This is a genomic window from Luteimonas changyuni (assembly GCF_039548395.1).
Lineage (GTDB): Bacteria > Pseudomonadota > Gammaproteobacteria > Xanthomonadales > Xanthomonadaceae > Luteimonas.
Genome location: NZ_JBCLUZ010000034.1, coordinates 1 through 41,953 on the forward strand (window position 1 = coordinate 1; position 41,953 = coordinate 41,953).

Genomic DNA, 41,953 nt, shown 5'->3' on the forward strand with positions numbered 1-41,953 from the left:
GGAGGCAGGGGGGATGCCCAGAGCCGGCCATGGATGGCCGGCGGCAGGAACTGGGAGCAGGATGCGGATATTCCGGCTGGGCATCCCCCCTGCCTCCACGGCGGGCAGCGCACACCCTCCCGGAGCAATCACCCGCAAGCCGCAAACTCCACGCAGTCGGGAAAAGAGCCCTTTACTTCCAGCCTAGGCGGCCAGCAGGCCGTCCCGCCGGCTGGGCCAGGTCCTGATCCATGCGGCCACCTCGGACGCTGGCATGGGCTCGCCGAACAGCGCGCCCTGGCCCAGGTGGCAGCCCAGCGTGCGCAGGCAGTCGAGGTCGTCCCTGGCGTCCAGGCCCTCGGCGACGGCCTGCACGTCGAGCTCGCGGGCCAGTGCCAGCGCGGCCTGCACGATGGCCCGGCGCGGCGCGTCCCCGGCGGCACCGCGCACGAAGCCGCGGTCGATCTTGAGCTCCGAGAACGGTATGCCGCCCAGCTGGGCGAGGTTGGAGAACCCGGTGCCGAACTCGTCGATCGCCAGGCGCACGCCCTTCAGCCGCAGGCGGGTCATGATGTCGAGCTGGGCGCGCGGCTCCATCGGCAGGCGGCCCTCCGAGAACTCGAGCACCAGGCGCTCCAGCGGGAAGCCGGCGGCATCCGCCAGCCGCGCCACGCGGTCGGGAAATTCCAGGCTCGCCAGGGCCGCCATCGATACGTTCACCGACACGTCCAGGGCGCGGCCGGAGCCGCTCCAGCAGCGCGCATCGTGCAGCGCGTTCGCCAGCACCACCCGCGTCAGCGGACCCACGAAGCCCCCGTCCTCGGCCAGCGGCACCAGCTCCAAGGGCATGAGGATGCCGCGCGTGCGGTGCTGCCACCGCACCAGCGCTTCAAGGCCGACGATCTCGCCCGTGTGCAGGTCCAGCTTGGGCTGGTAGAGGTTGAACAGTTCGCCGGCAGTGATCGCCGCCTCCAGCGCAGCGGTGTCGGCGGCGCTTGCCGGGGCCACGGCCGGCGATGGGGCATCGGCCCCGGCCGCTGGCCCGACGATGGCTCCGCCCGCCTTGAGCAGCCGGCGCAGCTCGACCGGCGTGACCGGCTTGGCCAGGCGCCCCAGCACGTCGAGCCCCTGGTCGCGAGCCAGCTGCTCGACCGCCTGCAGCACGCGCGCTTCGGCGCCACTGATCAGCACCAGCGCCCCCTTGTAGTCCATCGCCGCCAGGTGGCGGACGAACTCGACGCCATCCATGCCCGGCATGCGCAGGTCGCAGAACACCAGTCCGAAGCCCGCCGGGTCGGCCGACAGCAGCGCCAGCGCGTCCTCCCCGCGCGAACTGAGTTCGATGCCGGAATACCCGCTGTCGCGCAGGCCCATCGCCCGCAGCTGGATCTGCAGCAGGCGGGTGGTGAAGTCGTCGTCGTCGACTACCAGGATTTTCAAAGCCAGTTCCTCGTGATCTGCCATTCGCCGGCGGCGGGCTGCGCGCCGCGCCAGACGCGCATCGCGGCAAGCGCCGCGTCCAGTGCTCCAACCACCTCCGACACCATCGCTGCCAGCGCCTCGCTGCTGCCCGCCGCGCCGCCCTGCTCCTCCAGCATCGCGCACAGCCTGCCAAGCGGCAGTGCGCCGACCGAGCGCGAAGAGGACTTGAGCCGATGGGCGAGCATCACCGCCTCGCCGGCGTCGCCATTGGCGGCTGCGTGCAGCAGCTCGGCGCGGATGCCCGTGGCGACGGTGTCGAAATAGGCGACGATCTCCACCATCACCAAGGGCTCGTCGCCCACGATCTCGCGCAGCGCGTGCACATCGAAAGCCGCCGCCGGTCCCGGCGCCGCGCCGGCCGGCGGCACGCCGCGCGTCCCCCGGGGCGGCGCGTGGGCCATCCAGCGGCCCAGCACCGCGCGCAGCCCTTCCAGCTGCAGCGGCTTGGCCAGGAACGCATCGAATCCGGCTTCGCGCGCACGCTCGGCCTGCCCCAGGCGTGCGTCGGCGCTGAAGGCGAGCACCGGCGTGCGTGGGCCTCCACCTTCCTCGGCGCGGATCTCGCGCACCATGGCGAAGCCGTCCTTGATCGGCATGTGCAGGTCGCTGAGCACCAGCGCGAAGTCCCCTTCGCGCCAGCGCAGCAGGCCCTCGTCGCCGTTGACCGCCATCTCGGCGGCCACGCCGACCATGGCCAGCTGCCGCGACAGCACGCTGCGGTTCATGGCCTCGTCTTCAACCACCAGAATGTGCCGGCCAGTGCCCGGGTCGTTCCTCATGCCCCCTCCGTGGACGCAGCGGAATGCCCGTTGCTGCCCTGCAGCATGCTACCGGCGCGGCGCGAAGGGGCCCGTGCCCCATGTCACAGACCGGACAGAGGCCTGGGGCAAGCGGCGACGGAGTCCCACCGGATCAGGGGCAGTCGCCGATGCGCTCGAAGGCGAGATCCTCATAGTCGTAGCTGAAGTCCGCGTCCGGATCGACCTTGGCCATGGCTAGACGCGGCGGTCCACCGCCCTCGCCCGCCCGGAATTCCAGCCAGGCGTCGGCATCGGGGCCGAGCGTGTCGAAGTCGACCAGCAGGCGCTTGCCCGCCTGCAGCACCGGGCCCGCCAGCCGCGGCGACTTCAGCGACTCGAAGCGCACGCCCTCGCCTGCTCCGCACACCGTCGCCTCGCCGAACCACGGGTCGCGGTAACGACCCCGCCAGTGGGCGGCTTCGCCCGCCGGAACCGGCTGGCGGACGGGAGGAAGCGGCGGCGCACCGTCCGCGGGAACAGGCGCCGCCGCGGTGCGGTCAGCGGCAAGCAGTTCCGCGTAGTGATCCACCAGGCCCGCACCGGAGGCCGTGGGAAGCCCCGGCCCGCAGGCTGGCGCCGCGCAGGTGACGAGCTTCGACAGCGCCTGCTCGAGCACCGTCCGCGCCTCGCCGGCGTCGCTGTTGATCAGGATCACGAAGCCGACGCCGAGCTCCGGCAGCAGGGTGACCGCGGAGTACATCCCCGACAGCGTGCCGGTATGCGCGACCTTCTGCGTGCCGTCCACATCGCTCAGGCGCCAGCCGTGGCCGTAGGCCGAATAGTGGCTGCGGTTCCAGTCGCGCATCCGCTGCGCCAGCGGCATGGGCATGTGCGCCGTCCAGGCGGCCGCGCGCTGCTCGGCCGAGAGCCACCGGCCTTGCCCTTGCCCGCTGCGACTACCGGCGCCGCCGCCTGCTCCGTCGGGCGTGTCGGGGTCCAGCCAGGCGCGCGTCCAGCGCAGCATGTCGTCCAGCCCGCAGCGCACGCCGCCGGCGGCCGCCATCGGCATGTCTGCCACCACCTCGCCATCGGGCCGCGCCACCCACGCGCCATCGCGCCACGCGTGCGGGGCGGCGACACTGCCGGCCTCGTCCACGCGCCATTCGCCGATCCTGCAGCCGTCCATGCCCAGCGGCCCGAACACCTCGCGCCGCATCAGCACTTCGTAGGGCGCGCCGCCGGCCGCCGCGGCCACTTCCCCGGCCACGATGTACAGCGTGTTGTCGTAGGCGTAGCGCGAGCGGAAGCTCCAGCGCGGCTTGAGGTGCGCCAGCCCGGCGATGACCTCGTCGCGGGTAAAGGAATTGGGTTCGGGCCAGAGCATCAGGTCGCCTGCACCGGGCCCTAGGCCGCTGTTGTGGACCAGCAGGTCACGCACCTGGATCTCGCGCGTGACCCAGTCCTCGTGCATGCGGAAGCCGGGCAGGTGCTTCACCACCGGATCGTCCCAGGCCAGCTTGCCGGCATCGACCAGGCGCGCGAGCAGGGCCGCGGTCATGGCCTTGGAGTTGGAGGCGACCTTGAAGATCGTGTCGCGCTCGACCGCGTCCCCGCTGCCGGCCTCGACCTCGCCGTAGCCGCGCGCGAACACCACGTCACCGCCTTTGACCACACCGACCGCGATCCCCGGCAACCGGTAGCGCTCGATGGCCGCCCGCACCGCGGCATCGACCTGATCCTGCTGCGGCGCGGCGCGCACGTCCGTGGCGTGGCCGAGGGCCGCGACCGCCAGGCAGCCCGCGACCAGCAGCGACCGGCCGGCACGCGACGCCGCGGTCGGCAAGAAACCGGCGGCCCGGTGAGGGGCCGCCGATACGGAGCAAAGCGGACTGCGTTGCATGGACTCAGTAGTTGTAGGTCACGACCAGCTGCATGTAGCGCGGCGCCTGCCAGCCGGTGGCTTCGCCGAAGTACGGCATCACGTTGCCCGGGGTGCTTTCGTAGCGGGAATGGACGTTGACCGCGGTCTGCTTGTTCAACAGGTTGTACACCGAGAAGCGCGCCTTCAGGTCGACGCCTTCAACCGGCAGCGTCCATGTCACGTTGGCGCCGATGTTGGTGACCCAGGACATGCGGCCGAACGCGCCACGCCCGGAGTAGACCAGCTCGCGGGTCTCCCAGTCGGAGCAGTTCGCCGTGCACAGCCAGCCGGAGCCACCGCCGCTGAACTCGCCGGGTCCACCCGCGCTGCGGTCGTCATTGGGCCAGCGCACGCCGAACGCGGTGATCGGTCCGCCGGAGCGTGCCGACGCCGTGGCGCCGAAGCTCCACATTTCATTCAACTTGTAGCTGCCGCGCAGCTTGATCTGGTGGCGGGAGTCGTTGAATGTCGGGCCGTAGCGCTCATTGACCGCCGGGTGGTCGTAGTACTGCACCAGGTTGGTGTCGTTGTAGCCGGTATCCGAGTTCACCGGTCCTTCCATGTTGCCGTCGGACTTGGACCAGAGGTAGCTGGCGTTGAACGCCCACTTGTCGTCCCATGCGCGATCGAGCTGGAACTCCACCGCCTTGTAGACGCGCTTGGGCTTCTTGTAGCCCATGACAGCGCCGCTGCCGAGGGCCTGGTAGCCGTCCTTTGACGAGTCGAACTCCACCCAGTCATTGGTGTCGGGGCACCACAGGGTCGTGCTTTCACCCGGATTGATGATGGGCCAGTCGCCGGAATACCAGTCGCAGCCTTCGACATGGTTGATGCGCGCGTCTTCCACCGCGCGGGTCATTTCCCGATAGGTCGCGTTGACCCCGTACGACCATTCCTGGTTGATCGCCTGCTGGAATCCCAGGATGAACTCGTCCTGGAACACCTGCTTCAGGTCGCGATCGACGGCGGTACGGACGTCATCGGGAGCGGGCACGTTGCCATCGGTATTGACCGGACCGATCTGCGTGCCGATGTTCGGCATGAGGTAGGTGCGACCGGTGACGGGATCGACGCTCTCGACCCAGCCGTCGAGCACGTAGTAGGTGTGCTCATCCGTGCTGCCGCCGCCGAAATAGTCGGTCAGCTTGTTGGTCAGCGGAGTGTAATAGCGGCCCGCGTTGCCGAAGACCTTGGTCGTGCCGTCGCCCTTCACGTCCCAGCTGAAGCCGAGGCGCGGGGCAATCATGTCGCCGAAGTCGGCCTTGGCGAAGCTCGCGCCCGAGGCGAGCTTGTTGTGGAACTTGTCGGCGCGGACGCCGATGTTCAGCAGTACGTTCGGAGTCACGCTCCAGCTGTCTTCGATGTAGATCGCCTGCGCCTCGGTCGAGACCGGCGCACCGGTGATGTAGTGGCGGGCATCGATGTAGGCGGTCACGCCGTCGGGAATCGAGGCACCGTTGGGAAGGTCGCGATCGTCCTCGTCGGCCGCGATGCCGATCGCGGTGTAGCTCACGCCGTCGCCCGGATACACCCTGGAGCTGTTGGAATCCATCACCTCCTGGTCGACGCCGAAGCGCAGCAGGTGGTCGCCAAGCGTCCATTCGAAATCGACGCGCGCCGCCTCACGCTTGTCGTACCGGCTGCTGACGCTGCTGTTGCTCGGATGGCAGCCTTCCTGCTGGGTCTTCTCGCCGAAAATCTCGGTGTAGCTCGATGAGCGGCCGACGATGCTGCAGTCGGCGTCCCACGGGCTGCCGGCGGTGGCACTGCGCTCGTTGACGCCAAACATCGCCTTGGCGGTGAAGCTGTCGCTGAAGTGGCCGGTGTAGGTGAGCGACCAGTTGTCGCCGCCGGAACCGTCATAGCTGCGGCCGGTGCTGTCGCCGCGCGTTCCGCCATCCCAATCGTAGTCGTACTTGGTGGTGTCCGACTCGGCCTTGTCGGAGAAGGCGAGCAGTTCCAGCAGGTGGTTGTCGGTGATCCGCCAGTCGAGCTTGGCACCCCAGAAATCGTTGTTGCTGTCGGTGTACCAGGCCTCGGTGGTATCGATGTCGCGCGGATTGCTGTCGCGCATTTCGTACATGGCGAAGAAGAACAGCCTGTCCTGCACGATCGCGCCGGATGCCCAGACGTTTGTCTTGTAGAACGAGCTGTCGTCACGGCTCCTGCGATCACGCTCGTCGATGGTGCCGTCGCGGTGGAACTGGTCGTCGCGCGAGGACGTCCAGGCCGACGGCTCCAGCGTGATCTCCGCACCGGCGTGGAACTCGTTGCCGCCGGAGCGCGTCACGGCATTGATGACGCCGCCGGTGCTGCGTCCGAACTCCGCGGAGTAACCACCGGTCTTGACCTGGAACTCCTCGTAAAAGCCGAACGGCACCGACGAGAAGCCCTGCCGGCGATACGGGTCGGTCACGTTCAGGCCGTTGATGTAGGCGACGTTCTCGGCCACCGACGAGCCACCGAAGCTGAGGCCGCCAAAGCTGGCACCCGACGACACCACGCCCGGGGCCAGCAGCGCGACGGAGCTCAGGCTCTGGTCCACGGGCAGCCGCGACAGTTCCTCGCGCCTGATGTTGGTTGCCGACTCGGTCGAACGGACGTCCACGCGATTCACCACGCGCGCACCGACCACGGTCACCGCCGCCAGATCGGCGATCCCGCCGGAGCTGCCCAGGTTGACCGTGGTGGTGCCCCCCAGCGACACGTTGATGGTGACCAGTTCGCCCAGCGGCTGCCCGCCCCGCGTGACCTGCACCGTGTAGTCACCGACAGGAAGCTGGCCGACGCGGTAGCTCCCGTCCCCGCTCACGGTGACCGTGCGGGTCAGCCCGGTGGACTCGCGTGTCACCACCACCTGGTCGCCGGCGGTGGCGTATCCGGCCACGGCACCGGTTGCACTCTGCGCCAGCGCCACCGGCGCCAGCGTGGTCAGGCACGCGCCCAGGGCGATGCAGAGTGCGGCTCTGCGGAATTTGGTATGGCTGCGCTTCATTGTGGTTCTCCCCGGAACAGATATTGGCTACGTATGGTTTGGCTCAGGTGTTCTCGTCCATGACCGGTGGCAGCAGCTGCCACTCGAAGTCATAACTCCATTGATCGAAGTACAGGTTCCCCCCGTCCCACTCGGCTTCCCCGCGCTGCAGGTCGACCGTTTCCGAACGTGCATGCTGCTTGGCGGGCACGAACTCGCGCGAGTAGTCGTCATTGAACGCGATGCGGTACGCGTCCAGGCCGCCAAGATAGAAGTCGGCGAGTCCGGCATCGGCGCCCGGCAGGCGGCCGAAGGTGACGTCCATCGGCACCCAGCCGTACGGGGCCAGGTACATCCAGCCCCAGTCGTGCATGTTGTTGTAGCTGTCGTCGGAGAAGATCCAGCCCGACTGCCAGCGCGCGGGAATGCCGTTCATGCGCAGCAGGGTGATCAGCAGCAGGGTCTGCTGGCCGCAGTCGGCGTGGCCCTGCTCCAGCGCGTGCTGGCCGATATTGGTGATCGTGGAATATTCGCGGGCGCCGGCCCAGGGAATCGAATCGACCGACGCGAACAGCTTCTGCGCGATGCGATAAGGATTGGTCTCGTCGCCCACCACCTGCGCGGACTTCAGCCGCATGGCGTCCGTGAAGAGCACGTGCGGCGCGCGTTCGGCGACGAAGGGCGCGAGCTCCGGCGTGATCCCGGCGGGCACCACCTTGTCCGGATCGATATCGACGTACTGGGCGTGGACGGTGAGCTCGTAGCTGACCGAGAACCCGGTCGGCTCGCCGGCCACCGCCGGCGCTTCCATGTAGACGGTGCGCTGCAGCGTCGGCTCCGGCGCAAGCCTGTGGCTGGCCGGCGTGGTCGAGACCAGCTCGATGGCCTCCTGCTGTCCCGGTATCGCACGCGGGTACGGCAGCCAGGCGCGCACGGTTTCGCCGGCGGGCACGGCATCGGGCTTGACCGTCAAGGACTGCGTGATGCGCACCCGACGCGGTGCGACCGAGCTGTGACCGCTGGCCAGTGCGGCATCGCGCACTTCGGCATGGTGCGGGTGCGCGGTTTCCAGCGGGCTGTCGTAGAACGTCAGCGGCGTGGCGCGGCGCTGGCGCGCTTCCTCGCTGAGGCGGTAGAGATTGGACGGCCCGCGGCTGAACCAGCGGCGTTCACCGTCGATCACGCGCGCCTCGACCAGGCCCGCTGCATCCCAGCGCGCGAAGTCCCCGTCGGTCATGTCGGGGATGTCGCGGCGCAGGCGCGCCTTCGCCGCGGCTTCGTCCAGGCTGAAGTCCATCAGGATGCGGCGCATGCGTTCGCGCTGGAACTCGAGCGCCGCGCGCTGCGTCCGGTCGATCGATGCATCCGCAAGCGCGGCGGCGATCGCAGCCTCCGCACCCTTGAAATCACCTGCGTCCACCAGCGCCACGATCGGCGGAGGCGCTGCGAGCAGGACCCCGAGGTCGGGCCCGGCATCAGCCAAATCCATCACCTTTGCAGGGACTGCCCTTGTAGGAGCAGCTATAGCTGCGACCCCTTCCAACGCGGGAACTTCCCCGGTCGGGACGGTTGTCGCAGCTATAGCTGCTCCTACAAAGGCCACGGCCAGCACGGCGGTGCCGCTGGCCAGAATGCTGGCCAGGGGTGCGCGTCGCGTCTCGGATTTGAACCTGCATGCCGCCTGCACTGAACGCCTCTCCTCGTCCATCGGGGTATTGCCTTGGCTGTGTAACATGGCGTTCACAGGTCGTCAATAATTTATTCTTTCCGATTGATTTCTTTGAATGATGTATTCCATGATGGATCTTCGAACCGGTACGCCGGGAAGGGGATGATCATGCGCATCACGGCTTTGTTCCTTGGCCTGCTGCTCGCCATGCCAGCCACGCTGGCCGCGCGCGAGCCGCCACAGACCACCACCACGCCCACGTCTTCGCAGCCACTCGCGGTACCCGGGCTGGCCGAAGCGCATCTGTCGCCCGGGCACTGGATCGCAGCGCTCGCGCAGCCGGACCGGGTGATCCTGACGCCGGCGCAGATCGCGGCGCAGAACGCACGCATGCAGGCCGAAGACGGGTCGATCCATGACATCGAGGCGCTGCCCGACTCGCTGGACGGCGCCCGCGTACGCGGCTGGATCGAAGACCTGTCGGTCCTCCCCGAGCGCAGGCTCTACGACGTGCACGGCCAGCCCGTCGTGTCCGGCGACCTTGAACGCATCCAGGCCAACCTGGCGCTGGACGCGGTGCCGGCCAGCCAGGCCACGCGCCACGGCATGGTGGTGCGCCGCGCCGACCTGCGCGCCTTTCCCACGCGCACGCGGGTCTTCAGCAGCGCGGACGACAGCGACATCGACCGCTTCCAGGAAAGCGCGCTGTTCCCCGGAGACCCTGTGGCGATCGTCCACCAGAGCCGCGACGGCGACTGGCTCTTCGTCGTCAGCCAGCGCTATGCGGCCTGGATCGAAAAGCAGTACGTGGCCGAAGGCGACAAGGCCGCGATCCACGCCTGGGGCAGGCGCGCGCCGTTCCTGGTGGTGACCGGCGCCACCGCGCGCACCGCGTACACGCCGGAAAACCCGGGCGTCTCCGACGTCCAGCTCGAGATGGGCGTGCGCGTGCCGGTGCTGGCCGACTGGCCCGGCTCCGACGAGGTCAACGGTCAGCTGCCGGCCGCGGCGCACGTGGTCGAACTGCCGGTGCGCGGCGAAGACGGCGCGCTGTCGTTCGAACCCGCCCTGTTGCCGCGCTCGGCCGACGTCGCCAGCGACTACCTGCCGCTGACCGAAGCCAACCTCATCCGCCAGTCCTTCAAGTTCCTCGGCGAGCGCTACGGCTGGGGGCATTCGTACAACGCCCGCGACTGCAGCGGCTTCGCGTCGGAGATCTACCGCAGCTTCGGCGTGCTGATCCCGCGCAACACCAGCGCGCAGGCGGTGAGCCCCGCGCTCAACCGCCTGCCGTTCACCGCCGAAGACAGCCACGAGGCCCGCGTCGACGCACTGCGTGACGCGCGCCCCGGTGACCTGGTCTACATCCCCGGCCACGTGATGATGGTGATCGGGCACGTCGACGGCGCGCCCTTCGTCATCCACGACACCAGCGGCATGAGCTGGCTGCCCGAGGGCGGCACCGGGCTCACCCGCCTGCATCTCAACGGCGTGGTGGTGACCCCGGTCCTGCCGATGATGTCCAACGCAACCACGCCCACGGTCGACCGCATCACCAGCATCCAGCGCATCAGGCCCTGACGGGAACCACGCACACATGAAGATCACCGACATCCGGCTCGCGATGCTGCGGGTTCCGCTCAAGACTCCGTTCAAGACCGCGCTGCGCACCGTCGACACGGTCGAAGACATCGTGGTCATGATCCACACCGACGACGGCCGCATCGGCTATGGCGAGGCCGCGCCCACCGCGGTGATCACCGGCGATACCCACGGCTCCATCATCGCGGCGATCAACATGGTCATCGGCCCGCGCCTGATCGGCCGCGACGTCGCCGACCTCAACCGCAACGTGCAGCTGGTGCAGGGCGCGATGGAGCGCAACACCAGCGCCAAGGCCGCGGTCGAAATCGCGCTGTACGACCTCTGGGCGCAGCTGTACGGCGCCCCGCTCTACCGCATGCTCGGCGGCGGCGGCGACCCGGTGGTCACCACCGACCTCACCATCAGCGTCGACTACATCGACAAGATGGTCGCCGACTCGCTGGCGGCGGTGGACCGCGGCTTCGAGTCGCTGAAGATCAAGGTCGGCAAGGACATCGGCCTGGACATCGAACGGGTCAAGGCCATCCACGCCGCGGTCGACGGCCGCGCCCTGCTGCGCCTGGACGCCAACCAGGGCTGGACGCCGAAGCAGGCCGTGTTCGCGATCCACGCGCTCGAAGACGCCGGCATCCATCTGGAGCTTCTGGAGCAGCCGGTGCCCGCGCGCGACATCGAGGGCCTGAAGTACGTCACCGAGCGCGTGCACACGCCGGTGATGGCCGACGAAAGCGTGTTCGGCCCGTCCGAGGTGATCGACCTGATCCAGCGTCGCGCGGCCGACATCATCAACATCAAGCTGATGAAGACCGGCGGCATCTCCAATGCCATCCGCATCGCCGACATCGCCGAGGGGCACGGCGTGGACTGCATGATCGGCTGCATGATCGAGTCCGCGATCAGCGTTGCCGCCGCGGTGCACCTGGCGGTGGCCAAGGCCGGCGCGATCACCAAGGTCGACCTCGACGGGCCTTCGCTGTGCACCTTCGATCCGGTCGAGGGCGGCGTCGAGTTCAACGAGTCCGAGATCGCCATCAGCGACGCGCCGGGCCTGGGCATCCGTTCGGTGCGCGGCCTCGAGCCGCTTCCGGCGGCCTGAGCGCGCCATGGCGCCACTGGCCAGGATCCGCGGCGAGCGCGATCGCATGTCCGCGATCGAACGCCGCATCGCCGACTACATGATCGACAACGCCCACCTGCTGCGCGACTACTCCTCGCAGCAGCTGGCCAACGCGCTGGGCATCAGCCAGTCCAGCGTGGTGAAGTTCAGCCAGAAGCTCGGCTTCAAGGGCTATCCCGACCTCAAGTTCTCGATCGGCGAATCACTGGCGCGGCACGGCGGGCCCAACGGCGACAACGCCATCGCCGAGGCCGACCAGCGCGACGACGAGCCCGGTGCGCTGCTGGCGGAGTCGCTGTGGCGCGCCAAGGCCGAAGCGGTCAACGTCACCCGTGCGCTCAATGCGCACACCGACGTCGCCGCCGTCGCCGAGGCCATCCGCGGCGCCGGCAAGGTCTATTCGATCGGCGTCGGAAACGACGGCCTCTACGCGCGCGCGATCGCCATCAAGCTGGCGCTGATCGGACGCACCGCCATCCACCTGTTCGATCCGGCGCTGATGGCGATGGGCACCTCGTCGGCCGCCACCGGCGATGTCCTGCTGGTGCTGTGCGAGCACGGCCAGGAAGCGGCGCTGTGCCACACCGCGCGCCTGTTCCGCCGCCGCGGCGGCAAGGTGGTCACGATCACCCGCCACACCGCCAATGCGCTGCGCGCGCATGCCGACATCGCGCTCCTGGTCAGTGCCCACGATCCCAGGCCGCAGGTGGAGCTGCTGCTGTACCAGGCCGCGCTGCAGCACCTGCTCGACCTGGTGTTCCTGCTGCTGTGCGAAGACGAGGCCCACCTGCGCATGCTGGTGGAAAACGCGGCGCCGATCGAGTGATGATGCGGGGATGAAGAACAGGGTTTCCAACGCGGCGCGCGTCCTGCTCGCCCTCGCCCTCGGCGCTGTCGTCGGCCTGTCGCTTGCATACAGCGACCCGGCCCTCGGCGCCGACGTCGCGGACCTCGTGCAGCCCATCGGCCGCCTTTGGCTCAACGCGCTGCAGATGACCGTGGTGCCGCTGGTCGCGGCGCTGGTGGTGCTGGGCGTCAACGCCGCCGCCGACGCCGCCGCCTCCGGCCGCACCGCGCGCCGGGCAATGGCCGTGTTCGCGGTGCTGCTGATCGCATCCGGCACCTATACCGCCTTCATGGCACCGGGCCTGCTGTCGCTGGTGCCGCGCGACCAGGCGCTGGTGGACGGCTTCCGCCTCGCCATCGGCGCCGACGACACCGCGATCGGCCGCGCGCCCGCCTTCGGCGAATGGATCACCACCGTGATCCCCAGCAACGCGCTGGCGGCGGCCGCGGCCAACGCCATGCTGCCGCTGGTGGTGTTCTCGCTGTTCTTCGGCTTCGCCGCCTCGCGCATCGATCCCGAGCGTCGCGCACGCCTGCTGGAACTGGTGCAGTCGATCGCCGACACCATGATCCAGGTCGTGCGCTGGGTGCTGTGGGCGGCGCCGATCGGCGTGTTCGCCCTGGTGCTGGCGGTCTGCGCGCGCGTGGGCCTGGCGGTGCTGGGCGCGCTCGGCTGGTACGTGCTGCTGCTCTGCGTGCTGTACATCAGCGTGACGGTGTTGCTCTACGGCGTCGCGCGCGTGGCCGCCAAGGAGCCCGTGCGGCGCTTCATGGTCGGCATCTTCCCGGCGCAGGTGATCGCGGGCAGCACCCAGTCGTCGCTGGCATCGCTGCCGGCGATGATCGACTGCGCACGCACGCGCCTTGGCTACCCGCTGCACGTCACCGCGCTGGTGCTGCCGATGGCGGTCTCGCTGTTCCGCATCACCAGTCCCGTGCAGTACATCGGCGTGGTCACCTTCATCGCCTGGATGTACGGCATCGAACTCGGCGGCGTGCAGGTGGTCACCGCCATCGCGCTCTCGGCACTGATCAGCATGGGCTCGGTGGGCCTGCCCGGCCAGGTCAGCTTCATGACCAACAATCTTCCGGTGACCCAGGCCATGGGGCTTCCGGTCGAGCCGCTGGGCCTGCTGCTGGCGGTGGACAACATCCCGGACATGTTCTCGACCGTCGGCAACGTCAGCGCCGATCTGACCGCCACCGCTATCGTGAACCGCATGGACGGCGGAATCCCCGACGCCTGAACCGTCCCGGCCACAGCGGTTCGCGCCACACGCAGTGATCGGGCGCCAGCCGCTTGCGGGCGCTACCCGCTTGCGCGCAATCCCCGCTTGCCTAATGCGACTTCGACGCCCGCATCTCCAACACCCGCGGCGGCGGCGCGAAGGTCTCGGCGCGCGCCATCTCCCAGAAATTCTTGAACACCGCGTGCCGCTCCGGCACGCCGGACAGCAGCTCGCCCGGCTGCAGGAAGTGATAGATGCTGGCCAGCGAGCTGACGTGCATTTCCGACACGCGGCGCACGATGTGCTCCGGACCCAGTTCGGCCGGCGATGACAGCCCCGCCGCGCACAGCAACTCGCGCAGCGCGTGCAGGGTATTGGAGTGGTAATTGGCCACGCGGTCGGCCTTGGCCTCCACGTCCAGGTGCGTCCAGCGCCGCGGGTCCTGGGTCGCGATGCCGGTCGGGCACAGGTCGTTGTGGCAGCTGCGCGCCTGGATGCAGCCCAGCGCGAACATGAAGGCACGCCCCGCATTGCAGAAGTCCGCGCCCAGCGCCAGCGTGCGCGCGATGTCGAACGCGCTGGTGATCTTGCCCGCCGCGCCCACGCGGATGCGGTCGCGCAGGTCCACGCCCACCAGCGTGTTGTGGACCAGCATCAGCGCCTCGTTCATGGGCACGCCGATGTGGTTCATGAACTCCACCGGCGACGCACCGGTCCCGCCCTCGGCGCCGTCGACCACGATGAAGTCCGGCAGGATTCCGGTTTGGCGCATGGCCTTCGCCACCCCGAACCATTCCCAGGGATGCCCGATCGCCAGCTTGAATCCCACCGGCTTGCCGCCGGCCAGCTGGCGCAGCCCGGCCACGAACTCCAGCAGCCCGATCGGCGAGCCGAACGCCGAGTGCTGCGCCGGTGAAATGCAGTCCACGCCCACCGGCACCCCGCGCGCCAGCGCGATCTCCGGCGTCACCTTCGCGCCCGGCAGCATGCCGCCGTGGCCGGGCTTCGCGCCCTGCGACAGCTTGATCTCGATCATCTTCACCTGCGGATCGGCGGCGTTGTCCGCGAAGCGCGCCGGATCAAAGCGACCCTGGTCGTCACGGCAGCCGAAGTAGCCGGAACCGATCTCCCACACCAGGTCGCCGCCATGCTCGCGGTGGTAGCTGGAGATCGAACCCTCGCCGGTGTCGTGGTGGAAGCCGCCGCGCTTCGCGCCCAGGTTGAGCGCACGGATGGCGTTGGCCGACAGCGAGCCGAAGCTCATCGCCGAAATGTTGAAGACGCTCGCCTCGTAGGGCGCACTGCTTTCCTCGCCCATGCGGATCCGGAAGTCGTGGTCGGCCAGGTGGGTCGGCACCAGCGAATGGTTGATCCACTCGTAGTCCTTCCCGTAGACATCGTGGATCGTGCCGAAGGGCACCGTGTCCTGCTCGCGCTTGGCGCGCTGGTAGACCAGCGCCCGCTGCTCGCGCGAAAACGGCACCTCTTCGGTGTCGCGCTCGATGAAGTACTGCCGGATCTCCGGCCCGACCGATTCCAGCCCGTAGCGGAAGTGCGCCAGCACCGGATACAGCTGGCGCAGCGTGCTGGTGCGCTGCATCACGTCGGCCAGGCCGAGCAGCGACAGCGCGCCGGCCACGACCGCCAGCCACCACCAGCCCGATGACCAGGTGAAGGCCAGGACGATCCCGGCAATGGCAAGGGCGATGCAGGCGAACCAGGCGGTGTAGCGGTAGGTCATTGGCAACAACGGGTGCGCGCCGGCGCGACGCGGGCCAATCATCACATAGAGCGCTGTGGGGACGTGACTTCGAAAGGTGTGCCCGGGGTGGGAATCGAACCCACATGGCCTTGCGGCCGGAAGATTTTAAGTCTCCTGCGTTTACCTGGTTTCGCCACCCGGGCAGTGGCGGCCGCAGCGATCGCGACACGCAAACCGTCAAACGCGCGAAGGCCGCGGAAGCGGCCTTCTAAGATGGTGCCCGGGGTGGGACTCGAACCCACAATGGCCGCAAGGCCCGGGGATTTTAAGTCCCCTGCGTCTACCGATTTCGCCACCCGGGCAGGTGTCGGGGCCAGTGTGGCCCCGGGGTCAGGCGGCGTCGCGTAAGCGCTTGCGCTCGCGGGTGGCTGCAAGCTCTTCGGCCGCCGACAGCGTGCCGTCTGCGCGGGCGTCGCTCGCCGGGGCAGAGCTCGAGACCGGCCGGGCCGGCACGGGGCCGAATACCGGCAGGCTGCGGAAGGCGGCGAAGAAGCGCAGGGTGCGCGCGCGGTTGCTGCTGAGCGCGTACCAGCCCAGCGTCAGGACGACAAAGCCGGCCAGGATCACGGCGTTGGGCACGTCCAGGCGCATCATCTGGCCGGCCACCAGGCCGGTGAACACACTGAACGCGGCCAGCGCCACGGCGGCCTGGGTCGGGCCGAAGCCGGCGTCCTGCATGAAATGGTGGATATGGTCGCGCCCGGCCGAGAACGGCGAACGGCCTTCGCGGCTGCGGCGCACGGTCAGCACCAGGCAGTCCATCACCGGGATCGGGATCAGCCACAGCGCCAGCACCGGGTTCACGGGATGGCCGGTGTTCTGCGTCAGGCGGAACACCACCCACGCCACCACCAACCCCAGCCAGGCGCTGCCGGCGTTGCCCATGAACGTCTTGGCACGCGGCTGCCAGGGAAATCGCATGTTGTAGACAAGGAAGGCGGACACCACGCCTGCAATCACCAGGGCGACCTGCGCCAGCGACGGGTTGCCGGCGTACATCGCCGCGGCGGCCAGCATGACCAGGCAGACGGCGACCAGTGAGCCGGCCAGCCCGTCGGCGCCGTCGACCATGTTGATGGCGTTGATGATGCCCACCGTGGCGAACACGGTGAAGGGCGCCGAGAGCCAGCCCAGCTCGCCCATGCCGAAGATCCCGCCCACGTTCTCCACGCGCACGCCGGCGCCGTAGATCATGATCAGCGCGGCCACCACCTGGGCCAGGATGCGCCAGTACCAGCGCAGGTCGAAGCGGTCGTCGTACAGCCCCACGCCCACCATCAGCACCGAGGCGGCGAAAAACGAGAGCGTGGTCGCCGGGGCGTATCCGGGCAGGAACAGCAGCATCACCACCAGGCTGCCGACCGCCATCGCCAGGCCGCCGATGATCGGCGTCGGATGCGCGTGGTCCTTGCGACCCAGGGGGAAGTCCAGCAGGTTCAGTCGCGGCGCCAGCGGGTGCAGGATCTTGAGGACACCCCAGGAGATCGCCGCGGCAAGCAGTGCATAGCCCAGTCCGATCTCCAACACCCAGTTCATCCCTGACTCCATTGATTTGATCGCCCTTGATCACTCATGCATGGCTGGACCAGATCAAGCAACAAACGGGCCAACACTGTCGGCACCTGCGGACGGGGACGACGTACGAAGCCCGGCAACCCGACCAAGCTGCCATCCCGGCGATGCACACGGCGTGAGAAAGCGCGCCAAGTGCTTCATGCTACAGCCTTGCTGCGCCGCAGCAAAGCTACCGACGCGTATGGGCACCCAGTGCCGCCAAGCGCGCCTGGCGGGTAAAAAAACGGCACCGGCCGGCGCCGCCACAGGCGCCAGCCCCCGCCTCCGGCCGCGGGCGCACGCGCTGCGTTGGCATGCTTCCTGCTGAAACCCCGTTGGGCCAAGAGGGCCCGCCGGGGATACGGCCGATGTCGAACGGAAGCGACCAAGGGCAGGACACTCCCAAGGGGAAGGCGCGCGCGCCGCGGCGGCCGCGTCGCCTGCTGAGCGGCCTGCGCCGCCGGCTGCATGCGCTTGCCCGGCGCTGCCTCCCGCGCGAGCCCGCTGCCGACGGCCTTCGCGGCGTTCCGGAGATGGTCGCCGGCTGGCTGGGGACCCTGGACGCATGGCTCCAGCGGCTGACCGCGGGTCCGCCGCCGCGCCAGGCACCACTGCCACTGCCGCCCCACGACCCGCAGCCGCCGCACGAGCGCGCGCACGCCCTCGCCGCGCTCCGCCGCAACGTCTCCATCGCGCTCGCCGCATTCCTGGTGATGTTCGTGGGCGCCGGGATCCTCAGCTGGCTGGACCCCTTCGGCCTTGAGCGCAACTCGCAGGCCTATTCCGAACGCCTGAACGCGCGCGTGGAGGCGCCGTTCTACGACTCCACCGCCCAGGGCGACATCGTCGTGGTGCTGGTCACGCGCGATACCCTGGAGCAGCGTGGCTTCGCGTGGCCGCCGCGCTACGAGTACTACGCCGAGGTCGTGAACCGCATCCTCTCGCACGCGCCGCGTGCGCTCTATGTCGACGTGCTGGCCCGCCACGAGCGCGACTACGACAACAGCCTGGACTATGCGAACAAGGAGATCTCGCGGGCCAGCGACGCGTCAGGCGTGCCGGTGATCTTCGCGACCGAAACGCCCGGAGCGCCCTCGCTGTTCTCCAACACGCGCGGCGTGAGCGTGGCACCGATGGCCTGGCAGGCCGCGGACAGCGATTACCCTCTGCGCCTGGCCCCGGGAAACGTCGTGCCCTGGGGGACCGCGCAGCCGGCCGCCGATGCCTGCGACTTCGATTCCGTCGCCCTGCGCCTGTACCGCCACGCCTGCCCGGGCCTGCTGCCGGCGGCCCGGGCCTGCCCCGGCTATGGCCCGCAGGCCGCGTTGCCGCCCCTGCCCGGCTGCAACATCGCCGCCGGTACCGCCGCGCTGCCCGAGCCCGTCCCGCACCTGGTCGTGCAGTGGGGCCTCCAGCGTCCATGGCACGACGCCGCGCCGGACGGCTGGCAGCCCGCCTGTGCCCGGGCGGAGGCCGCGCCGGGTGTGGGCTGGCGCATCGGCGCCGCGCTCAAGGCGCTGCGCCACAGCTTCTTTTCCGGCCGCGACAGCGAAGCCGAGGCCAGCACGCGCGAACGCTGCCCGTACACGCTCACCGTCACCGAGCACGAGCTCGAACACCTGCCCGCCGACGTCCTGTCCGACCGCATCGTCATCCTCGGCGTCAACCTGCCCGGGCTGGAAGACAGCGTGGCAACACCGGTCCACGGCCGCCTGCCCGGCGCGTACCTGCACGCCATGGCCCTGGACAACCTCATGCACCAGGGCGCCGGGTACCGCCACCGGGACGGCCGCACCGCCCGCTGGGTGAGCATGCTGGCCGGCTTCGCGCTGTGCCTGCTGCTGGCCATGGTGCTGCGCTCGCGCATCGGCGGCCGGCCGACGGCCCGGCGCCTGGCCCTGGCCGGTCTCGCGCTGCTGCTCGCCGTGCTGACCAGCTACCTGCTGGGCACGGTGTTCCACCTGCCGGCGCCCAACTGGCTGGCCGGCTTCGCGCTCTTCGTGCTGGCCGCGCGCAGGGTCATTAAGACGATGACCTCGCCGCCCGCGCCAGCGCCGCCCGCAGTCCCGCCCGCATCCACCACACCGCCCTGAGAGGACGCCATGGATACCAGCACTTCGATCCCTTCGCCCACCCTGCCGCTGTTGGCCATCGCGCTCGCGCTCCTGCTCGCGGCGCCCGTGCAGGTGCACGCCGCCGACCCGTCCGCTGCAGGCGACGCGGCGCTGGGCTCGCCGCCTGCCCAGCCCACCAGCGTCGTCCGCCTCCGCCGCGCCCAGGCCAACCGCTTCAACGTCGAAGAGGGCCGCTTCCGGCGTGGCGACGCGCTCGATCCCGCGCAGCTCCCGCTGCCGGCCCGCGTCGCCCTGGTGTCGCCGCGCGGCTATGTCCAGGTGGAAGGCCCCTCGGGCCCGCTGTGGCTCGACGCCATGGACGTGGTGCAGGACCCGCCGCCGGGGGTGAAGGCGCGCTGCCTGGGCTCGGTGTCGGCGCACCCCACGCGCAAGGTGGCAGGCGTCTCGGGCGCCGGCGAGGACTGCTGACATGCGCCGGCAGCGCGCGTTCGCCCTGGCCCTGGCCGCCTGCCTGCTGCTGCCGGTGGCGGCGCAGGCGCAGTGGAAGATCGGCGGCAAGACCATCACCCGCGACCAGATGGCCCAGGCCAGGGCGCTGTGGATCACCGGCAGCGAGGTCCTGAACCCGCAGGAGATCCCGGACACCTGGCAGGCCATGCGCCAGACCTACGGCGTGCTCGGCAACGAGCAGCTGGACGCGCAGCTCAACGGCGTCCTCGAGCGCCTGCAGTCGACCTGGCACGAGCCGCCGCCCCCGGCGCGCGTGTACGCCACGCCCGACCCCGCCTTCCGCGCCTTCGCCACCACCGATGGCGGCATCATCATCGCCGCCGGCATGCTCGCCAGCATGGAGTCGGAGGACGAACTCGCCGCCCTGATCGCGCACGAATACGCCCACCTGCTGCTCGGTCACAACGCGCCCAGCCTGCTCGAAACCACCGCGCTCAAGTTCGGCGGCGCCGCCGACACCTACCTGGGCATGCGCCACGGCGCGCTGCGCGGCGACCCCAGCCAGGCGCTGGTGCGCGACATGCTGGCAAGGCACCTGGTGGCCGAAGGCATGCAGACCGCGCTGGCGCCCGCACGCAGCCGCAAGGACGAGACCAGCGCCGATGCGCTGGCCGCCGACCTGCTGCTGGCCGCGGGCTACAGCCCCGTGGGCCTGGCCGACATGCTCGGCCGCATGGAGGCCTGGGAGGCGCGGCTGCAGGCAACCCGCGAGGAGCAGGAGCAGCGCCAGACCTCGCTGCAGGTGGTGCTGACCGCGCATGCCACCGACAGCCGGATGGACGGCAGCGCCAGCGGCGACCGCAACAAGCTGATCGCGGCCGGCCTGGGCGGCGCGTTCAACAAGCTCGGGGAAGGCATCAAGCGCCTGCGCCGCCAGCACGACACCGCCGACCTGCGCCTGGACAAGGTCCTGGCGCACCTGGACAAGGCCCATCCCGACCACGAACGCCCCGAACTCCGGCCCCTGCCCTGGGCAGGCAATGCCGGCATCGCCAGCCTGCTGTCAGGCGTCGACGAGGTGCACCAGCTGATGCGCCAGGTCGAGGAAGGCGACAGCGGCGCCGCCACCGCCACCGCCGCGCGCGTGCGCAGCGGCCCGGCCGCGAACACGCCCTATGCGCGTTCGGCGCTGCTGTTCCTGCCGGATAATCGCCGGCGCGACTGGGAGGCCAGCGCGGTCGCCGAGCTCACCCGGCCCGATTCGCTGTACCGGACCCATTTCATGGCCCTGGACCGCATGGCCGAATCGAGCAGCCAGCGCGCCCTGGAGGCGCTGGAGGTCAGCCGCGCCAGCCTCGGCGATACCGATGAACTGCTTCCGCACAGCGTGCGCCTGAACCGCAAGGCCGGGAAGCGCGACGCGGCCTCGGACTACGCGCTGCGCTGCCAGGCCACCGGCGACGAAGCCCTGCAGCGGGCCTGCGCCGAAAGCGCTCAGTAGTAGTCGCGGTACCAGCGCACGAAGTTGGCCACGCCCTCTTCCACGCCGACGCTGGGCCGGTAGCCCACGCCTTCCACCAGCGCCGACACGTCGGCCTCGGTGTCGGGCACGTCGCCGGCCTGCAGCGGCAGCAGCTCCATCACCGCCTTCTTGCCCAGGCAGTCTTCAAGCACTTCGATGTAGCGCAATAGCTCCACCGGCTGCTCATTGCCGATGTTGTAGATCCGGTACGGCGCCACGCCGCTGGTGCCCGGATCCGGCGCCTTGCCGTTCCATGCCGGATCGGCCGCGGCCGGGCGGTCCAGCACGCGCACCACGCCTTCAACGATGTCGTCGACATAGGTGAAGCTGCGGCGGTGGTGGCCGTGGTTGAAGACCTTGATCGGCTCGCCGGCCAGGATCGCCTTGGTGAACAGGAACAGCGCCATGTCCGGCCGACCCCAGGGCCCGTACACGGTGAAGAAGCGCAGCCCGGTGCAGGGCACGCCGTACAGGTGCGCATACGAATGCGCCATCGACTCGTTGGCCTTCTTGGTGGCCGCGTACAGCGTCAGCGGATGCTCGGTGCCCTGGTGCTCGTTGAAGGGCATGTCCAGGTTGGCGCCGTAGACCGAACTCGTGGACGCGAACACCAGGTGCTCCACCCCGTGGTGCCGGCAGCCCTCGAGGATGTGCAGGGTGCCGGTGACGTTGCTGGACACGTACACGTGCGGGTTCTCTGCCGCATAGCGCACGCCGGCCTGCGCCGCCAGGTGCACCACCCGGTCGGGCCGGTGCCTGGCGAAGGTGTCTTCCACCGCCGCGCGGTCGGCCAGGTCGGCCTGCACGTGGGTGTAGCCCGGGTGGTCCTTGAAGCGCGCCAGCCGCGCCTGCTTCAGGGTGACGTCGTAGTAGTCGTTGAGGTTGTCGAAGCCGATGACCTCGTCGCCGCGCGCCAGCAGCACCTGCGCGACATGACTGCCGATGAAGCCGGCAGTGCCGGTGACGAGAACCTTCATGCCAAATACCCGGAGACGGAAAGCCGAAATGATACCCGCGCGCACACCCGCGGACACGATACGCCCGGCCCATTGGCACTGGAACACGGCGCGCGTTCACCCCACCCTGCCCGTCCAGGCCGCACCATTCGCGGCATCACACACACGTTGGAGCAGTTACATGGCAAATGGACAGGGTTCCACCGGCAACATCATCGCGGCCATCTGCAGCCTCATCGTGCCGGGCCTGGGCCAGCTGGTGCAGGGGCGCGTGATGTCGGCCATCGTCTGGTTCGTCGCCGGCTGCATCGCCGGGGCCATCACCTGGCTGCTGACCCTGTCGCTGTTCCCCTTCGGCTGGTTCGTGGTCAGCCTGTTCTCGTGCATCAGCGCCGCGCTGTACCGGCGTCCGCTCGCGCAGTAGCGCACCAGGGTCGCTCAGCGGCCCCGGGGACGCCGCCGTACATGTGGCCGTAGCCGAACAGCGCCGCCGGCGGCTTCTTTGGGAGCGCGCGGTCGCAGCTGTAGCTGCTCCTACAGGATGTTCACGGGTCCGGGGACATGGTTTGGGGACTTCATTGCACGGGGTGGAACGGCATGAGCCTGGTCGAGTACCGCCGCAAGCGGAGCTTCGACAAGACCCGCGAACCCGAACCGGGCAAGCCGCTGCCGCGCGGCAAGCGGGCGATTTTCGTGGTGCAGCTGCACCACGCCAGCCGGCGGCACTACGACTTCCGGCTGCAGGTCGGCGACGCGCTGAAAAGCTGGGCGGTGCCGAAGGGCCCGAGCTACGACCCCGCGGTGAAGCGTATGGCGATCGAGGTGGAAGACCATCCGGTCGACTACGCCGGATTCGAGGGGGAGATTCCCAAGGGCGAGTACGGCGGCGGCCACGTCGCGCGCTTCGACCACGGCGTCTGGTCCACCGAGGGCGATCCGGAAGCGCAGCTCGCCAAGGGCCACCTGCGCTTCGAACTCTTCGGCGACAAGCTCAAGGGCGGCTGGCACCTGGTGCGCTCCGGCAAGCCCGCGCGCCAGCCGCAGTGGCTGCTGTTCAAGGACAAGGACGCCTGGGCCGGCGAGCTTGAGGCCGATGACCTGCTGGCCGACGTCACCGCCGCGCCGTCCGCCGACGTCAAGCGCGCCGGCGCCGGCAAGGCCGCGAAGAAGAAGCTCGCCAGCGTGCCCGCGGCGCGCAAGGGACGGCGCAGGGACTGGGCGAAGAAGGCGCTCGCGCTGACGAAGGCCAAGCGCGGCAAGGCGCCCGAGGGCCCCTTCGAACCGCAGCTCGCGAAGCTGCACGAATCACCGCCCGAAGGCGAACAGTGGCTGCACGAGATCAAATGGGACGGCTACCGGATCCTGGCCACGATCGCCGGTGGCGAGGTGCGCCTGTGGTCGCGCAATGCGCTTGAGTGGACGCAGAAGCTGCCCGAGATCCGCGCCGCCATCGAATCACTGCGCCTGGAGTCCGCCGCGCTTGATGGCGAGCTCATCGCCGGCGGCGGTACCAAGGACGACTTCAACCTGCTGCAGGCCACCCTGTCCGGCGAGCGCCAGGGCAGCCTCGCGTATGCGCTCTTCGACCTGCTGCACCTGGACGGCGTGGACGTCTCCGCGGCGCCGCTGGTCGAGCGCAAGGAACTGCTGAAAGAACTGCTGCAGGGCGCCGCCGGCCACCTCGCCTACAGCTCGCACACCGTGGGCGACGGCGAACGCGCGTTCGAGCTCGCCGGCGACAACGATTTCGAAGGCATCATCTCCAAGCGCGGCGACCGCCCGCACCATCCCGGGCGCAGCGACGAGTGGCGCAAGGCCAAGCGCCTGAAAAGCGACGAGTTCGCCGTGGTCGGCTACACCCAGCCCAAGGGCAGCCGCACCGGCTTCGGCTCGCTGCTGCTGGCAAGGCCCGATGCCGAACACGGCTGGCTGTACGTCGGCCGCGTTGGCAGCGGCTTCAACGACGCCCTGATGGCCGAAGTAACCGCCAAGCTGCCCAAGCGCGGCAGCAAGGAGCCGACCGCACACATCGGCACCACCGACACCGACCTGCGCAGCGCCACCTGGTTCGCCCCCCGTTTCGTGGTGGACGTCTTCTACCGCGGCATCGGCCGCCAGCAGCTGCTGCGCCAACCCTCGCTCAAGGCGGTTCGCATGGACAAGGACATCGAAGACCTGACCGACAGTGATCGCAGCCCGGGCAAAGACAAGGGCAAGGACAAGGGCAAGGGCAAGGCCACCACAGCCAAGGCCAAAAAGTCCCCTGTGGGAGCGGCTACAGCCGCGATCCCGCCAACCCGCAGCCCCCCCACCCTCTCCAGCCCCACCAAGCTCATCTACTCCGACATCCGCGCCACCAAACAGGATGTCTGGGACTACTACAGCGCCGTGATGGACCACATCCTCCCGGAAGTCGCCGGCCGGCCCGTCTCCGTGATCCGCTGCCCCGCCGGCACCGACAAGACCTGCTTCTTCCAGAAGCACCTCACCGCCGGCCTCGAACTCGTCTCCACCCAGCGCCTGAAGGAAGAAAGCGGCAACAACGCCGACTACCTGGTCATCGAAGACGCCGCCGGCCTGCTTGAGCTCGTGCAGTTCAACGCCATCGAGTTCCACCCCTGGGGCGCCTTCGCCGACACCCCCGACACCGCCGACCGCGTCGTGTTCGACCTCGACCCCGGCCCCGGCGTGTCGTTTCCCGAAATCAAATCCGCCGCCACCCACATCCGCAAGCTGCTGCAGCAGATGGAACTCGAATCCTTCCTGCGCGTATCCGGCGGCAAGGGCCTGCACGTGGTGGTGCCGCTGAATCCCGGCTGCGACTGGGACCTCACCAGGCGCTTCGCCCAGGGCTTCGCGCAGGCGCTGGCGCAGAGCGAACCGGAACGCTTCGTCGCCACCGCCACCAAGAGCAAGCGCAACAAACGCATCTTCGTCGACTACCTGCGCAACGGCCGCGGCGCGACCGCCGTGGCCTCCTACTCCCTGCGCGCCCGCCCCCGCGCGCCCGTGGCCATGCCGATCATGTGGAGCGCCCTGGGCAAGCTGAAGCGCCCCGACGCCTTCACCCTCCGCGACGTACCCGCCATGCTGAAGCGGCGGCGCAAGGACCCCTGGGCCGGGATCGACGCAATCAAGCAGAACCTCGCGCGCTGGAGCGAAAGCGCAGAGTAACGAGGAGCCCGCAAAAAAAAGCGGGAAAACTACGCGATTCGTCGAGCGGACACGTGCAGGTTTCCCGGCACATGGAAGCGCCAGGGCAGTTCGATCGCCTTGCTGATCCCGACACGCGGCCCGGTGGCCGGTTCCTGCGGCGGCGGCGTGCCATCGTCCACGATCGCCACGCCCTGCGCGCCCGTGACCAGGTCGGCGCCGTCCTGCTCGCGGGTCAGGCCCATGGCCTGCGAGAGCTTCCCCGGTCCGCTGGCCAGGTCGCGGTCGCGGCGTGCCGCCGGGCGCAGCGCACGCATCGCATCCAGCCCGCGCAGCGGCTCCATGCCCCGCAGCAGCACGCCCCAACCCACGCCGGGCTCGCCGCAGACCGCGTTCGAGCCCCAGTGCATGCCGTAGGTGAAGTAGACATACAGATGCCCCGGCTCGCCAAACATCGTCGCGTTGCGCGCCGTCTGCCCGCGGAACGAATGCGCCGCCGCGTCCTCGCTGCCGGCGTAGGCCTCCACCTCCACGATGCGCCCCGCGCGCCCGTCGGCGCGCACCAGGATCTTGTTCAGCAGTTCCGGCGCCACCAGCGCCGGATGCCGCCGATAGAAGTCCCGCGCGAGTGTCTTCCAGGAGTCGTCCACGCCCCTATTCTGCCAAAGAGCCGCGCCGCAGGACCCGCTTTGTGCCGGACAGGGCCGCCTTTATGCCGGAGCGGACCCGGGTTTGTAGGAGCAGCTATAGCTGCGACCTGCTGCGACCCGCATCGGCAGACCGGATCGCAGCTATAGCTGCTCCTACAAGAGCCGGTGTTGGGCGGTCGGTGGTCACGCGGGATCGAACAGGCCGGCCTGCGCGGGCGGGTAGATCAGCAGATCGCCGCTGGGCCGGGCGTCGGGGTGCATCGGATGCGGCTGGACGTGCGTCGCATCGATGATGTGCAGCACCTCGCCGCCGCGGTGCGTCAGCACGTCGGCCACCAGCCGCCGGTGGCAGCGCCACCACACCGCTTCGGCACACATCAGCGCCGTGCGCGTGCGCGACGCCATTTCCAGCGCAAATGCCAGCCCTTCGGCGAATTCCGCGCTGGCCAGGTGGTCCGCATAGCCCTGGAAGGACGCATTGCGCCAGGCGCCGTTGGGCGAACCCGGCTGCACCTTGCGCCGGCCACCCAGCTGCGGAAGCCACTGATAGCCGAACCCTGCGGCGGGCAGCGCCCTGGCCATCTCTTCGCTGGCGAACCAGGGATAACGGCGTGAGCCCGGAAAGCGCCGCACGTCGGCGATGGCACCGATGTCCTGCGCCGCCAGCACGGCCAGGAAGTCCTCCCAGCTGCGCGTCGAGTGGCCCACGGTCCATACCGTGGGCAAGGACGCATCAGTCATTGGCCGAATGGCGTGTTGCATGGCGCCATTACACAAAAAGGCGCGTCGGCATCGTGTGTGGCTGCCCGCGCACCCACTCGATGGGCAAAGCCGCCTGCCGGCCCACTATCATGGCCGGGCACCCCCACCGGACAAGACGACATGGCCAAGGCGAATCCACTGCAGGAACAGCTGCTGAAAGCGGGCCTGGTCAAGAAATCCAAGGTGGCCGAAATCGCGCGCGAGCAGCACGTGGCCCGTCACGCCAGGGCCGCCGCCGCGGCCGCGCCCAGTGACGCCGCGCTGGACGCCGAGCGCACCCGTGCGGAAAAGGCCGAACGCGACCGCAGCCTTGCCGCCGAGCGCAAAGCCCAGGCCCGCACCGGCGAACTGCGCGCCCAGGCCCGACAGATCATCGAAGACAAGAAAGTGCCGCGCGCCGGCGACAGCGAGTACCGCTTCAACGCCGACGGCGCCATCCGCACCCTGCTCATCAACGACGAACAGCGCCGCCTGCTGGCCTCTGGCGCGCTGGTCATCGCCTGCCTGGGCGATCGCCACGAACTCCTGCCGCGCGCCGCGGCCGACAAGGTCCACGAACGCTACCCCGACATGATCGTGCTCGACCACGGCCAGACGGCCGGCACCGAGCCCGCCGCCTCAAGCTCCGAAGACGACGCCTACTACGCGCAGTTTCAGGTGCCAGACGACCTGGTCTGGTAGGCCAACGACGCCAGCGAGGCCGCCTCCACCACCGCGCGCACGCGCGCACGCCCCAGCGGCTTTGACGGGCCGGCCAGTTCAACACCCTGGCCGCGGCCCTCACCGCCGCCGGCCTGGTCGACACCCTCAAGGGCGACGGTCCGTTCACCGTGTTCGCGCCCACCGACGCCGCCTTCGCCGCGCTGCCCGCGGGCACCGTGGACGAGCTGCTGAAGCCCGAAAGCAAGGACCAGCTGGTCGCCATCCTCACCTACCACGTCGTTGCCGGCAGCTATCCTGCGGCCGCGTCGCCACGCTCCCACGTCATCGACAAGGTGCTGATGCCATGAAGGCCCTCGACATCGTGACCCTGCTGCTGGTGATCGTCGGCGGCATCAACTGGGGCCTCGTGGGCGCCGCGCAGTTCGACCTGGTGGCCGCGATCTTCGGCGGCCAGGACGCGATGCTGGCGCGCATCGTCTACGTGCTGGTGGGCCTCTCGGCGCTGTACCAGATCGTGCCCCTGCTGCGGACGATCAACCGCCCCGGATGACGGCTACCGCGCTCATCTGGTTCCGCGACGACCTGCGGCTGCGGGACAACCCCGCGCTGCAGGCGGCGCTGGACGCCGACCTCGCGCCGCTCCCGGTGTACATCCACGCCCCGCACGAAGACGGGGCGTGGGCACCGGGCGCGGCGTCGGACACGTGGCGGCACCGCGCCCTGCACGCACTCGACGCCGACCTGCGCGAGCGCGGCTCGCGCCTGCACGTGTTCGCCGGCGACAGCCTGGCCGTGCTGCAGTCCATCGCCGACGCCACCGGCGCCGCCGCGGTGTTCTGGAACCGCCGCCACGAACCCGCCATCGACGCCCGCGACACCCGCATCCGCCGCGCGCTGCGCTCGGCCGGCCTCCGTGCCGAAGCCTGGAACGGCAGCCTCTTGTTCGAACCCTGGCAGGTCGAAACCCGCGGCGGCGACCCCTTCCGCGTCTTCACCCCGTTCTGGAACGCCGCCCAGCGCGCCTGGAACCCGCGCGCGCCCCGGCCCGCGCCCGACACTCTGCCACCGGCCGCAGCGCTGCGCGACGAAACCACCATCGACGCCCTCGCGCTGCAGCCCACCCGTGGCTGGGACGCCGGTTTCTGGCAGCGGTGGACGCCCGGCGAACGCGGCGCCGATGCCGCCCTGCGCGTCTTCATCGCCGACGGCCTGCAGGACTACAGCGCCGGCCGCGACCTGCCCGCCGCCAGCCTGACCTCGCGGCTCTCGCCGCACCTGCACTTCGGCGAAATCAGCCCCTGGCGCATCGTTGCCGAACTCGCCGCCGCCGGCGCGCCCGAAGAGCGCAGCGCCTACGTCCGCCAGCTCGCCTGGCGCGAATTCGCCCAGCACGTGCTGCACCACTTCCCCCACACCACCGACGCCAACTTCAACCCGCGTTTCAACGACTTTCCCTGGGCCGCGGCCGATCCGCAGCTGCTGCACGCGTGGCAGCGCGGCCGCACCGGCGTGCCCCTGGTCGACGCCGGCATGCGCGAACTTTGGGCCACCGGCTGGATGCACAACCGCGTGCGCATGGTCGCGGCCAGCTTCCTGGGCAAGCACCTGCGCATGCATTGGCTGCACGGCGCCCGCTGGTTCTGGGACACCCTGGTCGACGCCGACCTCGCCAACAACACCCTCGGCTGGCAGTGGGTCGCCGGCACCGGCGTCGACGCCGCACCCTACTTCCGCATCTTCAACCCCGTGCTGCAGGCACGGAAGTTCGATCCCCAAGGCGAATACATCGCGCGCTGGATCCCGGAGCTGCGCGGCCTGCCGCCAGCTGCGCGCCATGCGCCGTGGCTTGCAACAAGTGCCGAGCGCGCCGCCACGGGCGACTACCCCGCAAGCCCCATCGTCGACCTGGCCGAAGCCCGCACCGCAGCGCTTGCCGCGCTGAAGCCCGGCAACCCCACCGCTGATCCGTAATCGGTGCCCCTGCAATCAGCGGGTAGGGTCGATGACAGCCTCCATTCCCGCGATCTCCGCGGCATGCGCACCGCACCTGCGCGCCGTGCCTTGCCAGCCACTCAACGCCGCGCGCACTTCCGAGATTATTCCGTCGGCCGCCGCCTTCGACAGGCGGTAATAGTCGTGGGTTCCAAGTAGCAAGCGCGTATCCGGGCTCGGGTCGTCCAGACCGATGGCCAGCACGTGTGCGTCTTTGTCCGGATTCGGGTTCACGTCGAACGCCGGCGACAGACGCCAGCCATCTGGTTCGCGCAGAAAGCCGTGGTTACGCAGGTGATCGTCACGGTTGCCGACCAACACGTTGAACGCCACGCGGCGGAACAGCTGGCTCAAGTCCTCTTCAATCGCTGCCGGCACACCCTGGTTCTCGATCGCGTGCGCCAGTTCCACATAGCTCACGCCCTCGCTGTGGTCCGCGTCGAGGAGGGTGAATGCGGACGCATAGGCCCGCCGCCCCGGCCCCCGGTCGAAACGCTGCACGGCGTAGGTCGTGCCGAGTCCCGACAGCACCAGCGGCCGCGCCGCCGGCATGCTGATCCCCGCGGCCCGTGCCAGATGATGGCAGACGAATTCCCAAAGCCCGACGTCATGGCGATCATCGCTGGACGGAAATTTGGCGAGCCACAGCGCACCATCAGGGTCGCGCACGCTGGCTTTTGGCCTCGCTCCACCCAGCGATGCGCCTGGCGCGACCAGCTGCTTGATCCACCGGATGTCGTAATCGCTGTCGTCAACGTCACCTCGCTCCACGCGCACGGCAATCGCTTCCAGCTCGCGAAGATCCGCCATCGGTGGCGCGCTCAGCCCATGGTCGTCCAGATACCGGCCGCCTTCTTCGCGAAAGCGCAGCGCGCCCATCCTGGATTCGTCATTGACCCCAAGCAGGTAGTCCCAGGCACGGAGTGCGCGCGCCCGACGCCCCTCCTCGCGCGCGATGATGACTTCGCGCCGATCCATGAGGCGCTTGCCCCAGCGGTCGGGCGAACAATCGAGGAAAGCCCCGACCAGATCGCCGGCGCCACTGCGTGCGATCAAGGTACCCTGGTGCCTCGGTAGCTGCGGATCCAGGTCGAAGCTGCGGATCGGCCCACTGCGCTCGATCCAGTCGGCCACGTACTGGAAATGGATCGTGTCGCCGGTGCGGCTGGGCCTGCGGGCCAAGTGGCCGACCAGGGCCGCTCCACCAAGCACGGCATCGTCCAGCCAGACCTCCACCTGATCGACGGTATTCGCGGCCACGCCTGACACATTCATGTCAGGCCTCCGCCTGTGCCACCGGGTCGCCGAAGGCGGCTGTCCTGCAGCTCCCGGCCCAGCGCGTCCTCCTTGGCCAACAGGTCGATGTCCCGGTCCAGACCCAGCGCGGTCAGCACGCGGAGCATGGTCGACAGACTCGTGGTGGGGTCACCGCTCTCCAGTTTCGCCAAGGTCGGGACACTCACGCCCACCCTGGCGGCCAGATCGGCCTGTGTCATCTCGCGACGCAGGCGCGCCGCGCGCAGCCGCTCACCCAGCAGTCGGACTTGGCGCTGGGCGCGGGGCATCACAGGAGGCGTGCGCTTGGCCATACAAAATTAAATTACTCTTGTCAGTCTTAAATGCAAGTTAATTTTGTATTTTATGCCTTTGTGTGGGAGCGGCGATAGCCGCCCTCATCATGGCGGGAAGGCATTCGCGGCTATAGCCGCTCCCACAAAAGCTGCTCCCACAAAAGCCGCTCCCACCCCGGCCTGTCTGTCAGCACCCGTGAACCATCAGGCCTCCATCAACTCCCTGATCTCCGCCACGCGCTCGGCAACCAGCGCCGCATTGCCGCGCGACTCCACGTTCAAGCGCACCAGCGGCTCGGTGTTCGAGCTGCGCAGGTTGAACCGCCACTCGCCAAAGTCGGCCGACAGGCCATCGGTATGGTCCAGCACCGGATCCAGCGGCGCGTAGCGTGCCAGCACCGCCGCGATCGCCGCCGGCGCGTCGGTCACGGTGAAGTTGACCTCGCCGCTGCACGGGAACTTGCGCATCCGGTCCTCCACCAGCTCCGCCAGCGACAGTCCGCTGCTGGAAATCAGCGACGCGATCAAGAGCCACGGCACCATGCCCGAATCGCAGAACGCGAAGTCGCGGAAGTAATGGTGCGCGCTCATCTCGCCGCCGTAGATCGCATCCTCGGCGCGCATGCGCTCCTTGATGAAGGCATGCCCGGTCTTGCTGACCACCGGCACGCCGCCGGCCTGCTGCACCATCTCGATGGTGTTCCAGACCAGGCGCGGATCGTGGATCACCTTGCCACCCTGGTGCTTGGCCAGCAGCGCCTTCGCCAGCAGCCCCACCAGGTAATAGCCCTCGATGAAGCGGCCGTCGGCATCGAAGAAGAAGCAGCGGTCGAAGTCGCCGTCCCAGGCCACGCCCAGGTCCGCACCGTGCGCACGTACCGCGTCCGCGGTGGCCGCGCGGCTGTCGGGCAGCAGCGGATTGGGGATGCCGTGCGGGAAGCTGCCGTCGGGCTCGTGGTGCACGCGGATGAACTCGAACGGCAGGTGCGGCGCCAGCCCGTCGATCACCGCGCCGGCGCCGCCGTTGCCGGCGTTGGTCACGATCTTCAAGGGCTTCAGCGCCACGCCTTCAACGTAGCCCAGCAGGCGCTGGAAGTACGCCGACTTGTCGCCCATCGCGCGCTCGCCGCCGCGCGTGGCCGCAGCCGCCGGCGCATCGGCGGCCAGCGCCGCGTCGCGGATCGTGAACAGCCCGGTGTCGCCGCTGATCGGGCGCGCGCCCTCGCGCACCAGCTTCATGCCGTTGTAGTCCATCGGATTGTGGCTGGCGGTCACCATCACCCCGCCGGCCGCGCCCAGCGCATCGGTCTGGAAATAGACCTCCTCTGTGCCGCACAGGCCGATGTCGATCACGTCGCGGCCCGCGTCGCGGAAGCCGCCGGCCAGCGCCGCCTGCAGCGCCGGGCTGCTCAGGCGGACGTCGCGGCCGAGCACGACCGGGCCCGGCTGCAGCAGGTCTGACATGGCCATGCCGATGCGGGCGGCCAGGGATTCGTCGAGTTCATCGGGTACACGGCCGCGGATGTCGTAGGCCTTGAATGCTTTGTGGGAGGTCAAAGAGAAATCCTCGGTGTAATTGGGAGAAGCCGGAACCCTTCAAACTCCGCGGATCGGCCCCGGGTACTGGAGCACCACCGGATCAGCGGTCAGCAGAGTGATGCCTTCCACCTGCGCCTGAGCAACGAGCAGGCGGTCGAACGGGTCGCGATGGATCGGCGGCAGGGTACCAGTGGCCACGGCGTGCTCGCTGACGATCGGCAGTTCCACGTAGCCGTTGTCCAGCAACCCGCGGCGCAGAACTCCCGGCTCCACGTCGAAATCAGGCCGCCCCAGGTTGGCCTTGATCGCAACCTCCCACAAGCTGGCAGCGCTGAACAACAGGGTGTTGCTGGCGTCTTCCAGAAGGGTGCGCGCCTTTTTCGGGAGCCGCTTTGGCTCGGCGGCCGCCCAGAGCAAGAGGTGGGTATCGAGCAGGTACTTCATGCCGGCATGCCGAACAGCGCGGCGATCTCGTCCTCGCCCATGCGGTCGAAGTCGTCCGGCACTGAGAAAGCACCCTGCAAGAATCCAAGCCGCTGGACTTCCCCGGCTTCCGGCGCGCCTATCCGCATCACCTTCACCACCGGCTTGCCCGCCTTGGCAATGACCACGGTTTCGCCCGCCGCTACCCGCTCCACGATGCGCGAAAGGTGGGTCTTGGCTTCGTGGATGTTGACGGTGGACATGGCGGGCCTCTGATTAGGACTAAGCTAATCTAGTCTAGTCAAAATCAACCCTGCGCTCAAGTCGCTCGCCGAGCCCGCCGATGCCCACCTTCCCCCGTTTCATCACCTACGGGTACGCTGCGCTCAAACCTCGGGGGGAAGGCAAGTGGCGATCAGTGTCCTGGCGACGTCTGCAATCTCCGTCCTTGTGGCTTGCGCGCTTGCCGTGGACGGACCAGATGGCTTGGCCTTCCTGGTCTTCCTCGTGTTGCATGTTGTGAGCTGGCAGTCTGCGAAGCGCCTTCGCACGTGAGGATGTATGCATAGGCACGCTCCAACTCGGGCGTCTGCGAGCGCGGCGGCCACGGCCATCGCGACGCTCCTCCTGACCGTTGGCTGCGTATCGACGCGTCCGTTTCAGGCCGTGCCCGAAGGGTCTCCACCTCTCGCACGCGAAGGAATGCATGGGGTGCTTGTCATGCGCCCAGGTCGCCCGTTCTGGCAGGTGTACAGCTACTTCCACCTTCCCGGCGACGGCGGCATCGCCAGATTTCTCCCTGTGGCCAAGTGTGCGGACAGGAGGGTGTCCATCCGGATGGGAGAAGACATCAGTGACCATGGCCCTCTTCTTGCGGAGGCCTGCAGAGTGGCCAGCCGCAGCCTGGATTATCTTGATGCCACCGGGGGCGACCATGCGTCCATCGGCTTGCGGGTCCAACTTCATGTCGTTCCGGGCGACAAGGCCGCCTGGCGCCGATCGGTGGCCCTGTCCCGGCATCCCCGCATCTCCCTCGCCGTGCCCTTGTTCGATGACCGCCAGCGGACGCTTTCGCTGGTTGCGGAGATCGTTGCGCACGAAGGCAGCCATATCCTCGACCATGCGCGCGGCGTTGACGAGCCGGCGGGAATGGAGGCCGAAGTCCGGGCCCATCGCCATGCCTTGTGCGCACAGCTCGTGAGTCTGGGTCGGCTGCACAGCCTGGGTTTGCCTTCCTTTGTGCTCAACACCGGCATCGAGTCGATAGGGCGAAGCACACAAGCCGGCCGCACGGTGTTCGAGGAGACTTTCCCGCTCCTGCAGGATGGATGGATCGTTGCCGGAACTCCGGCGGCGGACACGATCATGCGGCGCTGCGGGGGAGGCTGATCGGCAGGGTCCACGCCAACTCCAAACGCAAGCAGGCCGGGAATTCCCGGCCTGCTGTCCTGCTGTGATGCCCGCTGGGGATCAGAAATCGAAGCGCACCTGCACCTGCGCCAGGTCCACGTCCACGTCGTCCATCTCGAAGCGGCTGTACTCACCGCGCAGCGCGAAGGTGTCGGTGAAGCGGTACTGCAGGCCCAGGCCGTAGGTCGGGTCGGTGCCGTCGTCCGAAAAGCTGCCGATGCCGGCCGCGCGGGCGTCGGCGTCCCAGCTGTGCATACCAGCCTTCGCGTAGCCCGAGAACTTGTCAGTGAAGGGCACCGTGCCGACCGCGACCAGCGACACCGTGTCGGCTTCCAGCGAAGCCACGTTGCCGTACTCGATCTTGCCGAAGTCGGTGTAGCCCAGTTCGAAGCCCCAGTTCGGGTGCAGCTGGTAGCCGCCGAAGACCTGGAAGCCGGTTTCTTCTTCGTCAATCACGCCTTCGTCGATCGACGACTGGCCAACGCCGGCGCCGGCATACCAGCCGACGGGCTCCGCGGCCTGGGCGCCGAAGGACAGCGCGCCGAGGGCGGCGGCAAGGACGGTACCGGTAAGCAGCTTGGTGGTGTTCATGGTTGGAGCTCCTGTGTTCTGTGAGTCACATCCCAGAACATGGAGGCCTCACATCCGGAACGAAGTCATGAAATCGTCACGAACCGTTCCACCAGTCGACTTTCCTTTTACCGCGGCGTTGCGTCTACCTGCCGCGATACGGCTCGCATCCCACGCCATCGTTGTCGCGGTCCAGATGCGGGCCATAGCCGGGCTCGCCGCGCCGGACCGGAGCCGCGCCCGCGGCCCGGGCTTCTGCGCAGTTGGCCACTCACGCCGCTTCGCGATGCGCGTAATACGGCCGCTCCCGGTCATCCAGGATCGCGTGCAGCGCCGCCAGGTTCCCCGCATCCGGCGTCAGCCAGGCCTCCAGGTTCTGCTGCCTGATCGGCACGATGCAGCGGTCATGCCCCGCCGCGGCCACTTCGGCCTGCGGCTCGTCGGTGATGGCGGCGAAGGAGTACAGCTCCGAGCCGTCCTGTTCCGTGGTGCGCGTCCACAGGCAGGCGGCGATCATGTCGCGGCCGTCGCTGGGCCGGAACTCAAGCACTTGGTCCTGGCCGCCGCGGTCGACGTGCTCGTAGAAGGCGCTGGCCACCATCACGCCGTGGCCGTGGCCGAAGACCTTGCCCCAGGACTTCTCCAGCTTGTCGCGGCGGGCGTTGTAGGTGCCGGGATACTTGCGCTCGATGGCCTCGGTCCAGTCGGGCAGCCGGCACTGGTAGCGCATGAGGCGCGCGACGTAGCGGCCGTACTCGCGGATGACGACCGGACACCAGTAGCCCGGATAGATGCGGCCGACGCCGGCATCGGCCGGCGGCTTGCGGAGTTCCTCCAGGCGACGCATCGCGGCTTCGACCTTGCCGGTGCCGATGCGGATGTCCTCGCGCGCCTTCTTCGTCTCCCGGGCCTGCAGTGAACGCTCTGCGTCTGCCACGCGCTTGCGCTGGGCGAAGACGAGCTGGGTCAGCTGGTCGATCTCGGCCTGGTCGGCGGCGCGCACCGCGGCGGCGATGCCAGGCGGTGCGAGCGCCATGGCCTCGCGCTCGACCGCGCGGGGCATCCTGCGGCGCTTGCCGGGGTCCTTGCCCTTGCGGATCCAGAATTCCTCGACGTACCAGTCGGGGTCGATCCTGACGCCGAGGATACGTTCGAGTTTGCGGATTTCGGCGTAGACGAGGGCCGAATAGCACATGGGTCGCTCCTCGGTTGCGTGGCGGTGCGCGCCGTCAGGGTGCCATGTTGCCCCTGTTGCGGCGTGGGCGCGTCAAGGCCATGCCCGCAATCGCCAGCAGCAGCCCGGCCATCCCGCCTGCAAGGTTGAGCAGCACGTCATCAAGACGTGGCTCCCGGGCCGGAGCAAGCCCCTGCGCCACTTCCGCCGCAACCGCCAGCACCACCACCAGCCCCCAGGCCTTCCATCCCCGCATGTCCGGGCGTGCGAGCCACAGCAGCAAACCCAGCCACACAAAAATGAAGAAGTGGGTCAGCTCGGAAATGTCCCAGGGGGTCAGGCCTGCAAGCGCCCTGAGCGAGCGGATGCCGTCCTTGCCCACGAGTCCCGTGATCTGTTCGCCGGGCATGAAGAGCAGACCCGAGACCAGCACCGCTGAGCCGAACACCAGCAGCCTCGCCAGTCCGCTGGCGCGCCATGCCAGCGCCAGGCCCACGGCCAGGGCCAGCACGGCAAGCAGCACGTCAGTCAGCTGCATGGCGGCCTCGCACGCCGCATGGCGCCCACGTCAGGCGCGATGCACATACACCGTCGACGCCTCGCCCGCGTGCACCTCGACCTCACCAACGGGAGTCGCACCCATCCGCCGATAAAACCGGTGCGCAGGCGCCAATGGGGCCCCGACGATGATCCGGAAGGCGTCAACGCCCTGCCCGCGAAAACGCTCGGCCATCCGCGCGTAGAGACTGTCGGCGATGGCCTTGCCACGCCACTCGGGCGCGACCGCAAGACTCAACAGCTCTGCCTTGGGCGCATCAGCGGGCAGCCCGTTCTCGCCGGAATAGCGCAGGATCTCGATGATTCGCCGCAACTTCGCCGGCCGCGCCAGCGCCGGAACCAGCGCCAGGCCGAGCCTCAGCGGCTGCCGCAGCATCCGCCGGTAGATCGGGGCCATGCCGGTCCCACCAGTGATGAAGCCCGCCACCTGTCCGTCCCGCACCTCCGTGATGAGGATCGTTTCGTCGGCTCGGTCGATCGCCTCGTACATCTGGGCCAGGAAGCCCTCGCCCAGCGTGGCCAGGAAGCCCTGATCGAGGCAGCGCACATGCAGCGCTGCCACCTGGCGGTAGCGCTCGCGCGGTGTCATTCGGTGGCGGTTGCCGAAGCCGGCGAGGATGCAGCCGCGGGGGCGCCCACGGCACCGCCCGCGACCACCAGCTCGCGCGGCGGCATGGGCAAACCGCGGAACGCGCGCCAGAACACCGTCGAACCGGGCACCAGCACGACCCAAGCCGTCAGCACGATGCACTTGAGGTAGGTACCCAGCCCCTGGTTGGCGACATACCACTCTTCCAGCGCGCCCTTGTACGGCATGATCACGTCGTCGTAGAAGCGCTCGGGTTCGGCGCTGGCGTGCATCAGGTCTTCTTCGTCGCGGAAGACGATGGAGCCGATGCCGGACAGGCCGGGGCGCACTTTCATGATTTCGGCCTGCGACCGCGCCGGGAATGCATCGAAGCAACGCTGCGTCTGCGGGCGCGGGCCAACAATGCTCATGTCGCCCTTGAAGATGTTCAGCAGTTGCGGCAACTCGTTGATCTTGGTCTTGCGCAGGAAGCGGCCGATCGGCAGCACCCGCGGGTCGTTCTTCACCGTGACCGTGCCGGTGCCGAGGCTCGGGCTGTTCTTGAGCATGGTGGCGAACTTGTAAAGGCCGAACGTGCCGCCGCCCTGGCCGATGCGCTGCTGCACGTAGAACACCTCACCCTCGCCGGTCAGGCGCAGGATGATCGCGATGGGCACCAGCAAGGGGGATAGGACCAGCAATGCCAGCCCCGAGAAGACGATATCGAGCAAACGCTGCATGTCACATCCTGCTGTCGAGGTACTTTCCCGTTTCCTTGTGGGCGAAGTCGGGAATCATGTGGTTGAAGAGCTCCACGATCTCGGGCTTGTCCCAGGTCGCGCCTGAGCGGATCGTGTTGATCGTGGTCAGGAAATGCTCCAGTCGGGTGTCGTCGAACGTCGGCTCATTCAGGATCACGCCGATGTTCTCGAAGCGCTCCATGTCCAGCGTCTCGGCGTCGGTGAAGAACTCCTCGAAGTCCTTCTCACCCGTGGTGTCGCTGGCGAAGAAGTAGACCGGCCACTTCTTGGCTGCGATCAGCTCTTCCGCGCGGTCGCGCGCCTCATCCTCGCTCGCGCACTCGTGCGGCTCGAAGCCCAGCGACTCCAGGTAACGCACGGCGATGTCCGAGAATCGCGTCAGGTCCAGCTCTTCGCTGAGCTTCGGAAAAAAGATGTCCCGGTTGCCGCCAAGCAGGCACGAACTCAGGCACAGCTCCCCCGACTCCTGCGGCGTCACAAAGTACCGCCGCACGTCATTGGGCGCCGAAATCGGCTGCCGCTTCGCGAACCGCTGGTTGAACCCATGCAGCAGCGACCCATCCGAGAACGCCACGTTCGCAAACCGCGCCGTCGAAATCGGCAGCTCCAAGCTCGCGCGCATCAGGAACATCTCCATGATCCGCTTGCTGGCGCCCATCATGTTGACCGGGTTGGCGGCCTTGTCGGTGGACACGCAGAAGTACTTGCGCGCTCCGCCCGCCTGCGCCTGGGCGATGGTGCTGATGGTGTTGAGCACGTTCACCTCGATCAGCCGCATCAGGGTGAACGGGTCCTTCTCGCTGCGCACGTGCTTGAGCGCGGAGAGGTTGAGCACGTAGTCGTAGCCCTGCCCGGCCGCCATCAGCGCGGCGAACTCGCGGCTGCCGCAGTCGATGGCGAAGGTGCGGAAGTCGCCATCGATATAGCCCAGCGTGCTGCGGATGTCCCGCACCAGCTCGACCATGTTGTTTTCGCTGATGTCGACTACGTGCAGCGCACGCGGCTTGCGCTTGAAGATCTCGCGCGTGACCGCCTGGCCGATGGAGCCGGCGCCACCGATCACGAGGAAGCGACTGGATTGCACCAGGCCGGAGAGTTCGGCCTCGTGGTGCTGGATGTCGATGTCGAAGAGCGGCGCGGTGCGGCCGATCAGGTCAAGAATGTTCAAGCACGCAACCTCGGGAATTCGCTTTCAGGAACGCTGGACGGCAGATTCACCACCCGCGCCTCCAGCCATCGGGAGTTCTCCAGCCCGTCGTTCTGGCAGTGCTGGAACATGGGCAGGCGCGACATCAGGCGCCAGACAGGGCGGGTCATCACGTCACGGCTGTTGGTGTACTCCAACAGGGCGTCGCGGTCGGCCTCGGAGTCCAGCACGATGGCGTTCAACCAGTAGTTGGCCGTGGTGCCGGGCAGCGGGTCCACGAAGCGGACCTCCGTGCCGGCGAAGAACTCGCGGTAGCGCGCGGCGACCTCGGCCTTGATCTCCAGCATCTTCGGCACCTGCTCCATCTGCGCGCAGCCCAGTGCGGCGTTGAGGTTGGGCAGGCGGTAGTTGTAGCCGATCTCGTCGTGCACGAATTCGTAGGGATGTGGGACCTTGGCGGTGGTGGTCAGGTGCTTGGCCCGCCGCGCCAGCTCCTCGTCATCGGTGATGATCATGCCGCCGCCGCCGGTGGTGATGACCTTGTTGCCGTTGAAGCTGAGCGTGGCCAGGCGGCCGAAGGTGCCGGTGTGGCGGTCACCCACCCAGCTGCCCAAGGATTCGGCGGCATCCTCGACCACGGCAATGCCGTACTCGCCGCAGATCGCCACGATCTCCTCGATGCGCAGCGGAATGCCGAAGGTGTGCATGGGCACGCATGCGGAGATGCGCCGGCCGGTGCTGCGGTTCCAGGCCTGGCCGTCGCGCAGCTCGGCGTGTTCGGACAGCCAGCGGCGCAGCGCCTCCGGGCCAAGGCCCAGCGTGTCGAGATCGACATCCACGAACACGGGATGGGCGCCGACGTAGCTGAGCGCATTGCAGGTGGCGATGAAGGTGAGGGCCTGGGTGATGACCTCGTCGTCGCGCTGGACGTCGGCCAACTGCAGGGCAACGTGGAGGGCGGCGGTGCCGTTAACAGTGGCAATGGCGTACTTCGCGCCGGTGAAAGCTGCGATGTGCTGCTCGAACTCGATGACCTTCGCGCCCACGGAGGAGACGAAGTTTGAGTCGATGCAGTCGACCAGGTACTGCCGTTCGTTACCTTCGAAGACGGGGCGGTGAAGGGGGATGAAACCATCGCCGTGCGTCGAGCGCACCAGATCCACCACGGCCTGGAACTGTGCTGCCTGCTGCGTCACGCCTGCGCCTCCCCTTCCGTCCCGGCTCTGGTGATGCCCATCTCCCGCAACATCACCGCATTGACCTTGTGCACGTCGTACTTGTCCTCTGCAATCTGCCGTGACCGCCGCCCCATGCGCTGGGCGAGCGCTGGATCCTCGATGAACTTCAGCATGGCTTCCACCAGCGCATCCACCGACTGCACCGGGACCAGGAAACCATTGTCGCCGTCCATAACCGTCTCGCGACAACCCGGGGCATCGGTGGTGATGATAGGGCGGCCCATGGCCATGGCTTCCAGGACCGTGCGCGGGGTGCCTTCGCGGTAGGACGGCAGTACGTAGACCGTACTGGCTGCGATGGCCGGGCGTACGTCGTCCACCTTGCCGAGAAACTCGAGCGTGCCCTCAGCGACCCAAGCATCCAGCTCCGACTGGGCAATGGCATCTGGATTGCTGTCGATCCAGCCCACAACGTGGAATCGAACCTCCGGGTTCAAGGCCTTGACCTCGCGAGCCGCCTCTGCGAATTCGCGCACACCCTTGTCGCCCAGCAGGCGGCCGATCAACAGGAAGACGATGGGACTGCCAGGCAGCGACGCGACCGGGAAAGCCGCCACATCCACGCCTGAACCATTGACGACCATCGAAGGGGTCCGCGCCGGCGCGATACCCAGGTCCCGGAACAGCCGCTCGTCGTCAGGATTCTGGAAGAACACCATGTGGGTCCGGCCGAGTGCAAACCGATACAGACTGGTCACGACCCGCTTGACGATGCCCTGGCGATTACCGGTGAACGCATAGCCGAGTCCGGTCACCAGCGCGAAGCGCCTGGGGACGCCTGCCATCCAGGCCGCTATGGTCCCGTAGATCACGGGCTTGATCGTATAGGGCAGCACCACTGCGGGCCTTAGCTCCCGCATCAACCCACGGAGCGCAACGACCAATCGAATGTCCGCGATCGGATTCGTTCCAGTGCGGTTCAACGGGATGCAATGCAAGCCAATGCCCTTTGACGCTAGAGCTTCACGCAGCCCGGGCATGGTATCGACAGCCGGGGCCGCGATATGCACATCCCAGCCAGCAGCCACCATCGCCTCCAACAGTGGCCCGCGGAACTTGAGAATGGAATCCGGATAGCTGGCAACGACGAGAATACGCTGAGCCGAACTAGGCAGCGCACCCATCACGGTACCCGCGCAGCAAGGCTGTTTTTGACGATCCTGAACTTGCCACTCCGCTCACGAGGAATATCGTCAACGCGCTCAATACGGATAGACATGACCTTTCCCACGCGCACCCTCAAGGCCTCTTCAAACCGTCCGCTCTGCGCGTCATTAAAGCGCTGATCGCCTACCACTCGAACCAGAATGGAATCCACTTCGTCCTGCTGGATCTGGAACGAGACAATGCCTTCCACATCCTTGGTGCAATTGCTCAGGTTCCCAAGGTTGACTCGGCCGGTCTCCGGCGAGTAGACGAAATCACTTGTCCGTCCATCGATCCAGTCAACCAATGGAAAGTTCCAACCACACGTGCAACAGTCCTGGGGCGACGCCAATCGTAACCTGTCACCAATGCGGTACCGAATCAGAGGCGTCCCCCGGGTGGTGAAGGAGGTCACGACCATTTCGCCTTCGCGAGCTGGCGCCCCGTTCTCATCCAACACCTCGAACACCCCGGTCAGGGGGTGCGCATGCAAGCGACCGCTAGGGCACTCAAGAATGAATGGCGCACCTTCCGAGGACGCATACTGATCCACGAGCTTGCAGCCGAATACCTCGCCAATGACCTCGCGGTGGACAGGCAGAACAGTCTCGGCAGTCGGGAACATGACATCAACTTCCCAGTCCGCTTTGAGCCCCTTCTCCCGTGCAAACATCGCAATGTCCAGCACGCTGGACGGAAAGCCCACCATGAATCGGGGCTGAAATACCCGAAGGGCGTTCCAGTAGC

Annotated in this window: 38 protein-coding genes, 2 tRNA genes and 1 pseudogene; 14 read left to right on the top strand and 27 right to left on the bottom strand. The window is 68.3% G+C overall.

From position 1 onward, the window contains the following. Positions 1-183: 183 nt before the first annotated feature. The 5 genes from WCD84_RS12030 to WCD84_RS12050 all read right to left on the bottom strand — a co-directional run bounded on the left by WCD84_RS12030 (position 184) and on the right by WCD84_RS12050 (position 8,585). The gene (locus tag WCD84_RS12030; RefSeq protein WP_343281495.1) at positions 184-1,419 is read right to left on the bottom strand and encodes an EAL domain-containing response regulator; all 1,236 of its coding nucleotides are present in this window, start codon (positions 1,417-1,419) and stop codon (positions 184-186) included. Further along, positions 1,416-2,240, bottom strand: a complete 825-nt coding sequence (locus tag WCD84_RS12035; RefSeq protein ID WP_343281496.1) for a response regulator — start codon at positions 2,238-2,240, stop codon at positions 1,416-1,418. The genes WCD84_RS12030 and WCD84_RS12035 overlap by 4 nt, the downstream gene beginning before the upstream one ends. A 133-nt stretch (positions 2,241-2,373) precedes the next feature. After that, positions 2,374-4,101: a serine hydrolase gene (locus tag WCD84_RS12040; RefSeq protein ID WP_449280115.1), complete on the bottom strand. Its 1,728-nt coding sequence runs from the start codon at positions 4,099-4,101 to the stop codon at positions 2,374-2,376. 4 nt (positions 4,102-4,105) lie between these two features. Next, entirely contained in the window at positions 4,106-7,117 is a 3,012-nt protein-coding gene (locus WCD84_RS12045) for a TonB-dependent receptor (RefSeq protein ID WP_343255342.1), read from the bottom strand. A gap of 43 nt (positions 7,118-7,160) precedes the next feature. Beyond that, positions 7,161-8,585 (bottom strand): transglutaminase-like domain-containing protein, encoded by a 1,425-nt coding sequence (locus tag WCD84_RS12050; RefSeq protein ID WP_343281497.1) that lies wholly within the window; start codon positions 8,583-8,585, stop codon positions 7,161-7,163. A 348-nt stretch (positions 8,586-8,933) separates the two neighbouring features. On the opposite strand from WCD84_RS12050, the gene WCD84_RS12055 reads away from it, so the two are divergent. From WCD84_RS12055 to WCD84_RS12070, 4 genes are read left to right on the top strand one after another with little or no spacing between them, the layout of a single operon-like run. Continuing rightward, the gene (locus WCD84_RS12055; protein WP_343281498.1) at positions 8,934-10,346 is read left to right on the top strand and encodes a C40 family peptidase; all 1,413 of its coding nucleotides are present in this window, start codon (positions 8,934-8,936) and stop codon (positions 10,344-10,346) included. A gap of 16 nt (positions 10,347-10,362) precedes the next feature. Beyond that, complete coding sequence (locus tag WCD84_RS12060) at positions 10,363-11,466, top strand: dipeptide epimerase (RefSeq protein WP_343281499.1); 1,104 nt, start codon at positions 10,363-10,365, stop codon at positions 11,464-11,466. A gap of 7 nt (positions 11,467-11,473) precedes the next feature. After that, the gene (locus WCD84_RS12065; protein ID WP_343281500.1) at positions 11,474-12,313 is read left to right on the top strand and encodes a MurR/RpiR family transcriptional regulator; all 840 of its coding nucleotides are present in this window, start codon (positions 11,474-11,476) and stop codon (positions 12,311-12,313) included. A 10-nt stretch (positions 12,314-12,323) separates the two neighbouring features. Continuing rightward, positions 12,324-13,580 carry a dicarboxylate/amino acid:cation symporter gene (locus tag WCD84_RS12070; protein WP_343281501.1) on the top strand — a complete coding sequence of 419 codons (1,257 nt, stop codon included), beginning with the start codon at positions 12,324-12,326 and terminating at the stop codon, positions 13,578-13,580. Between the two features lie 91 nt (positions 13,581-13,671). Here the strand turns inward: WCD84_RS12070 and WCD84_RS12075 are convergent, their stop codons facing one another. The 4 genes from WCD84_RS12075 to WCD84_RS12090 form a co-directional block, all read right to left on the bottom strand. Continuing rightward, complete coding sequence (locus WCD84_RS12075) at positions 13,672-15,303, bottom strand: FMN-binding glutamate synthase family protein (protein ID WP_343281502.1); 1,632 nt, start codon at positions 15,301-15,303, stop codon at positions 13,672-13,674. A 79-nt stretch (positions 15,304-15,382) separates the two neighbouring features. After that, positions 15,383-15,467: transfer RNA gene (locus WCD84_RS12080), tRNA-Leu, on the bottom strand. Positions 15,468-15,538: 71 nt separating this feature from the next. Beyond that, positions 15,539-15,626, bottom strand: a tRNA-Leu gene (locus WCD84_RS12085). A 28-nt stretch (positions 15,627-15,654) separates the two neighbouring features. After that, positions 15,655-16,860 (bottom strand): MraY family glycosyltransferase, encoded by a 1,206-nt coding sequence (locus WCD84_RS12090; RefSeq protein WP_343281503.1) that lies wholly within the window; start codon positions 16,858-16,860, stop codon positions 15,655-15,657. A gap of 386 nt (positions 16,861-17,246) precedes the next feature. Between WCD84_RS12090 and WCD84_RS12095 the strand changes: the two genes are divergently transcribed. From WCD84_RS12095 to WCD84_RS12105, 3 genes are read left to right on the top strand one after another with little or no spacing between them, the layout of a single operon-like run. After that, the gene (locus WCD84_RS12095) at positions 17,247-18,971 is read left to right on the top strand and encodes a CHASE2 domain-containing protein (protein WP_343281504.1); all 1,725 of its coding nucleotides are present in this window, start codon (positions 17,247-17,249) and stop codon (positions 18,969-18,971) included. Between the two features lie 9 nt (positions 18,972-18,980). Further along, positions 18,981-19,421 carry a hypothetical protein gene (locus tag WCD84_RS12100; RefSeq protein ID WP_343281505.1) on the top strand — a complete coding sequence of 147 codons (441 nt, stop codon included), beginning with the start codon at positions 18,981-18,983 and terminating at the stop codon, positions 19,419-19,421. A 1-nt stretch (position 19,422) separates the two neighbouring features. Further along, on the top strand, positions 19,423-20,904 hold the full coding sequence (locus WCD84_RS12105; protein ID WP_343281506.1) for a M48 family metalloprotease: 1,482 nt from the start codon (positions 19,423-19,425) through the stop codon (positions 20,902-20,904). Here WCD84_RS12105 and WCD84_RS12110 read toward each other — a convergent pair. Continuing rightward, positions 20,898-21,902, bottom strand: coding sequence for an NAD-dependent epimerase (locus WCD84_RS12110; RefSeq protein WP_343281507.1), 1,005 nt, complete (start codon positions 21,900-21,902; stop codon positions 20,898-20,900). The genes WCD84_RS12105 and WCD84_RS12110 overlap by 7 nt on opposite strands. Before the next feature lie 160 nt (positions 21,903-22,062). On the opposite strand from WCD84_RS12110, the gene WCD84_RS12115 reads away from it, so the two are divergent. Continuing rightward, a complete protein-coding gene (locus WCD84_RS12115; RefSeq protein ID WP_343255330.1) occupies positions 22,063-22,305 on the top strand; it encodes a hypothetical protein in 243 nt (80 codons plus the stop codon). 173 nt (positions 22,306-22,478) lie between these two features. Further along, positions 22,479-25,055 carry a DNA ligase D gene (gene ligD, locus WCD84_RS12120; protein ID WP_343281508.1) on the top strand — a complete coding sequence of 859 codons (2,577 nt, stop codon included), beginning with the start codon at positions 22,479-22,481 and terminating at the stop codon, positions 25,053-25,055. A 29-nt stretch (positions 25,056-25,084) separates the two neighbouring features. Here the strand turns inward: ligD and WCD84_RS12125 are convergent, their stop codons facing one another. After that, entirely contained in the window at positions 25,085-25,684 is a 600-nt protein-coding gene (locus WCD84_RS12125) for a DNA-3-methyladenine glycosylase (protein WP_343281509.1), read from the bottom strand. Between the two features lie 183 nt (positions 25,685-25,867). Then, positions 25,868-26,425: a DUF488 domain-containing protein gene (locus tag WCD84_RS12130; protein WP_343281510.1), complete on the bottom strand. Its 558-nt coding sequence runs from the start codon at positions 26,423-26,425 to the stop codon at positions 25,868-25,870. Positions 26,426-26,566: 141 nt separating this feature from the next. On the opposite strand from WCD84_RS12130, the gene WCD84_RS12135 reads away from it, so the two are divergent. The 4 genes and pseudogenes from WCD84_RS12135 (at position 26,567) to WCD84_RS12150 (ending at position 29,080) form a co-directional block, all read left to right on the top strand. Further along, entirely contained in the window at positions 26,567-27,127 is a 561-nt protein-coding gene (locus WCD84_RS12135; protein WP_343281511.1) for a DUF2058 domain-containing protein, read from the top strand. Between the two features lie 86 nt (positions 27,128-27,213). Next, a pseudogene (locus WCD84_RS12140) lies at positions 27,214-27,414 on the top strand (fasciclin domain-containing protein); the annotation flags it as partial. 38 nt (positions 27,415-27,452) lie between these two features. Next, positions 27,453-27,659 (top strand): DUF378 domain-containing protein, encoded by a 207-nt coding sequence (locus WCD84_RS12145; RefSeq protein ID WP_343281512.1) that lies wholly within the window; start codon positions 27,453-27,455, stop codon positions 27,657-27,659. Next, positions 27,656-29,080, top strand: coding sequence for a cryptochrome/photolyase family protein (locus WCD84_RS12150; RefSeq protein ID WP_343281513.1), 1,425 nt, complete (start codon positions 27,656-27,658; stop codon positions 29,078-29,080). Before WCD84_RS12145 ends, WCD84_RS12150 begins: the two co-directional genes overlap by 4 nt. Before the next feature lie 15 nt (positions 29,081-29,095). On the opposite strand, the gene WCD84_RS12155 is transcribed toward WCD84_RS12150, so the two are convergent. The 5 genes from WCD84_RS12155 to WCD84_RS12175 form a co-directional block, all read right to left on the bottom strand. Beyond that, positions 29,096-30,376: a type II toxin-antitoxin system HipA family toxin gene (locus tag WCD84_RS12155; RefSeq protein WP_343255323.1), complete on the bottom strand. Its 1,281-nt coding sequence runs from the start codon at positions 30,374-30,376 to the stop codon at positions 29,096-29,098. After that, complete coding sequence (locus WCD84_RS12160) at positions 30,373-30,690, bottom strand: helix-turn-helix transcriptional regulator (protein WP_343255322.1); 318 nt, start codon at positions 30,688-30,690, stop codon at positions 30,373-30,375. The genes WCD84_RS12155 and WCD84_RS12160 overlap by 4 nt, the downstream gene beginning before the upstream one ends. A gap of 186 nt (positions 30,691-30,876) precedes the next feature. Further along, positions 30,877-32,229 carry a phosphomannomutase gene (locus WCD84_RS12165; RefSeq protein ID WP_343281514.1) on the bottom strand — a complete coding sequence of 451 codons (1,353 nt, stop codon included), beginning with the start codon at positions 32,227-32,229 and terminating at the stop codon, positions 30,877-30,879. 39 nt (positions 32,230-32,268) lie between these two features. Then, the gene (locus tag WCD84_RS12170) at positions 32,269-32,655 is read right to left on the bottom strand and encodes a type II toxin-antitoxin system VapC family toxin (protein WP_343281515.1); all 387 of its coding nucleotides are present in this window, start codon (positions 32,653-32,655) and stop codon (positions 32,269-32,271) included. After that, the gene (locus WCD84_RS12175; RefSeq protein ID WP_343281516.1) at positions 32,652-32,897 is read right to left on the bottom strand and encodes a type II toxin-antitoxin system Phd/YefM family antitoxin; all 246 of its coding nucleotides are present in this window, start codon (positions 32,895-32,897) and stop codon (positions 32,652-32,654) included. The genes WCD84_RS12170 and WCD84_RS12175 overlap by 4 nt, the downstream gene beginning before the upstream one ends. A 625-nt stretch (positions 32,898-33,522) precedes the next feature. Here WCD84_RS12175 and WCD84_RS12180 point away from each other — a divergent pair. Next, positions 33,523-34,023: a hypothetical protein gene (locus tag WCD84_RS12180; RefSeq protein WP_343281517.1), complete on the top strand. Its 501-nt coding sequence runs from the start codon at positions 33,523-33,525 to the stop codon at positions 34,021-34,023. A gap of 81 nt (positions 34,024-34,104) precedes the next feature. On the opposite strand, the gene WCD84_RS12185 is transcribed toward WCD84_RS12180, so the two are convergent. From WCD84_RS12185 to WCD84_RS12230, 10 genes are all read right to left on the bottom strand, one after another. After that, positions 34,105-34,635 (bottom strand): outer membrane beta-barrel protein, encoded by a 531-nt coding sequence (locus tag WCD84_RS12185; protein ID WP_343281518.1) that lies wholly within the window; start codon positions 34,633-34,635, stop codon positions 34,105-34,107. Positions 34,636-34,759: 124 nt separating this feature from the next. Continuing rightward, positions 34,760-34,885 (bottom strand): excalibur calcium-binding domain-containing protein, encoded by a 126-nt coding sequence (locus tag WCD84_RS12190; protein WP_343255317.1) that lies wholly within the window; start codon positions 34,883-34,885, stop codon positions 34,760-34,762. Continuing rightward, entirely contained in the window at positions 34,886-35,809 is a 924-nt protein-coding gene (locus tag WCD84_RS12195) for an SOS response-associated peptidase family protein (protein WP_343281519.1), read from the bottom strand. 34 nt (positions 35,810-35,843) lie between these two features. Next, positions 35,844-36,326 (bottom strand): VanZ family protein, encoded by a 483-nt coding sequence (locus WCD84_RS12200; RefSeq protein ID WP_343281520.1) that lies wholly within the window; start codon positions 36,324-36,326, stop codon positions 35,844-35,846. 30 nt (positions 36,327-36,356) lie between these two features. Beyond that, positions 36,357-36,935, bottom strand: coding sequence for a GNAT family N-acetyltransferase (locus tag WCD84_RS12205; protein ID WP_343281521.1), 579 nt, complete (start codon positions 36,933-36,935; stop codon positions 36,357-36,359). Continuing rightward, positions 36,932-37,654 (bottom strand): sugar transferase, encoded by a 723-nt coding sequence (locus WCD84_RS12210; protein WP_343281522.1) that lies wholly within the window; start codon positions 37,652-37,654, stop codon positions 36,932-36,934. Before WCD84_RS12210 ends, WCD84_RS12205 begins: the two co-directional genes overlap by 4 nt. Position 37,655: 1 nt before the next feature. Continuing rightward, the gene (locus tag WCD84_RS12215; RefSeq protein WP_343281523.1) at positions 37,656-38,843 is read right to left on the bottom strand and encodes a UDP-N-acetylglucosamine 4,6-dehydratase; all 1,188 of its coding nucleotides are present in this window, start codon (positions 38,841-38,843) and stop codon (positions 37,656-37,658) included. Further along, the gene (locus WCD84_RS12220) at positions 38,840-40,018 is read right to left on the bottom strand and encodes a LegC family aminotransferase (RefSeq protein WP_343281524.1); all 1,179 of its coding nucleotides are present in this window, start codon (positions 40,016-40,018) and stop codon (positions 38,840-38,842) included. The genes WCD84_RS12215 and WCD84_RS12220 overlap by 4 nt, the downstream gene beginning before the upstream one ends. After that, positions 40,015-41,184, bottom strand: coding sequence for a glycosyltransferase family 4 protein (locus WCD84_RS12225; protein WP_343281525.1), 1,170 nt, complete (start codon positions 41,182-41,184; stop codon positions 40,015-40,017). The genes WCD84_RS12220 and WCD84_RS12225 overlap by 4 nt, the downstream gene beginning before the upstream one ends. Continuing rightward, positions 41,184-41,953 (bottom strand): hypothetical protein (locus WCD84_RS12230; protein WP_343281526.1); only part of this gene is annotated, 770 nt, incomplete at its 5' end. The genes WCD84_RS12230 and WCD84_RS12225, both read right to left, overlap by 1 nt.

Bases quoted from the DNA above. Each gene is read 5' to 3' on its own strand.
- WCD84_RS12035 (WP_343281496.1), bottom strand. From the start codon at position 2,240: ATGAGGAACGACCCGGGCACTGGCCGGCACATTCTGGTGGTTGAAGAC.
- WCD84_RS12040 (WP_449280115.1), bottom strand. From the start codon at position 4,101: ATGCAACGCAGTCCGCTTTGCTCCGTATCGGCGGCCCCTCACCGGGCC.
- WCD84_RS12045 (WP_343255342.1), bottom strand. From the start codon at position 7,117: ATGAAGCGCAGCCATACCAAATTCCGCAGAGCCGCACTCTGCATCGCC.
- WCD84_RS12050 (WP_343281497.1), bottom strand. From the start codon at position 8,585: ATGGATTTGGCTGATGCCGGGCCCGACCTCGGGGTCCTGCTCGCAGCG.
- WCD84_RS12055 (WP_343281498.1), top strand. From the start codon at position 8,934: ATGCGCATCACGGCTTTGTTCCTTGGCCTGCTGCTCGCCATGCCAGCC.
- WCD84_RS12060 (WP_343281499.1), top strand. From the start codon at position 10,363: ATGAAGATCACCGACATCCGGCTCGCGATGCTGCGGGTTCCGCTCAAG.
- WCD84_RS12065 (WP_343281500.1), top strand. From the start codon at position 11,474: ATGGCGCCACTGGCCAGGATCCGCGGCGAGCGCGATCGCATGTCCGCG.
- WCD84_RS12070 (WP_343281501.1), top strand. From the start codon at position 12,324: ATGAAGAACAGGGTTTCCAACGCGGCGCGCGTCCTGCTCGCCCTCGCC.
- WCD84_RS12075 (WP_343281502.1), bottom strand. From the start codon at position 15,303: ATGACCTACCGCTACACCGCCTGGTTCGCCTGCATCGCCCTTGCCATT.
- WCD84_RS12090 (WP_343281503.1), bottom strand. From the start codon at position 16,860: ATGAACTGGGTGTTGGAGATCGGACTGGGCTATGCACTGCTTGCCGCG.
- WCD84_RS12095 (WP_343281504.1), top strand. From the start codon at position 17,247: ATGTCGAACGGAAGCGACCAAGGGCAGGACACTCCCAAGGGGAAGGCG.
- WCD84_RS12100 (WP_343281505.1), top strand. From the start codon at position 18,981: ATGGATACCAGCACTTCGATCCCTTCGCCCACCCTGCCGCTGTTGGCC.
- WCD84_RS12105 (WP_343281506.1), top strand. From the start codon at position 19,423: ATGCGCCGGCAGCGCGCGTTCGCCCTGGCCCTGGCCGCCTGCCTGCTG.
- WCD84_RS12110 (WP_343281507.1), bottom strand. From the start codon at position 21,902: ATGAAGGTTCTCGTCACCGGCACTGCCGGCTTCATCGGCAGTCATGTC.
- WCD84_RS12115 (WP_343255330.1), top strand. From the start codon at position 22,063: ATGGCAAATGGACAGGGTTCCACCGGCAACATCATCGCGGCCATCTGC.
- ligD (WP_343281508.1), top strand. From the start codon at position 22,479: ATGAGCCTGGTCGAGTACCGCCGCAAGCGGAGCTTCGACAAGACCCGC.
- WCD84_RS12130 (WP_343281510.1), bottom strand. From the start codon at position 26,425: ATGACTGATGCGTCCTTGCCCACGGTATGGACCGTGGGCCACTCGACG.
- WCD84_RS12135 (WP_343281511.1), top strand. From the start codon at position 26,567: ATGGCCAAGGCGAATCCACTGCAGGAACAGCTGCTGAAAGCGGGCCTG.
- WCD84_RS12145 (WP_343281512.1), top strand. From the start codon at position 27,453: ATGAAGGCCCTCGACATCGTGACCCTGCTGCTGGTGATCGTCGGCGGC.
- WCD84_RS12150 (WP_343281513.1), top strand. From the start codon at position 27,656: ATGACGGCTACCGCGCTCATCTGGTTCCGCGACGACCTGCGGCTGCGG.
- WCD84_RS12155 (WP_343255323.1), bottom strand. From the start codon at position 30,376: ATGAATGTGTCAGGCGTGGCCGCGAATACCGTCGATCAGGTGGAGGTC.
- WCD84_RS12160 (WP_343255322.1), bottom strand. From the start codon at position 30,690: ATGGCCAAGCGCACGCCTCCTGTGATGCCCCGCGCCCAGCGCCAAGTC.
- WCD84_RS12170 (WP_343281515.1), bottom strand. From the start codon at position 32,655: ATGAAGTACCTGCTCGATACCCACCTCTTGCTCTGGGCGGCCGCCGAG.
- WCD84_RS12175 (WP_343281516.1), bottom strand. From the start codon at position 32,897: ATGTCCACCGTCAACATCCACGAAGCCAAGACCCACCTTTCGCGCATC.
- WCD84_RS12185 (WP_343281518.1), bottom strand. From the start codon at position 34,635: ATGAACACCACCAAGCTGCTTACCGGTACCGTCCTTGCCGCCGCCCTC.
- WCD84_RS12195 (WP_343281519.1), bottom strand. From the start codon at position 35,809: ATGTGCTATTCGGCCCTCGTCTACGCCGAAATCCGCAAACTCGAACGT.
- WCD84_RS12200 (WP_343281520.1), bottom strand. From the start codon at position 36,326: ATGCAGCTGACTGACGTGCTGCTTGCCGTGCTGGCCCTGGCCGTGGGC.
- WCD84_RS12205 (WP_343281521.1), bottom strand. From the start codon at position 36,935: ATGACACCGCGCGAGCGCTACCGCCAGGTGGCAGCGCTGCATGTGCGC.
- WCD84_RS12210 (WP_343281522.1), bottom strand. From the start codon at position 37,654: ATGCAGCGTTTGCTCGATATCGTCTTCTCGGGGCTGGCATTGCTGGTC.
- WCD84_RS12225 (WP_343281525.1), bottom strand. From the start codon at position 41,184: ATGGGTGCGCTGCCTAGTTCGGCTCAGCGTATTCTCGTCGTTGCCAGC.